At 60.5% G+C, this 57,671-nt stretch carries 50 protein-coding genes and 3 pseudogenes (2 of these 53 running past the window's edge); 31 read left to right on the top strand and 22 right to left on the bottom strand.

What is annotated here, in order from left to right:
• From AC1DZP_RS19300 to AC1DZP_RS19290, 3 genes are all read left to right on the top strand, one after another.
• Positions 1 to 175, top strand: partial view of a DUF2267 domain-containing protein gene (locus AC1DZP_RS19300; protein WP_477304582.1) — the 3' portion only. It extends 191 nt beyond the left edge of the window; the window shows 175 of its 366 coding nt (coding positions 192–366); its start codon lies off the left edge, out of view; the stop codon is at positions 173 to 175.
• A 136-nt stretch (positions 176 to 311) separates the two neighbouring features.
• Entirely contained in the window at positions 312 to 1,001 is a 690-nt protein-coding gene (locus AC1DZP_RS19295) for a phosphoribosyltransferase (protein ID WP_477304580.1), read from the top strand.
• Complete coding sequence (locus tag AC1DZP_RS19290; RefSeq protein ID WP_477304578.1) at positions 982 to 1,464, top strand: pyridoxamine 5'-phosphate oxidase family protein; 483 nt, start codon at positions 982 to 984, stop codon at positions 1,462 to 1,464. The genes AC1DZP_RS19295 and AC1DZP_RS19290 overlap by 20 nt, the downstream gene beginning before the upstream one ends.
• Positions 1,465 to 1,540: 76 nt before the next feature.
• Here AC1DZP_RS19290 and AC1DZP_RS19285 read toward each other — a convergent pair whose 3' ends face one another.
• Positions 1,541 to 2,377: a universal stress protein gene (locus AC1DZP_RS19285; RefSeq protein WP_477304576.1), complete on the bottom strand. Its 837-nt coding sequence runs from the start codon at positions 2,375 to 2,377 to the stop codon at positions 1,541 to 1,543.
• 174 nt (positions 2,378 to 2,551) lie between these two features.
• Between AC1DZP_RS19285 and AC1DZP_RS19280 the strand changes: the two genes are divergently transcribed.
• Both AC1DZP_RS19280 and AC1DZP_RS19275 read left to right on the top strand, forming a co-directional pair.
• Positions 2,552 to 2,950, top strand: coding sequence for a c-type cytochrome (locus AC1DZP_RS19280; RefSeq protein ID WP_477304575.1), 399 nt, complete (start codon positions 2,552 to 2,554; stop codon positions 2,948 to 2,950).
• A 53-nt stretch (positions 2,951 to 3,003) separates the two neighbouring features.
• On the top strand, positions 3,004 to 4,557 hold the full coding sequence (locus tag AC1DZP_RS19275; protein ID WP_477304574.1) for a bifunctional aminoglycoside phosphotransferase/ATP-binding protein: 1,554 nt from the start codon (positions 3,004 to 3,006) through the stop codon (positions 4,555 to 4,557).
• Between the two features lie 13 nt (positions 4,558 to 4,570).
• On the opposite strand, the gene AC1DZP_RS19270 is transcribed toward AC1DZP_RS19275, so the two are convergent.
• On the bottom strand, positions 4,571 to 7,258 hold the full coding sequence (locus AC1DZP_RS19270) for a bifunctional acetate--CoA ligase family protein/GNAT family N-acetyltransferase (RefSeq protein ID WP_477304573.1): 2,688 nt from the start codon (positions 7,256 to 7,258) through the stop codon (positions 4,571 to 4,573).
• Between the two features lie 156 nt (positions 7,259 to 7,414).
• On the opposite strand from AC1DZP_RS19270, the gene AC1DZP_RS19265 reads away from it, so the two are divergent.
• From AC1DZP_RS19265 to AC1DZP_RS19245, 5 genes are all read left to right on the top strand, one after another.
• Positions 7,415 to 7,801: a DUF302 domain-containing protein gene (locus AC1DZP_RS19265; RefSeq protein ID WP_477304571.1), complete on the top strand. Its 387-nt coding sequence runs from the start codon at positions 7,415 to 7,417 to the stop codon at positions 7,799 to 7,801.
• Positions 7,802 to 7,832: 31 nt separating this feature from the next.
• A complete protein-coding gene (locus AC1DZP_RS19260; RefSeq protein WP_477304569.1) occupies positions 7,833 to 9,686 on the top strand; it encodes a heavy metal translocating P-type ATPase in 1,854 nt (617 codons plus the stop codon).
• A 27-nt stretch (positions 9,687 to 9,713) separates the two neighbouring features.
• The gene (gene trxC, locus AC1DZP_RS19255; RefSeq protein ID WP_477304567.1) at positions 9,714 to 10,163 is read left to right on the top strand and encodes a thioredoxin TrxC; all 450 of its coding nucleotides are present in this window, start codon (positions 9,714 to 9,716) and stop codon (positions 10,161 to 10,163) included.
• 251 nt (positions 10,164 to 10,414) lie between these two features.
• The gene (locus AC1DZP_RS19250; RefSeq protein WP_477304565.1) at positions 10,415 to 11,047 is read left to right on the top strand and encodes a hypothetical protein; all 633 of its coding nucleotides are present in this window, start codon (positions 10,415 to 10,417) and stop codon (positions 11,045 to 11,047) included.
• A 32-nt stretch (positions 11,048 to 11,079) separates the two neighbouring features.
• A complete protein-coding gene (locus tag AC1DZP_RS19245; protein ID WP_477304564.1) occupies positions 11,080 to 11,670 on the top strand; it encodes an NAD(P)H-dependent oxidoreductase in 591 nt (196 codons plus the stop codon).
• A gap of 17 nt (positions 11,671 to 11,687) precedes the next feature.
• On the opposite strand, the gene AC1DZP_RS19240 is transcribed toward AC1DZP_RS19245, so the two are convergent.
• On the bottom strand, positions 11,688 to 12,671 hold the full coding sequence (locus AC1DZP_RS19240) for a zinc-dependent alcohol dehydrogenase family protein (RefSeq protein ID WP_477304562.1): 984 nt from the start codon (positions 12,669 to 12,671) through the stop codon (positions 11,688 to 11,690).
• A 202-nt stretch (positions 12,672 to 12,873) separates the two neighbouring features.
• Positions 12,874 to 13,371, bottom strand: a complete 498-nt coding sequence (locus AC1DZP_RS19235) for a sulfocyanin-like copper-binding protein (protein WP_477304560.1) — start codon at positions 13,369 to 13,371, stop codon at positions 12,874 to 12,876.
• Between the two features lie 124 nt (positions 13,372 to 13,495).
• On the opposite strand from AC1DZP_RS19235, the gene AC1DZP_RS19230 reads away from it, so the two are divergent.
• The 10 genes and pseudogenes from AC1DZP_RS19230 (at position 13,496) to AC1DZP_RS19185 (ending at position 23,316) form a co-directional block, all read left to right on the top strand.
• Positions 13,496 to 14,149 (top strand): amino acid permease, encoded by a 654-nt coding sequence (locus AC1DZP_RS19230; RefSeq protein ID WP_477304558.1) that lies wholly within the window; start codon positions 13,496 to 13,498, stop codon positions 14,147 to 14,149.
• The gene (locus tag AC1DZP_RS19225) at positions 14,110 to 15,162 is read left to right on the top strand and encodes an amino acid permease (protein WP_477304834.1); all 1,053 of its coding nucleotides are present in this window, start codon (positions 14,110 to 14,112) and stop codon (positions 15,160 to 15,162) included. Before AC1DZP_RS19230 ends, AC1DZP_RS19225 begins: the two co-directional genes overlap by 40 nt.
• A gap of 13 nt (positions 15,163 to 15,175) precedes the next feature.
• Positions 15,176 to 16,380: pseudogene (locus tag AC1DZP_RS19220) on the top strand (arginine deiminase).
• A gap of 17 nt (positions 16,381 to 16,397) precedes the next feature.
• Entirely contained in the window at positions 16,398 to 17,123 is a 726-nt protein-coding gene (locus AC1DZP_RS19215) for a Rossmann-fold NAD(P)-binding domain-containing protein (RefSeq protein ID WP_477304556.1), read from the top strand.
• Between the two features lie 17 nt (positions 17,124 to 17,140).
• Positions 17,141 to 18,763 (top strand): chaperonin GroEL, encoded by a 1,623-nt coding sequence (gene groL / locus AC1DZP_RS19210; protein WP_477304554.1) that lies wholly within the window; start codon positions 17,141 to 17,143, stop codon positions 18,761 to 18,763.
• Between the two features lie 57 nt (positions 18,764 to 18,820).
• On the top strand, positions 18,821 to 19,702 hold the full coding sequence (locus AC1DZP_RS19205) for a universal stress protein (RefSeq protein ID WP_477304552.1): 882 nt from the start codon (positions 18,821 to 18,823) through the stop codon (positions 19,700 to 19,702).
• Between the two features lie 151 nt (positions 19,703 to 19,853).
• Positions 19,854 to 20,501, top strand: a complete 648-nt coding sequence (locus AC1DZP_RS19200; protein ID WP_477304550.1) for a helix-turn-helix domain-containing protein — start codon at positions 19,854 to 19,856, stop codon at positions 20,499 to 20,501.
• A 67-nt stretch (positions 20,502 to 20,568) separates the two neighbouring features.
• Positions 20,569 to 21,084, top strand: coding sequence for an N-acetyltransferase family protein (locus AC1DZP_RS19195; RefSeq protein WP_477304549.1), 516 nt, complete (start codon positions 20,569 to 20,571; stop codon positions 21,082 to 21,084).
• A 692-nt stretch (positions 21,085 to 21,776) separates the two neighbouring features.
• Positions 21,777 to 22,316 (top strand): Hsp20/alpha crystallin family protein, encoded by a 540-nt coding sequence (locus AC1DZP_RS19190; protein ID WP_477304547.1) that lies wholly within the window; start codon positions 21,777 to 21,779, stop codon positions 22,314 to 22,316.
• Between the two features lie 442 nt (positions 22,317 to 22,758).
• Complete coding sequence (locus tag AC1DZP_RS19185) at positions 22,759 to 23,316, top strand: Spy/CpxP family protein refolding chaperone (RefSeq protein ID WP_477304545.1); 558 nt, start codon at positions 22,759 to 22,761, stop codon at positions 23,314 to 23,316.
• Positions 23,317 to 23,453: 137 nt separating this feature from the next.
• Here AC1DZP_RS19185 and AC1DZP_RS19180 read toward each other — a convergent pair whose 3' ends face one another.
• Positions 23,454 to 24,290, bottom strand: a complete 837-nt coding sequence (locus AC1DZP_RS19180; RefSeq protein ID WP_477304543.1) for a universal stress protein — start codon at positions 24,288 to 24,290, stop codon at positions 23,454 to 23,456.
• 166 nt (positions 24,291 to 24,456) lie between these two features.
• Between AC1DZP_RS19180 and AC1DZP_RS19175 the strand changes: the two genes are divergently transcribed.
• The gene (locus tag AC1DZP_RS19175; protein ID WP_477304541.1) at positions 24,457 to 24,855 is read left to right on the top strand and encodes a c-type cytochrome; all 399 of its coding nucleotides are present in this window, start codon (positions 24,457 to 24,459) and stop codon (positions 24,853 to 24,855) included.
• Positions 24,856 to 25,066: 211 nt separating this feature from the next.
• A complete protein-coding gene (locus AC1DZP_RS19170; RefSeq protein ID WP_477304539.1) occupies positions 25,067 to 25,897 on the top strand; it encodes a membrane-anchored protein in 831 nt (276 codons plus the stop codon).
• A gap of 720 nt (positions 25,898 to 26,617) precedes the next feature.
• Here the strand turns inward: AC1DZP_RS19170 and AC1DZP_RS19165 are convergent.
• The 5 genes and pseudogenes from AC1DZP_RS19165 to AC1DZP_RS19145 form a co-directional block, all read right to left on the bottom strand.
• Complete coding sequence (locus AC1DZP_RS19165) at positions 26,618 to 27,949, bottom strand: carbohydrate porin (RefSeq protein WP_477304537.1); 1,332 nt, start codon at positions 27,947 to 27,949, stop codon at positions 26,618 to 26,620.
• Positions 27,950 to 28,337: 388 nt separating this feature from the next.
• A pseudogene (locus tag AC1DZP_RS19160) lies at positions 28,338 to 28,553 on the bottom strand (ATP-binding protein); the annotation flags it as partial.
• A gap of 495 nt (positions 28,554 to 29,048) precedes the next feature.
• Positions 29,049 to 29,378, bottom strand: a pseudogene (locus tag AC1DZP_RS19155) (IS110 family transposase); the annotation flags it as partial.
• A gap of 313 nt (positions 29,379 to 29,691) precedes the next feature.
• Positions 29,692 to 31,482 (bottom strand): adenylate/guanylate cyclase domain-containing protein, encoded by a 1,791-nt coding sequence (locus AC1DZP_RS19150; RefSeq protein WP_477304535.1) that lies wholly within the window; start codon positions 31,480 to 31,482, stop codon positions 29,692 to 29,694.
• Positions 31,483 to 33,206: 1,724 nt separating this feature from the next.
• Positions 33,207 to 34,295 carry an IS110 family RNA-guided transposase gene (locus AC1DZP_RS19145; protein ID WP_477304533.1) on the bottom strand — a complete coding sequence of 363 codons (1,089 nt, stop codon included), beginning with the start codon at positions 34,293 to 34,295 and terminating at the stop codon, positions 33,207 to 33,209.
• Positions 34,296 to 34,521: 226 nt separating this feature from the next.
• Here AC1DZP_RS19145 and tnpA point away from each other — a divergent pair, with 226 nt between their 5' ends.
• The 5 genes from tnpA (at position 34,522) to AC1DZP_RS19120 (ending at position 39,213) form a co-directional block, all read left to right on the top strand.
• Positions 34,522 to 34,992, top strand: coding sequence for an IS66 family insertion sequence element accessory protein TnpA (gene tnpA, locus AC1DZP_RS19140; protein ID WP_477304531.1), 471 nt, complete (start codon positions 34,522 to 34,524; stop codon positions 34,990 to 34,992).
• Positions 34,993 to 35,745: 753 nt separating this feature from the next.
• Positions 35,746 to 36,669 carry a helix-turn-helix domain-containing protein gene (locus AC1DZP_RS19135; protein WP_477304529.1) on the top strand — a complete coding sequence of 308 codons (924 nt, stop codon included), beginning with the start codon at positions 35,746 to 35,748 and terminating at the stop codon, positions 36,667 to 36,669.
• Between the two features lie 115 nt (positions 36,670 to 36,784).
• The gene (locus tag AC1DZP_RS19130) at positions 36,785 to 37,813 is read left to right on the top strand and encodes a catalase family peroxidase (RefSeq protein WP_477304527.1); all 1,029 of its coding nucleotides are present in this window, start codon (positions 36,785 to 36,787) and stop codon (positions 37,811 to 37,813) included.
• 49 nt (positions 37,814 to 37,862) lie between these two features.
• Positions 37,863 to 38,795 (top strand): NADP-dependent oxidoreductase, encoded by a 933-nt coding sequence (locus AC1DZP_RS19125; RefSeq protein WP_477304832.1) that lies wholly within the window; start codon positions 37,863 to 37,865, stop codon positions 38,793 to 38,795.
• A 10-nt stretch (positions 38,796 to 38,805) separates the two neighbouring features.
• Positions 38,806 to 39,213, top strand: a complete 408-nt coding sequence (locus AC1DZP_RS19120; protein WP_477304526.1) for a cupin domain-containing protein — start codon at positions 38,806 to 38,808, stop codon at positions 39,211 to 39,213.
• A 1,164-nt stretch (positions 39,214 to 40,377) separates the two neighbouring features.
• On the opposite strand, the gene AC1DZP_RS19115 is transcribed toward AC1DZP_RS19120, so the two are convergent.
• The 11 genes from AC1DZP_RS19115 to AC1DZP_RS19065 all read right to left on the bottom strand — a co-directional run bounded on the left by AC1DZP_RS19115 (position 40,378) and on the right by AC1DZP_RS19065 (position 52,119).
• Positions 40,378 to 40,662: a muconolactone Delta-isomerase family protein gene (locus tag AC1DZP_RS19115; RefSeq protein ID WP_477226053.1), complete on the bottom strand. Its 285-nt coding sequence runs from the start codon at positions 40,660 to 40,662 to the stop codon at positions 40,378 to 40,380.
• A gap of 19 nt (positions 40,663 to 40,681) precedes the next feature.
• A complete protein-coding gene (locus AC1DZP_RS19110) occupies positions 40,682 to 42,295 on the bottom strand; it encodes a GMC family oxidoreductase (RefSeq protein ID WP_477226052.1) in 1,614 nt (537 codons plus the stop codon).
• A 75-nt stretch (positions 42,296 to 42,370) separates the two neighbouring features.
• On the bottom strand, positions 42,371 to 43,147 hold the full coding sequence (locus AC1DZP_RS19105) for an enoyl-CoA hydratase-related protein (RefSeq protein WP_477304524.1): 777 nt from the start codon (positions 43,145 to 43,147) through the stop codon (positions 42,371 to 42,373).
• Between the two features lie 3 nt (positions 43,148 to 43,150).
• A complete protein-coding gene (locus tag AC1DZP_RS19100) occupies positions 43,151 to 44,113 on the bottom strand; it encodes a dihydrodipicolinate synthase family protein (protein ID WP_477304522.1) in 963 nt (320 codons plus the stop codon).
• A gap of 65 nt (positions 44,114 to 44,178) precedes the next feature.
• Complete coding sequence (locus AC1DZP_RS19095) at positions 44,179 to 45,126, bottom strand: substrate-binding domain-containing protein (protein WP_010909835.1); 948 nt, start codon at positions 45,124 to 45,126, stop codon at positions 44,179 to 44,181.
• Positions 45,127 to 45,209: 83 nt separating this feature from the next.
• Complete coding sequence (locus tag AC1DZP_RS19090; protein ID WP_477226049.1) at positions 45,210 to 46,205, bottom strand: ABC transporter permease; 996 nt, start codon at positions 46,203 to 46,205, stop codon at positions 45,210 to 45,212.
• Positions 46,198 to 47,040, bottom strand: a complete 843-nt coding sequence (locus AC1DZP_RS19085) for a Cof-type HAD-IIB family hydrolase (RefSeq protein ID WP_477304520.1) — start codon at positions 47,038 to 47,040, stop codon at positions 46,198 to 46,200. The genes AC1DZP_RS19090 and AC1DZP_RS19085 overlap by 8 nt, the downstream gene beginning before the upstream one ends.
• Before the next feature lie 8 nt (positions 47,041 to 47,048).
• Positions 47,049 to 48,518, bottom strand: a complete 1,470-nt coding sequence (locus tag AC1DZP_RS19080) for an aldehyde dehydrogenase family protein (protein WP_477304518.1) — start codon at positions 48,516 to 48,518, stop codon at positions 47,049 to 47,051.
• A gap of 8 nt (positions 48,519 to 48,526) precedes the next feature.
• A complete protein-coding gene (locus tag AC1DZP_RS19075) occupies positions 48,527 to 50,020 on the bottom strand; it encodes a sugar ABC transporter ATP-binding protein (RefSeq protein ID WP_477304516.1) in 1,494 nt (497 codons plus the stop codon).
• Positions 50,021 to 50,071: 51 nt separating this feature from the next.
• Positions 50,072 to 50,902, bottom strand: coding sequence for a 3-ketoacyl-ACP reductase (locus AC1DZP_RS19070; RefSeq protein WP_477304830.1), 831 nt, complete (start codon positions 50,900 to 50,902; stop codon positions 50,072 to 50,074).
• Entirely contained in the window at positions 50,902 to 52,119 is a 1,218-nt protein-coding gene (locus tag AC1DZP_RS19065) for a CaiB/BaiF CoA transferase family protein (RefSeq protein ID WP_477304514.1), read from the bottom strand. The genes AC1DZP_RS19070 and AC1DZP_RS19065 overlap by 1 nt, the downstream gene beginning before the upstream one ends.
• Here AC1DZP_RS19065 and AC1DZP_RS19060 point away from each other — a divergent pair.
• From AC1DZP_RS19060 to AC1DZP_RS19045, 4 genes are all read left to right on the top strand, one after another.
• Positions 52,106 to 53,320 carry a LacI family DNA-binding transcriptional regulator gene (locus AC1DZP_RS19060; protein ID WP_477226044.1) on the top strand — a complete coding sequence of 405 codons (1,215 nt, stop codon included), beginning with the start codon at positions 52,106 to 52,108 and terminating at the stop codon, positions 53,318 to 53,320. The genes AC1DZP_RS19065 and AC1DZP_RS19060 overlap by 14 nt on opposite strands.
• A gap of 744 nt (positions 53,321 to 54,064) precedes the next feature.
• Positions 54,065 to 54,544: a hypothetical protein gene (locus AC1DZP_RS19055; protein ID WP_477226043.1), complete on the top strand. Its 480-nt coding sequence runs from the start codon at positions 54,065 to 54,067 to the stop codon at positions 54,542 to 54,544.
• 560 nt (positions 54,545 to 55,104) lie between these two features.
• Positions 55,105 to 55,296: a hypothetical protein gene (locus AC1DZP_RS19050; protein ID WP_477226041.1), complete on the top strand. Its 192-nt coding sequence runs from the start codon at positions 55,105 to 55,107 to the stop codon at positions 55,294 to 55,296.
• A 929-nt stretch (positions 55,297 to 56,225) separates the two neighbouring features.
• Complete coding sequence (locus AC1DZP_RS19045; protein ID WP_477304512.1) at positions 56,226 to 56,756, top strand: BA14K family protein; 531 nt, start codon at positions 56,226 to 56,228, stop codon at positions 56,754 to 56,756.
• A gap of 237 nt (positions 56,757 to 56,993) precedes the next feature.
• On the opposite strand, the gene AC1DZP_RS19040 is transcribed toward AC1DZP_RS19045, so the two are convergent.
• Positions 56,994 to 57,671: the end of a B12-binding domain-containing radical SAM protein gene (locus AC1DZP_RS19040; RefSeq protein WP_477304828.1), read on the bottom strand. It continues 1,104 nt past the right edge of the window; only the last 678 of its 1,782 coding nucleotides appear in the window; its start codon lies beyond the right edge, outside the window; the stop codon is at positions 56,994 to 56,996.

The following is a 57,671-nucleotide window of genomic DNA, read 5'->3' as shown; positions in this document are numbered from 1 at the left end:
GCGGTCCGTTTTGCACACGGTGCGAGACTGGCTGTCGCCAGCGGAGATGGCCGATCTTTCCGCGCAACTGCCCGTCTTGATCCGTGGCATCTACTTCGAAGGCTGGAATCCATCGGTGCTTGTGCGTGAGCGCAAGAAAAGTGATCCTCAGCGTCTGAACCAGTTTCGGCTATGATGAGGACGTCGATTTCGATGTCGCAATCAACGCGGTGTTCAAAGTTCTCGACCGTCACATTACGCATAGCGAAATTGAGCAGGTAAGAACCTCGATGAAGAAGTCGCTTCGAAAACTGTGGCCGGTAGATTGACCGATGTTCCGCGACCGCAAAGAGGCTGGGGAGAAGCTCGGCACGGAACTGAGCAGGCTTCAACTGCACCAGCCTGTCGTGCTGGCTTTGCCGCGAGGTGGCGTTCCTGTCGCGGTGGAAGTGGCCAGGGCCCTGAATGCTCCTCTTGATCTGCTCATTGTCCGCAAGATTGGCGCCCCCGGCAATTCCGAGCTGGCAGTTGCCGCGATCGTCGATGGCGAGCCTGGGGACGTTGTGTTGAACCGTGAGATCGTCGAGGCCTACGCGCTCGACGACGACGCGCTTCGTGTCTTGGTCGCCAAGGAACGTCCTGAACTCGAGCGCCGGTGCATTGCCTATCGAGGCAACCGGCGGCCCATGTCGATTGCTGGCAAGACAGCGATCATCGTGGATGACGGTGCAGCGACCGGCACAACCATGAAGGTCGCGATCCGTGCGCTGCGGCATCGCTCGCCACGGGAAATCATCGTTGCTGTTCCGGTCTCTCCGCCGGACACTGCGGCTGATTTGGCAAGGGAAGCGGACCGTTTGGTATGCCTCAGCCAGCCAGGGCGGTTCCGTACCCTGGGTCACCACTACCTGCGGTTTCCGCAGCTCTCTGACAGCGAAGTGATTGCCGCCATGGACGAGGCTGCCAAGCTGTACAAGACTGGCCATCGGCACGTCGCCGGCGATGGTTCAAGAGCTAGATAGAAGAGGAGATCACGTCACGCTTGTCCGCACACTTTCGGCCTTGGAGTGCACGAAAATCCTGACGACCAATCGCGTTGGCCGCTTGGCATGCACGAAGGACGGGCAGCCCTACGTCGTGCCCTTCCACTACGCCCATGCGGCTGCTCATCTTTACGCGTTTTCCATGCCGGGCAAGAAGATCGACTGGATGCGAGCCAATCCGCTGGTGTCCGTCCAGGTCGACGAACCTGGCCAGGGACGAGGATGGAGAAGCGTCGTCGTCGATGGTCGCTACGAAGAACTGCCTGATCGTATCGGCTACAAGCTCGAACGAGATCATGCCTGGGCGGTCTTGAGCAAGTACCCGGACTGGTGGGAACCTGGCGCACTCAAGCCGGTCGTTCCTCCCACGGCCGAGAGTGCACCGCATGTTTTCTTCCGAATCCTCATCGTGCAGTTGTCGGGACGAGGAGCAAGTGCGTAGCTTCGCTTCCCTTCGTTGCTATATATGGAATGGGCCGGCGTAATCTGCGCCAGCCCGTTGTTCGCTGCGGTCGAATTTATCGAGCCATCAAAACCGGCAGAGATTGCCCTTCAAGCATCGATTTGGTGACGCCGCCGAAAATCCTCTCGCGCAACCGGGAATGACCATAGGCACCCATAATGATAAGCTCCGCTGCAACGTCACCTGCATGCTGACGAAGCACGTCGGCGACAGAATGGTCCGCGCTCGGCAGTCGTTCGACCGTAACCTTCACGCCGTGCCGGGCAAGATAGGTCGCGGCATCTGCTCCGGGTTCTGCGCCGTGATGGAACTCGTCCTCGATCGGGTCGACCATGACGAGGCGCACATCATCAGCACCTTTCAGCATGTCGAGCGACTCGCGAACGGCGCGCGCTGACTCAAGGCGGGCGTCCCAAGCAACCAGGATGCGTTTCGGCTTCAGCGTTGGCCGCACGCCCTCGGGAACTAGCAGGATAGGCTTTCCCGATGAGAACAGCGCTCCTTGGATGACTTTATCCCTGAGTGTCGGGCTTGTGAGCAGATCTGGGCCAAGAACGGTCAGATCGGCATAGCGGGCGCGCCTTCCGATGACTTCGTCCGCCCAGGCCGTGTCGGGGTAGTCGTCGCTCAGATCAGCCGATACCTCGCTGTGCGAAAGAAAGGCGCCGACTGTCGAGATTCGCTTCTTGAGCCTGTTGACCTCGACCTGACGCTCCTCAAACCAGGCTGGCGAAACGACACCCAGATGCGCACTGCCTGAAGGTGGTGCGGCCAGCTCGAGAACGAGCACCGAGAGATGGGCGCCGATCTGTTCGCACAGGCCGGCGGCCAGCTTGAGATCGCCCTCGCCCTGGTTCGGTCCGGTAACCGTAAGCAGTGTCTTGAACGTCACGGCAACAAACTCCTCATTTCGAAAGAAAGTTCAATCGTTGCTGAAGCGTAAGCGAGAGGGGCTGGTGCGTTCATTGCGCTGAATCAAACACTTTGGTGCGGCGGCATTTGATCCGCATCAACGCACTGTCGAGCCGGGGCTGTAGGCTTGCGCCAATCAATCGGGGGAACGCAGATGAAGTTCCTGATCGCGGTGGCCTTGGCGGTTTTGCCCTTCAATGCGACGGACGCCCAGGAACTCGGCAACGGCAAGGCGGAATACATGAACTCCTGTGCCGTATGCCACGGTCCGGAAGGCAAGGGCGACGGACCGCTCGGCGACGAATTGATCAAGCGGCCGGCTGACCTGACCCGTCTTTCGAAACACAATGGCGGCGCGTTTCCCTATTGGCGCGTTTTCGCCATGATCGACGGCCGCACAATGGTGCCGGAGCACGGCGATCGCGACATGCCGGTCTGGGGTCGCGAGTTCCTCCCCGGCGACGTGAAGAAATATGGTCCGAACGCCGGGGAAATCGTCACCAGGGAACGGATCCATGATCTGGCCGGTTATGTCCAGACGCTGCAACGATGAGAGCAGATGATGGAAACAGTCTCCGGAAGACGCAACATCGAGGATAGCGAACCATGATCGTTGACGGCCAGCAAGCCGCTATCGCGTTTCTGCTTGATCCTGCCTCATACGGCGCGACTACGCCGGTCGAGGCGATCGAGACCCATATCTCGCGTATTTTTCTGACTGGCGAACGCGCCTTCAAGATGAAGCGGGCAGTCAAACTGCCCTATGTCGATTTCTCGACGCCGGCCCTTAGGCTCAGCGCTTGCGAGAAGGAGGTGGAACTCAACTCGAAGACGGCACCCGATCTGTATCGGAGTGTGCGTCGCATCACGCGCGAGGCGGGCGGCAGACTGGCCTTTGACGGCACCGGTCAGATGGTCGAGGCCGCGATCGAGATGGTCCGCTTCGATCAGTCAAGGCTGTTAGATCGGATGGCAACCGCAGGAGAATTGACCCCGGCATTGATGACGGCTGTCGCACGCGTGATCGTGGGGTATCACCGTGCCGCGCCGACGATCCACAATGGCAGCGGGTCGTCCAACATTGCGGGTGTGCTCGACATCAACGAGGCAGGGTTTGCCACCAGCCATGTTTTCACGGAGGCGGAGGTCAAGACCTTTGCCGAAACCTTCCGCACCGCCTTCGCCCGCCATTCCGGATTGCTCGATCGTCGCGAAGCCGCGGGCAAGATCCGCCGGTGCCATGGCGATCTACACCTGCGCAACATCTGCCTCTTCGACGACGAGCCCCGCCTCTTCGATTGCATCGAATTCAACGACCAGATCGCCAGCATCGATGTTCTGTACGACCTTGCCTTTCTGCTGATGGATCTTTGGCACCGGGGTTTTCCCCGGTTCGCCAATCTGGTGTTGAACCGCTACCTTGATGAAGCCGACGATGAGGACGGTTTCATCCTGCTGCCTTTCTTCATGGCAGTGCGAGCCGCGGTGCGCGCTCATGTCACCGCGACCCAGGTTGAGGAAGGCAGCGAAGATTCCGAAAAGTTGATTGCCGAGGCCAGATCCTACTTCGAACTTGCCCGGACATTTCTCCAGGATACCTCGCCACGGCTCGTTGCCATCGGTGGCCTGAGCGGGTCCGGGAAAACGACCACAGCGGAGGCGCTCGCCGCCTATATCGGAGCGCCACCCGGCGCCCGCATTGTTGAAAGCGATCGCATCCGCAAGGCCATGCATGGAGTGCCCGCGGAAACCAGGCTGCCGAACCGGGCTTACCGGCCCGAGGTCTCCGATCGCGTCTACCGCGAAATGGCGTGGCGCGCCGGGCTTATCCTTTCCGAGGGCTGCTCTGTCGTCGCCGATGCCGTTTTCGACAGGCCGGCCGATCGTGAGCGGATCGAGAAGGCGGCGCGCGACCGGGGTATCCCGTTCTCCGGATTTTGGTTGGAGGCGGATCCACTCGTCCTTTGGCAGCGGGTCAGTGAACGCAAGGGCGGCCCTTCAGACGCCACCATAGACATCCTCTCGCGGCAATTGCAGCGTAATACCACCCAGTCCGGCTGGCGCAAGATCAACGCCGACCAAGAGCTCGTCGACATCGTTACGGAACTGAGAGAGGTTTCCAAGAGCGATACTTCCAAGACCCTGCGCACAGCCTCCTGACTGGTTCGGATGATCAATCCCGACGGAGTTCGAGCGTGGCCTCCACGAGGCCGGGATCATTCGGAAGATGCGTTATCGAGAAGCCGAATTCGCGGCACATTGCCAGCATCTTGCTATTTTCGCTAAGCACAATGCCTTCGATGCGGCGGATCCCATCGGCTTTTGCGTAGTCAACGATCTGCCTGAGCAATTCCCAGCCCAGACCATGACCCTGCAGATCGGTGCGGACCAGCAAGGCGTATTCGGCAGCAACGTGGTCCGGATCGCAAGACAGACGGCTGATACCCGCCAATGCGCCAGAGCTCGTCTCCAGAGCGACGAAAGCCATGTTGCGATCGTAGTCGAGTTGGGTGAGTCGCTTCAGCATCTGGTCGGAGAAGCTCTTGCGCGGCGACAGAAAACGCAGGCGCAGATCGTCAGGCGAAACCCTGGCTAGGAATTCGGGATAGAGCGCGATATCGGCCGGCTTGATAGGCCGGATATGATAGTGCGTGCCGCCGGTCGAAAACTCCTTTTCCCAATCCGACGGATAGGGCCTGATGGCAAGCGTCGGGTTGGGGCCAGGCTCCTCCACCCGCGCGGGCTCGATCTCGATGCGGGCATCGAGCGCAATTACACCCTCGGCGTCGGCCAGCAACGGGTTGATGTCCATCGAAACGAGACACGGAAAGTCGACGATCATCTGGGACAGGCCGTTCAGCGCGGCAACGATCGCCTGCCGATCCGCCGGCTTGCGATCTCGGAACCCGGCAAGCAGGCGACCGATCCGCGTTTGCCCGATCAAGTCACCGGCAAGAACATCGTCGAGCGGCGGCAGTGCGATCGCGGTATCGTCCGTCACCTCAACCGCGACGCCACCGGCTCCAAACAGCATCGCCGGGCCGAAGATTGGATCGCGACTGACGCCAAGGATCAATTCCTGCGCCTGTCTTCGTATCACCATCGGCTGGACTGCATAGCCCTCGATATCGGCTTGCGGAGCGTGCTTGCGCACACCCACCTCGATTGAGCGTGCGGCCTCGCCGGCGGCGGCGGCGGCAGTGATGCCAAGCACCACCCCACCAACGTCCGACTTGTGCGAGATCGTCTTGGACAGCAGTTTGACGACGACCTGCTTGGATGCCCTGAGAAGCCGCCCAGCCGCCGCCTCCACTTCGGTGGAAGATCTGGCGACGATCGTCTCGGGCACCGGAATCCCATAGGCGGAGATCGCCGCCTTGGCTTCGGGCTCGGTTAGTAATCGCCGGCCTTCCCTGGCGACCTGCCTGAATATGGCAAGCACGGCTTCCCGGTCGCTCGTTGTGTCCTCGCTGCGACTCGAGGGCGTCCGCATCAATGCCCGCTGGGCTCGCGACCATTCGCTCAGGTAGGAGACTGCGGTTGCGGCATCGGCGGGCGTCTCGAAACTGGCAATGCCGGCGTCCTGAAGAACGCGTCGCCCTTCGCGCGCCGTGTGTTCGCCAAGCCAGCAGGTCAGGACCGGTTTGCCGCCGATCTTGCCGTCCTTGGAAAGTGTTGCCACTGCGCCCGCTGCCGCTAGCGGCGAGCCAAGCCCCGTCGGGCAGTTCATGACCAGGACAACGTCGGCCCTGGGATCAGCCGCTACGGCTTCAACGGCGGCCCTGTAGCGCTCCGGCGAGGCGTCGCCGATGATGTCGACCGGATTGGCGTGGGACCATGTAGGCGGCAGGGCGATATTCAGGCGGGCGATTGTCTCTGGCGAGAGCTCGGCCAGTTCGCCCTTGCAGTCGATGAGTTCATCGACGGCGAGCACACCGGCGCCCCCGCCATTGGTGACGATGCCGACCCGGGTCCGCTCGAGCGGAGCGAAACGGGCGGTCGTTTCAACCGCATCGAACAACTCGGCCAGGCCTTTGACGCGCAGGATGCCTGCGCGCAGCAATGCCGCATCGACGACGCGATCGGCGCCCGACAGCGCGCCAGTGTGGGTCGCGGCCGCTTTGGCTGATTGCTCGTGGCGGCCAGACTTGATCGCGATGACCGGCTTGATGCGTGCAGCGGCACGGGCGGCCGAAATGAACTTGCGCGGATTGGGAATGGTTTCGAGATACATCACGATGGCGCGCGTGTGCGCATCGCCCGCCAGCATGTCGAGACAATCACCCACGTCGACATCCGCCATGTCGCCGAGAGAGACGATCTGCGAGAAGCCGACATTGTTGTGTGCCGCCCAGTCGATCAGCGACGTGGCAATGGCGCCGGATTGCGACAGCAGCGCGATGTTGCCGGGCCTGGCGGCCATGTGTGCAAATCCGGCGTTGAGTTTGACGGGCGGGATCATCAGTCCGACCGTGTTCGGCCCGATGATGCGGAACAGACTGGGCTTGGCGGCATCGAGCATCGCCTGGCGCAGGCCGTTTTCACGTGTCAGCCCAGCCGTGATGACAACTGCCGCCCGCGTGCCCTTTTCAGCAAGGTCGTGCACGATGGCGGGAACTATCCCAGGGGGCGTGACGATAACACCGAGGTCCGGAACACCCGGAAGGTCCGCCGCCTTGGAATAGCAGCGGCGACCCGCGACCTCGGAATATTTCGGGTTGACCGGCCAGATATCGCCTTCGAAGCCGCCATTGACGATGTTGTCGAAGACGACACGGCCGACCGAGCCGTCACGCAAAGATGCCCCAAACACGGCAACCGACTTCGGAGCGAACGCATGTTCGAGATTTCGGATCGTCACCCGTTATGTCTCCCATTCGTGGGCGATAATCGCCTAGTCGATCTTGCCCGTTCGTTGCGTTGGATCAAAGCGTTCTGCGGCCATCGCGATTAGCTCCTACGCAAGGTCACTCGCAAAGTGGCGACGAGCTGTTGCGATCAACGTTTGGAGAGTTAGATGGGTTACTATTTTAGCAAGATCGTCGCCATGCCATTCACGGCGGTAATCGACCACGTGACCGACAAGCTCGCAAGCAAGGGGTTTGGCGTTCTGACCTCGATCGACGTCCAGCAGACCATGAAGGCCAAGCTTGGCGTAGATTTCAGGCCCTATGTTATCCTGGGCGCGTGCAATCCGCATCTCGCATGGCGGGCGCTTCAGTCCGAAGACAAGATCGGAACCATGCTGCCTTGCAGCGTAATCGTCACGGAGGTCGGACCAGGAAAGGTAGAGGTCGCAGCGGTGGATCCGGTCGCTTCAATGGGCGCTATCAGCAATCGTGAGCTTGCGCAGGTCGCGAACGATGTGCGGCGCCTGCTCGAGGAGATGGTCCGCGAACTCTAGCGCCAGGGCCATCAGGGTTGTGGGACATTGTATGAACGAGTCGGCGCTGCGGCGCGCATTGCTGGTCATTGCCATCCTGGGTCTCGCCGTTGGAATCGGGGTCTGGCGAACCGGATTGGGACCAATCGAGGCCGACACAATCTGGACGATGGCGACCTTGCCCGTGGTGGCGGCTCTCGCCATCTCCATTCTGCGTGATTTCTGGATCGGCCGCTTCGGTGTCGATGCAATTGCGCTGGTTTCGATGTCCGCCGCGCTGCTGCTTGGCCAATCGCTAGCCGCGGTGGTTGTCGCGATCATGTATGCCGGCGGCACCGTGCTCGAAGATTTTGCCCGCGGCCGCGCCGAGCGGAACCTCAAGGCACTCACCGACCGGTCGCCGCGTGTCGCACATCGCAAGGCGACAAAAGGAACAGAAACCATCCCCATCGAAGAGGTCGCTGTCGGCGACACTCTGCTGGTACGTGCCGGAGAACTGCTTCCCGTCGACGGCATCCTATTGGATGCTTCGGCCTCGCTCGACGAGGCTGCGGTGACCGGAGAGCCATTGCCGGTGCCGCGCAGCGCTGGCGACACGCTCCGCAGCGGCACCGTCAACGCGGGCGAGACCTTCAGCATGCGGGCTTCCGCCCTCGCAGAACAGAGCACTTATGCGGCGATCGTGCGCATGGTCGCGGCGGCGCAGACCGCCAAAGCGCCCTTCATACGCATGGCTGACCGTTTTGCCCTGTTCCTGTTGCCGGCCACCTTGCTGGTTTCCGGCATCGCGTGGTTTATCTCCGGCGATCCGATCCGGGCGCTCGCCGTGCTGGTCGTCGCGACGCCCTGCCCCCTCATTCTCGCCGCACCTGTTGCCTTCATCGGCGGCGTGTCCCGCGCTGCACGCGCCGGTATCTTGATGAAAGGTTCGGCGGCGCTGGAGGCCCTTGCGCAGGTTCGGACCGCGATCTTCGACAAGACCGGCACCTTGACCATCGGCGGCGCCGAGCTCATCGAAATCGAAGCTGAACCCGGCTGCAATGCCGACCATCTGCTGCAGTTGTTGGCATCGTTGGAACAGGCCTCGCACCATGTGCTCGCAGACTCGATCATCCGGGCGGCGCGCGGGAGGCAGCTGATGCTTTCGCATCCGCATGATGTCCGCGAGCATCGGGGCGCGGGCCTGAAGGGTCGGGTCGAAAGCATGTCCATCGCGGCGGGATCGCAGGCTCTCGTGCTCGGCGACAAACCACTGCCCAGATGGGCGAAAGGCGGTGAAGACCGATACCGGGACCAGCCGGTGTTGAGGGTTTTTGTCACGCTCGGCAATCACCTTGCCGGCATTTTCACCTTCGGCGATGCGCTGCGTGCCGATGCTCACGACGCGCTCGCCAATCTGCGTTCGGCTGGCATCACGCGCATGGTCATGCTGACAGGTGATGACGGTGCCGCCGCAAAGCGTATTTCTTCCATGCTGGATCTGGATGTCATTGTCGCAGATGCTGTTCCAGCGGATAAAGTCGCGACTGTAGAGGCCGAGAAAGCAACGGCACCAACAATGATGGTCGGTGATGGCATCAACGATGCACCCGCTCTTGCCGCCGCGACGGTCGGCGTCGCCATGGGCGCGCGCGGGGCGACGGCCTCTTCCGAGGCGGCGGATGTCATCGTTCTCGCTGACCGGCTGGAGCCTGTCGCCGAGGCGGTGCGGGTCGCCCAACGCACGCGCGCGATCGCCCTGCAAAGCATCGTTGTCGGGCTGGCGCTCTCGGCGATAGCGATGGCTGCGGCGGCCATGGGGCAGATCACGCCAGTGGCAGGCGCATTGCTGCAGGAAGGGATCGACGTGGCGGTTATTCTCAACGCGCTGCGCACTCTTGGCGATGGACGTTTCGGGCGCGCATAGTAGATGACCACAAATCGGTGAATGGCCTTGGCACAGCAGAACCTGGTGGTTTGCAGCAAATGCGGCGGGGTCAACCGCCTGCCGCCGGCTCGCAATGCGGGGGAGGCGAAATGCGGAAAGTGTGGGACCAAACTGTTTTCGGGGCACCCCCAGGACGTCGACGCCGAGACCTTCAATCGTCAGATTACTCGTAGCAGCCTGCCCGTTGTCGTCGACGTCTGGGCACCGTGGTGCGGCCCCTGCAAGATGATGGCGCTGGCTTACAATGCAGCAGCAAATGAACTGGAGCCGCGTGTTCGTCTGATCAAACTCAATTCTGACAATGAGCAGGCTGTTGCGGCCAGGTTCGGCATTCGCAGCATCCCGACCATGATCCTCTTTCATGGCGGACGAGAAACCGCACGCACATCCGGCGCAATGACAGCAGGCCAGATCGTCAGGTGGGTTCGCGACCGCCTTCCGACGGTCGCCGCCTGAAAATTGCCGCACCATGGATCCGTTCATTGCCCGGCTCGGACTGGCCCTGGCAATTGGCTTGCTCGTCGGTCTGGAGAACGCGGCTGGCGGGAGCGGGAGGTGCCCGATCGCAGCCGCACGGCCAGCATTCGTACCTTTGGAATATCCAGCGCTCGGCGGGATTCTGGCCGCACCCAGCACTCGGATGCGGTATCGGTGCTGGTCGGCGAATCGCCTGCTCGGTGCGTTGCGGCTGATCACGCATTCGGTCCGTGTATACGATCTGTCAGGCGCTGCTGGCGGCGCTGGCGGCAAATACGATCGGTCACCTGTCACTGGCGGTGTTTGCCGGTCCGATCAGGTTCTGGTCGCCGCTGGCCGCCGCAACCCTGGTCGCTGTGATCGCTGGCTACAGCGCTGCCGAGCGTCTACGAGAAACGAGCCTCTCACCCTTCTTTGACGCGGATCAAAGTCAAGTGCTGTCGCCGCTTTATGAAACTCGGTCAAAGGAGTTTGCCATGACCAAGCTGAATGACCTTACCGAGAAATTCCGGCATATCCGGCTCTTGCTTGCCCGTGAAAAGGGCCATCTGGAAGGTGACCGCCAAGAGGGCTATGACGTGCTGGCTCCGTTGACCGACGAAGGCCGAATCGATGCCGACGAATGGAAGTTGCACAGGGCCTCCTGCAGTGTTCGCAGGTTTCGAACCGGCGAGGAAGACGTGATCGGCCGGCTGAGGCGCAAGCCCGGAGGACAGTGGTATTTCGACTATGCCGAAGGCGATCGCGACGACGAGATCGGCTTCCATCTTGGCGACGAACGCTTCGTGACCGGTGAATATGTGTCGATCCAACGCAGCGGCGCCATGCACACTTACCAGGTGGCGCGGGTAGAACGGCCTTGACGCCTCGGGGCCAAGCTCCCTGGGAGTAGACCATGTCGCGACGCATCCTGATTGTGGTCGGCCATCCCGACCCGTCCCCGGACCGACTCTGCCGCGGTCTCGCCAAGGCCTATGGCGAGGGCGCGGAAAAGGCGGGGCATGCCGTTCGCCGGATCGATCTGGCAACGCTTGATTTCCCAATGCTGCGGACGATGCAGGCGTTCGAACATGATGCGGTTCCCGACGAACTGAAGGACGCAGTCGAAGCGATCGTCTGGGCTGAGCACATCGTCTTTGTCTTTCCGCTGTGGCTCGGAACCATGCCGGCTCTGCTCAAGGCATTTCTCGAACAGGTCATGCGGCCAGGAACGGCCTTTGCCTACCCGGACAAAGGTGGCGGCTTCACCAAGGCACTGCTTCGCGGACGCTCCGCGCGCCTCGTGGTGACGATGGGAATGCCTTCCGTTCTTTACCGACTATGGTTCCTCGGTCACGGTATCGCCGCCATACGGCGAAGCATCCTGCATTTTGTAGGCATCAGTCCGGTACGCGAGACCTTGTTCGGCATGGTCGCGGGCACCAGCGATGCGACCCGCGCGAAGTGGATCCGGCAACTGCACGGACTGGGTGAACGGGCAAGATAACGCTCGTTGAATGTTAATCACGGCACCAGCACGGCGGCGCCGGTCAACCTCCCTTCCCTCAGATCGTCCAGCGCCTGATTGGCCTGTTCCAGCGGATAGACCTTGGTATGCGTGCGAACCTGCGCGCGCTTTGCAATGGGAAAGAACTCTTCCGCGTCGCGGCGCGTCAGGTTTGCCACCGATACAAGTTCACGCTCTTCCCAGAGTAATGCGTATGCCATCGCTGGAATGTCACTCATGTGAATGCCGCCGCAAACCACCCGGCCACCCTTGCGGACAGCACGAAACGCGATCGGCACCAAGTCACCGACAGGAGCGAAGATGATCGCGGCATCGAGCTGCTTGGGCGGAGATTCATCCGAACCGCCTGCCCAAGCTGCTCCGAGCGAGCGCGCAAATTCCTGTGCTTCTTTGTCGCCCGGCCGGGTGACAGCGAAAACCTCTCGACCTTGCCAGATCGCGATCTGGGCGACGATATGCGCGGCGGCGCCGAAGCCGTAAATCCCGAGCCGCTTGCTATCACCGGTTTTCCTCAGGCATCGCCAGCCGATCAGGCCCGCGCAAAGCAGCGGCGCCAGCGATACGGGGTCGGCATCTGGGTCCAGATCGAAGGCGAATTGGGTGTCTGCAATGGCACGGCTGGCGAAGCCGCCGTCGCGCGTATAGCCCGTGAAATCTGGCTGATCGCAAAGATTTTCACTCCCTGCGACGCAGTAGGAACAACGCCCACAAGTGTGCCCGAGCCAAGGCACGCCCACTCTGCGCCCGATCCTGGAACGCGCGACGCCCTTGCCAACAGAATCGATGATGCCGACGATTTCATGACCCGGGATGAGCGGCAGCTTTGGATGAAGCAGATCCCCATCCGCCACATGCAGATCGGTCCGGCAGACCGCGCATGCCTCGACCTTAAGCCCGATCTCGCCCACCCCAGGTATCGGATCGGGCCTGTCGACCAGTTTCAAAGGGGTGCCGACGCTTTCAAGCATCATTGCTCTCATGACGCGCTCCATACGCCGCGGAAAACAACGCCGAGACCGCCCAGTCTGTTTGGTCGAGCCAGCGTTCGGCCCAGCCGTTGACTTTGCCTTCGGTCGTAACCTTGCCGTCGTGCGGCGGCCAAACCGACAAGACCAGCGATCCCGGCGAGCTTTCAAAAACTGCGACAGTCGCAGGCCAAAGGGTTGCCAGGTGGCCCAAGGCCTATGGATCGACGGTGAACTCGGCCCACATACCGGCTCCATAGTGACCTGGTACGTTGCAGATAAGCAGGTATTTTCCAGCCTTCAGTTCGACGGTCAATGCGCCTGATTTGCCGGGATCGAGCTCCGAGACCTCGCCCTTGTCGCCAGCTTTGTCTTCGTCGACCCGGTTCTCGGCCTCAAGGTAGGGAAGCGGCTTGCCGGGATCCGCAAGGTACATCACGATCATTTCGTGGACGGTGTCCTTGGAGTCATTTTTCACATTGAATGTGACCTCCCCGGCCTTCACAGCACCTGGCGAAGCCGTGATGCCCATAGTCGCCTTTGCGAGATCGAGGCCCGGCACCGCATAGGCGAGACCCATAGGCATCTCCATGCTCGCGCCTTTGTCCCACAGCGAAATCTGGACAAGCGCCGCAGCCTGGACGGCGCCCGCACTGCCGGCCACGAGCATTGCGGCAGCAAGCCCGAGCGCTGCACTCCTCGATATTGTTTTCATGGTGATCCTCTTTCAGGACGGCAGCGGAAGCGCTCTACATCCCGACCGTCATCCTGCTCTTGGCATCACCCGCCGTCCTTGCGCCAGATCAAACTGACCGGCGCAAGCATGATCGGCGCCGCCGATGCAAATGTCGGCGGTTGTCAGGTTGAATTGGCAATGTCGGACCGAAATCTACCCAAGGCACGGCGATCGGGAAAACTGGCTTGGCACCCTAAGGCTGCCTTTGCTGTTCAGCCAACGGCTATTGACCCGTATCAAAGCTGCCAGCCTTGTCTTCCTGTTTAATGCCTCCCATCAGAGCCTTCAAATTTGGGARAGCATCATGACTACTGCCGGAATCAACATCCCTATCCCTGGAGTCGCGACGTCGGCGTCGCCGAAGCTTCGACTCGGTTCTCTGACCGCATTGGTCATTGGGTCGATGGTCGGTTCTGGCGTGTTCAGCCTGCCGCAGAACATGGCCGCCGGGGCCGGTCCTCTTGCCGTCATGATTGGCTGGGCGATCACCGCCGTCGGCATGCTGGCGCTGGTGTTCGTCTATCAATCGCTTGCAACCCGCAAGCCCGAGCTCGACGCCGGGCCCTACGCTTATGCCAGCGCGGGCTTCGGCCCCTTCATCGGCTTCAACAGCGCCTGGGGCTACTGGATCAGCGCCTGGGTCGGCAACGTCTCCTACGCGGTGATCGTCTTTAGCGCCCTGTCCTATTTCTTCCCGGCCTTCGGTGACGGAAATACCTGGCAGGCTGGCTCGGCGCATCGATCCTGCTGTGGCTGATCCATGCCCTGGTTCTCGCCGGCATCCGGCAGGCCGCCGTCGTGAACCTCATCGTCACGGTGGCGAAGATCGCTCCAATCGTCCTGTTCGTTGGGGTTGTTGCCGTCGCCTTCAAACTGCAAGTCTGGTCTCTCGACTTCACCGGTTTCGGCAACGCCGGTCTCGGCTCGATCACCGCCCAGGTGAAGAGCACGATGCTGGTGACCCTGTGGGTCTTCATCGGCATCGAAGGCGCTAGCGTATTCTCCGGCCGGGCTGAGCGCCGAAAAGACATCGCCATGGCGACAGTCCTCGGCTTCTTCACTTGTCTCGCCCTCTACGCCCTGGTGTCGCTGCTGTCGCTCGGCATCCTCAGCCAACCTGACCTCGCCGCGCTGAAGAACCCGTCCATGGCGGGCGTGCTGGAGGCGGTCGTCGGTCCCTGGGGGGCTGTCCTAATCAACATCGCGCTTGTCGTGTCGGTGATCGGCGCCTTCCTGAGCTGGACGCTGCTTGCAGCCGAAATTCCGCACGTCGCCGGCAAGGACGGGACGATGCCGAAATTCTTCGGCTCGGAGAGCGGGCGCGGCGTGCCGTCGACTTCGCTTCTTATCACCAACCTGCTCGTCCAGGCTTTCCTGGTAATCACGCTTTTCGCGCAAAGCACCTATCAGGCGCTGTTCTACATCGCGTCGGCCGCAATCCTGGTTCCTTACATCTTCTCTGGAGCTTATGCGGCCAAGCTCGCGCTGACCGGAGAGAGCTACGAGAGTGGCGAACAGCGCATCGGACCGCTTTTCGCCGGGTTGCTGGCAACGGTATACGGGCTGTGGCTCGTCTACGCGGCAGGGCCGGCCTACCTCTTCATGTGCGCGATCCTCTACGCGCCAGGCATCATCTTCTACATCTGGGCGCGCCGTGAAACCAATCAGCGCGTGTTCCATCCTGCCGAAGCGGCGCTCGCCGGAACCCTGATCGCTGTCGCCATCCTCGCCGTTTACGAGATGTGGACCGGCGCCATCAGCCCGCTGTGAAAGGATTCGTTCGATGACGAACCTGGGTGTCCACTCCGAAGTCGGCCGTCTGCGCGAGGTGATGGTCCATCGTCCTGACCTCAGCCTGCGCAGGCTAACACCGGAGAACTGCAAGGCGCTGCTTTTCGACGACGTCCTGTGGGTCAAGCGGGCCCGCCAGGAGCATGACGTCTTCGTGGATGCGTTGCGCGAACGCGGCGTTCTGGTGCATTCCTTCGGGGAACTCCTCGCGGAGACAATGAGCCTGGCCAAGGCCCGCGACTGGCTCCTCGACCGCCGGGTCCATCCCGGCGTCGTTGGGCTGGATATGGTCGGCGAGATGCGGGGATGGCTCAACGAGATGCCGTCAGGGCAGCTGGCATCTTACCTTGTCGGCGGCATCGCCCGGGCGGAGCTTCCTTTTGAACCCAAAGGCCTGACTGGAAGGACGCTCCTCCCCCAGGACTTCGTGCTGCCGCCGCTGCCGAACCAGCTCTTCACCCGTGACAGCTCCTGCTGGATTTACGGTTCGGTCTCGGTCAATTCCATGTACTGGCCCGCCAGGCGCCCGGAAGCGGCCAATGTCGAAGCCGTGTACCGCTTCCATCCCCACTTTCGCGAAAGTGGGGCTCCTTTCGTGTCGCCAGACTTGGGAACAGGGACCAGCCTTGAAGGCGGAGATGTCATGCCGATCGGGGGCGGTACGGTTCTCGTCGGCATGGGAGAGCGCACCACGCCGCAAGCCGTGGGCGACTTGGCGCGCAGCCTCTTCGCGGCTGGCGAGGGGACGCGCGTGATTGCCGCCTTGATGCCACGCGATCGCAGTTTCATGCATCTCGACACCGTCTTCACCTTCTGTGATCGCGACCTGGTCACCATGTATCCGCCCGTCGTTGAGCGGTTGCGCACCTTCTCGCTGCGGCCGGGCGATGGAGAAGCGGCGGTCGAGGTCACCGCTGAGACCAAACCGTTCACCGCAGTGGTTGCTGAAGCCCTTGGTCTGAAGTCGCTGCGCATCATCGCCACAGGTGGCGACCGTTACGAGGCCGAGCGCGAGCAATGGGATGATGGCAACAATGTCGTTGCGGTCGAGCCCGGAGTGGTCATCGGATACGACCGCAACGTCTACACCTGCGTCGAGCCGGAATTGAAGTGATCACTGTCGAGGGCGCCGAACTCAGTCGCGGCCGCGGCGGCGGCCACTGCATGACCTGTCCGATTGTCCGCGACGCGACTTGACCAGAGAGGAAATCCACATGTCGATCAACCTTCATGGCCGCTCCGTCTTGACCCTGGACGATCTCACGGCCGACGAAATCCGCTTTCTTCTCAAGCTGGCCGCTGACCTCAAGGCGGCCAAGCTCGCCGGGCACGAGATCCCGCGTCTCGTCAGGAAAAACATCGCTCTGATCTTCGAGAAGGATTCGACGCGCACACGGACGGGGTTCGAAGTCGCGGCCTACGACCAGGGCGCTCACGTCACCTATTTCGGGCCCACGGGCAGCCATATCGGCCACAAGGAATCCATGAAGGATACAGCGCGCGTGCTCGGCCGCATGTATGACGCGATCGAGTATCGCGGCTTTGGCCAACATCAGGCCGAACTGCTTGCCGCGCATGCTGGCGTGCCGGCCTACAACGGTCTCACCGACGAGGCGCATCCGACGCAGATCCTCGCCGATTTGATGACCATGCGTGAATTCACGCACAAGCATCTGTCGGACATGACCGTCACTTTCGTCGGTGAGGGACGGATAATGTCGCGCTGTCGCTTGCACTCGGAGCCGCCAAGGTCGGCATCGACATGCGCATCGCGTCGCCAAAAGAGCTCTGGCCGGATGAGGAATTCTGCGCCCATGTTCGGGACCTGGCGCAACGCAGCGGTGGCCGCCCTCATTGATCCTCGTGAACATGGTCCGCGATCGCGTTTGATGCGTATCAAGGCCAACCGACGGGATGCCTGTTTAGTTGAAACTGGCTAACAGGTTCGGAGGCGGTCATGGCTCACAAACAGATATTGTTCCGTTCAGTCGCGCGCGAAAAGATCCTTCGCGGCGCGACCCAACTCGCCGATGCCGTACGAGTAACGCTTGGGCCGCGCTCGAAGTCTGTACTGATCGAAAAGAAATGGAGTGCCCCGATCGTTTGCAATGACGGGGTGACGATTGCCAAGGAATTCGACCTGAAGGACCCGGAAGAAAATCTCGGCGCCAGGATGCTGAGACAGGCAGCCGAGAAGACCGGTGAAATGGTCGGCGACGGCACCAGCACGTCCACCATCCTCGCTCACGCAATGTTTGCCGACGGCGTTCGCAACGTCGTCGCCGGCGCCAGCGCGATCGACATCAAGCGGGGCCTTGATCGCGCCACCAAACGCGCGATCGATACACTCAAGCAGATATCTCGACCGGTCTCGACCAGGCGAGAGAAGGAACAAGTGGCAACGATCTCAGCGCACAACGACCCGCTCATCGGTCAGTTGGTCGGCGAGGCGATGGAAAAGGTCGGCGGCGAAGGAGTCATCACTGTCGAAGAGTCGAAGACCACTGAAACCGTTCTGGACGTCGTCGAAGGCATGCAGTTCGATCGCGGATTCCTGTCACCGTATTTCGTGACCGATCCCGAGAAGATGGAGGCAGTCTTGGAGGACGCGGTCGTCCTCATCGTCGAAAAGAAGATCGCTTCGCTCAACGACCTCATTAAGCTGCTGGAAGCCGTGGCCAAGTCGGGGTCGCCCCTGCTTGTAATTGCCGAAGAGGTCGAGGGCGAAGCGCTTGCAACCCTGATCGTCAATCAGATCCGGGGCACCTTCAAGAATTGTGCCGTCAAGGCGCCGGGCTTCGGCGATCGCCGCAAAGCCATGCTGCAGGACATCGCCATCCTGAGCGGCGGACAGATCATTTCCGACGATCTCGGGCTCAAACTCGAAAATGTCGCGATGGAGCAGCTGGGGCGTGCAAAGCGGATAGTCATCGACAAGGACACCACGACGATCATCGGCGGTGGCGGGGACGGCAAAGCAATCAAGGGTCGTGTTGAACAGATCCGGCGCGAGATCGAGAACACGACCAGCGACTACGATCGCGAAAAGCTGCAGGAGCGGCTGGCCAAGCTTGCGGGCGGTGTCGCCGTCATCAAGGTCGGCGCGCCGACCGAAGCCGAGATGAAGTCAAAGAAGGAAGCCCTCGACGACGCTATCAGCGCCACCAAAGCCGCAGTCGCCGAAGGTATTGTGCCAGGCGGCGGCCTTGCCCTATTGCGGTGCATCACGACCGTGGCTGACGAGGAACGGCATTGCGAAGGCGACGAGCGGACCGGCGTACAGATCCTCAAGCGAGCTCTCGAAGCACCGGTCAGGCAGATCGCCGAGAATTCAGCTGTCGACGGCGGGGTTGTGATTGCCAAGATGGTTGAAGGCACCGGCAATTTCGGATTCGATGCTGGACGCAAAGAATACGTCGACCTCGTCGAGGCCGGCATTATCGACCCGACCAAAGTGGTGCGCATCGCGCTTGAAAACGCCGTGTCGGTCGCCAGTGTTCTGCTGTTGACCGAGGCGACCATGACCGAAATTCCAGAACTGGCAAAGGAACGGGCGCTGGAGCCCGAGATGACGATGTAGGCACGACGACAGCGAGGCCGATCGTGCCCGGGCACAGCTTTGCTTAGGGTCTTGGCCATGCATCAGAACAAAAACTGGCTTCACCGCATTCCTGAAGACGAGTCCAGGAGCAAAGAAATGACCTTCAACACCATAATGGTTCAACTCGATATCGATTCACCGGCAGCACCACGAACGACATATGCCCGCGAATTGGCTCGAAGGTTCGAAGCGACACTGATCGGTTTTGCCTCGGCTGATGCTTACGTGTTCGTTCCCGGTGACCATGGCAGCATGGCCGCGGCGGAGATATTGCGTCAACGCAGGGCGGAAATCGAGGATCGCCTGAAAATTCTAAGGGAAGAATTCCTGTCCATTGTCGGAGACAAAGCGTCCTGGTGCGAGGAGATCGGAGATCCGACACGTCTGCTCGCGACGCATGGTCGCGCCGCCGATCTGATCGTCACAGGAAATCCGGCAAGGGGCATCGCCAGCGACCGCCACCGCATAGTCGATGCTGGCAGTTTGGTGCTGTCGGCGGGTCGGCCGGTGCTGCTTGCGGCCGACAAACTTGCTCCGCTCAACCCGCAGAACGTTCTTGTAGCGTGGAAGGACGCGCGCGAAGCCCGGCGCGCAGTCAGCGATGCACTGCCCTTTTTGGCCAGCGCACAGCATGTACTGGTGGCGACGATCGAAGAACCGGACCAGATAAACGCCCGCGAAAGTACCGGAGACGTTGTTCGGTTCTTGGCGAAGCATGGCATCAAAGCAAGATCCGAGGTCATAGGCGTCGGCGGTGCAGACCCGTGCGAAGCCGTCGCCGAGCTCGCCGCTGCGATCGATGCAGAACTTGTGGTCGCCGGCGGCTACGGTCATAGCCGGATCCGCGAATGGGCTTTCGGCGGCATGACCCGCTCCCTGCTCAAGCAAGGCACTGTCAATCGGCTGTTTTCAAACTGACTAGGTCACGATGACGTTGCTCTGTGCCAACGGCTGGCCGCATCGACGTTCGGGCCCATGTCTACGTAGTTTCCCGTAGGGACATAACCGAATTTCGCACGCCCCCGATTCGCGCGATTGCTGTTGTCACGGATCAACCGGGGAAACAGGCATGCAAACCCATATCGCCTCAAGGATTTCATTGCCGTCACAACCCTCCCAGCCAAATTTGCCCATAGTTCTTGATTTCGTGCCGTTGCAGCCACTCAACTTCTTCCAGGCCGGTTCGGAAATCTATGCGCAGGGCGAAAAGGCCGGAGGTCTCTATCAGGTCGAGTTCGGCGCGGTCCGCACCTATCGTCTCCTTGCCGACGGTCGCCGACAGATAAGTGCCTTCCACTTGGTTGGCGAGACATTCGGTTTCGAAGCTGACACGACACACCATTTCTTCGCCGAAGCTATCAACGCAACCGGCATCCGTGTCTATCGATTTGGTGCCGGGGCGGATGTCTCCGGCCAGTTGCTGCCCCTGGCCCTCAGAGGCTTGACCAGGGCCCAGGAACACCTCCTTGTCCTCGGTCGCCAGAATGCCATCGAACGGGTCGCGGCGTTCCTAGTCGACATAGCAGAGCGGCAAGGCGGATTGCGGCAGGTCGAGCTGCCAATGTCGCGCATGGATATCGGCGACTATCTCGGCCTCACAATCGAGACCGTGTCGCGAGTCTTCACCCGGCTGAAGGACAAGGGCGTTATCCGCCTGCTGAGCCTGCGCAGCATAGAAATCGTCAAGCAGGACGCGCTTCAAATCATGAGCGAGTAAGGGCGCGTGCCTCGAAAAGAGACGAGACAGCCGCGCCGCAACACAACCTCGAACCTGGGAGATAATGATGGGTAGCACGCTTGCCACGCATACAGGGTTTCGCTTCGATGTACGCCGCGCACGCCCCCAGGATGAGCCGGCCCTGGCGAAATTCTTCACCCATGTGACGCCGGAAGACCTGCGCTTCCGCTTTCTTGGCGGAGTGAAAGAAGTTTCTCATGAGCGGCTCGTAGCTATGACGCGGTCTGATGACCCTCGCATTCACAATTTTCTTGCGTTCTCTCCAGAGGAAATGCTGATCGCGGTGGCAACGCTGGCGTGCGACCAGGCCAATCGGCACGGGGAGGTCGCGATCTGCATTCGATCAGATCGCAAACATATGGGCGTCGGTTGGGAACTGCTTGCCTATATCGCAAAGTATGCTGACGGGATCGGTCTCGAGACAATCGAGTCTATCGAAAGCCGAGAAAACCGTGCTGCGATCGAACTCGAGCGCGACATGGGATTTAGTGTCACTGCTGACCCCGACGACCCGACACTTGTCGTAGTTCAGCGAAAGCTCGGCGCCCCCCTGCCCCGCTAGACTAGCAACCGGTCTTGCGCAAATGGAGGTCGCATCGGGGCTCTTGTTCAAACGTTGAGGATTTCCCTGGAGATCGTTGCTTCCTGGTCAGTGGGGAGGACAAGGACGTCGACGCGGGACCGCGGGCTGCTTTCTTCGTCGTTCCGGTTCAAATCATTGTCGACGCCAGCGGGAAGCAATGCGGCGGCTTCGCATATCCTTTGCCGTGCGCTAGCTGGCAGCTGATGTGTACGACTATCTCTGTGGGACGCCGTTGCTTGCGAGGCATCTCGCCGATGGCTTTCTCGACACTCGGGTACTCCTGTGTAGAATTTGAGCGCGAGCACTTTTACTCTTCGAAGTGCCCCACACTTGCTGGCAGATGACGTTTCGATGTCCCAATGCGATCCGTTGGTCGCGCATCTCCGTTCGAGCTGTGGCGAAGGACATTTTTGTGTCGGCATTGATCCCAATCAATGTGCCCTCCGCTCGCAAGGGCTCTGATCCTGTCCTTGCTCGGCCGAGCCTGATTTGGCGACGTGGGCGCGATGAGCTGCGGCAAGACCGCGGATTCGCGAAGCAATGGACCATTTTGGTGACAACACCTGGCAAGCGGGTCCGCTGACCTCCAACTCTGCGCCTCTTGGGAAACCTAATGTGGAAGGGTGGAGGCGGCGGTACCTGTCAATCAACTCACTCCAAGGAGAAGAGCCATGGCCGAAACTGCCACCAAACTACCTGTCAAGACAGAGAAGAGCACTGGGCCGGCGCCGGCCGGCAACTGGACTACTCCGTTCGAAAGCCTGCGTCGCGAAATCGACCGACTGTTCGACGACTTCCATCCCTTCGATTTTCGGCTGCCTTCGACGCGCTCCCTGTTCGGTCGTGATCTGCCGTCCCTGCACAATGCGGGCTGGTCAGTCGCGCCGGCCATGGATCTGGTCGAGAAGGACAAGGAGTACGAGATCACGGCCGAACTGCCCGGCATCGACGAAAAGAACGTTGAGATCAGACTCGCCAACCGCACACTGACCATCAAGGGCGAGAAGACCGAGCAGAAAGAGGACAAGGAAAAAGACTACTATCTGTCCGAGCGCCGGTATGGCTCCTTCCAGCGTTCCTTCCAGCTGCCTGAAGGCGTCGACGCCGACAAGATCGAAGCAAACTTCGCCAAGGGCGTTCTGACGGTCAAGTTGCCCAAGACGGCCGAAGCCCAGAAGGCCGAGAAGAAGATTGCGGTAAAAGCTGCGTAACAGGCGTGACGACTGGTCGCCTCGGCGCGTTTGTTCCGCGCGCTGAGGCCTTCCAAGACGAGACAAATTGCCAACCTAGGTTCATTTCTCGAGCGGATCGAGCAGGGTCCTTCGCTTGACCGCATCCTGTTCCTAGGCCAGGCGTTGTCGGAAATGCTCGGTATTGAGTGAGCGATCCGCTTATCCACTAGCGGCCTCCCCACAAGTCACAGCCAAATCGCCCGCGTCTAATCCCGTCAGCATGCGTTGGTTCCACCAAAGGCATGCTGCAGATAGCGCGTGCGGCCCTGAGCATGGAGATCCCTCCCTATACGAATGCTGTCGAGCAATCCGCACCTACGGCGATACCGATTTCGCTGGCGCTCGTTGATGCAGGTCAAGGCCGCCAAACGCCACCGGGTGTTTCTTTAGCGTTCGGAAGTCGCTCTGAAGGAGACGATCGATGTTCAATTTGCGTGGTCTTTCCTCCGCAGTTCTGATGCTCAGCGTTGTCGCGATGCCTGTCGCGGCCGGAGCTGAAGACAACGATTCTGGCTGGTGGCATCGTTGGGGAATGGGCCGAATGATGATGGGCCAATGGGGTATGGGCGGCCCGATGGGTGGCTACGATTCAGACGAGATGTTCGATCGGATCGACGGACGCCTCGCTTTCCTCAAGACGGAACTGAAGATCACGGACGAGCAGACCCCCTCCTGGGATGAACTTGCCGGTGTGATCCGCAGCACAGCCGAGTCGCACAATGCACTGATGCAGGGGATGCTCAAGGAATTCCAGGATGGTGAATTCCTGAAGAAGCCCTTGCCCGAGCGACTGGCTTACCAACAGACCCATCTCGAAGCACGTCTAGAACAGGTAAAGACTGTCAGGGCAGCCGTCGAGAAACTATACGCAAAGCTGAGCGATGAGCAGAAGCAGTCGGCTGACGAGATTGTCCTACCGATGATGGGGATGGGTATGGGGCGCTCGGGCGGCTTCGGCCCTGGAATGATGTCCAGATAGCCTCCATTGCGACCTGACCGTGCAGTACGCTGACCGAGCCGGATACCGCAAAGGAACTGAACGCATGTTCACGGTACTTCGCCTTGTGACCGCTAGCGAGCGATCCAAGAATACCGTCACGGAACGCCGGTCAGACTTCATCGCGCCAGAAAGACAGGCAGCGATTGATCTTCAAGCATCGACTGGGTCACGCCACCGAAGATGCGCTCGCGCAATCGCGAATGGCCATAGGCGCCCATCACCATCAGGTCGGCTGCTGTATCGACCGCGTGCTGGCGAAGAACGTCAGAGACGGAATGGTTTGAACTCGGCAGTCGGTCGACCGTAACCTTCACGCCATGCCGGGCGAGATAGGCCGCGGCATCGGCACCAGGTTCCTGTCCATGGTGGTATTCGTCCTCCACCGGGTCGACCATGGCAAGGTGCACTTGGTCGGCGCCGATTAACATTTCGAGTGATTCACGGACGGCGCGCGATGACTCTAGACGAGCATCCCACGCAACCAGCACCCGTTTCGGCCTGAGTGTCGGGCGCGTCCCCGGGGGAACGATCAGCAGCGGCTTTGCGGATGAAAACAAGACGCCCTCGATCACTTTATTCTTCAGCGTCTCTCCAGCGAGCAACTCCGGTCCGATCACCGTAATGTCGGCATAGCGTGCACGACGACCAATTCTTTCGTCAGCCCCGCCAACCTCCGGGTATTCGTTGGAGACATCGGCCGAAAGCGCCCTTTTGGCCAGAAAAGCCGACACGGCAGTGGCCCGCTTCTTCAAACGCCTCTCATCGGCCTGCCGCTCCTTCAGCCAGTCTTCTGAAACGATTGCTGCATACTCTCCGACTGGTGGCGGCGCGGCGATGGCAACTACAAGAACAGCAAGATGGGCGCCGATCTCATCGCAAAGCTCGGCAGCGAGTTTGAGATCGTCGTCACCCATATGCGGTCCCGTAACCGTAAGTATCGTCCTGAAAGCCATGGCGGCTGCTCCCGGTCCTTGTGTCAAATTCCATGACAACGATAACAAGACCGTTCGGTATGCTCATTGCGCTGAATCAAAGACCATGCAGACGCCCAATTGATCGGGATCAAGATATGTGCTGGTCGGCGCGGTAGGCTCAGCCGATCAATCGGTGGATGCGCACATGAGATTTTTGATCGCAGCAATTCTCGCGACCATGGCCTGGGAAGCGTCTAGGGCGCAGGAAATGAGTTACGGCCAGGCAGAATATCTGAACTCCTGCGCTGTCTGTCACGGCATCGACGGCAAGGGCGACGGACCCTTGCGCGACCTGCTGGTCAAGCGTCCGGCCGACCTGACGCACCTTTCCGAACGCAATGGCGGGACGTTTCCCTATTCGAGGGTCTTCGCAATCATTGACGGCCGCTACGCCACACCAAGCCACGGCGACCGCGAGATGCCGGTCTGGGGTCGTCAATTCCTTGAGGACGATGCAAAAACCTACGGCCCCAGTGGGGGCGAGGTGGTGACCACGGAACGCATCCACAACTTGGCGGGTTACATCGCCACGCTGCAGCATTAGACCCAGGCTGCGAAGATCGCCAAATGCCCCATTTGCGCGGACGAAACGAGTGGCGGGCAGTGAGGACTACGAGGTCGAGTACCTTGCCAAGAAGGCAGGCATTACAGTCCAGAAGTCAGGCATTACAGTCCAGCAGGCAAAGGAACTGAGAGCTAACACGGCAACAATGGAACGGGAAGCCAAAGCACTCGGCAAGCGGTGACGACTTCCGATGAGCTACTCCAAGATCAGACGAACGATCAAGGAAGTACTCGTCTACAGGTTTTCCCGCCCCAAGCCCCCGCGTCATCCGACCCGGTTCATCGGGCCAGTGCTCGTCGTCGGCTCCGCCCCTGGATCTAACCTCCCCAAGGGATTCGACGAGAGTTTTTCGGTTCTCACCGTCAACGGTTCCCAGTCGGTGGCGAGGAAATGGGGCATCGCCAAACCTGACGCGACCTTTCTCCATTTCAACCAAGTCGACGGCACGAACGACAATGCCGTGGCCGTACGGCGCGTTCTCAACGGCGAAGAGACCGGCATCCTGTATGTGATGCGCTGGCAGTTCGGAGAGCAGCGCCTGCGCGATGGCCTCGCGGCATTTAACTATCGGTACGACCAGCTCCGGATGGTTAGCACGTACCAGCGCATTGCCCTGCACGAGGCGGTCATGGGCACGCGCCACAGCGAGTTGGACAATGCACGGAAGTTTTCGAACGGGATCACCGCTGTGCTCTATGCATTCAACAGCGGCGCGTCGACTGTCGTCATATCGGGCATCAATCCCGGCTCGACCGGCCATGTCTACAACGAACTCGGCTTGAGGAGGCTTCATAGCGACATGGACAGCTCGATCTTGCTGAAGCTACGCGGCCGTGGCGCCAATCTCTTCACGGCCGATCCTGAAGTCGCGGTATCGACCGGGCTGCCGCTGTGGCAGGCATCCCCAGTTCCACTGCCAGTCTGCGGTGCTCTCTCAGATGGCGATACGACAGCTGCTCCCGCGGCTACCTTGGCGTTGGTGAGCCCGAGGCCTGCTCACGTCGCCGCTCGAGGCAGCTAAGTATTACTGGTTAACACCGCCCGATGCTCTGTAATTGCAATAGTGTTAGCTGCAGCTAGGCTGATGTGGCAACGAAGTATTCGCACGTGTGAAGCGGCCGGCCATCCTGTTGCTCAACGAGTAGACGCCCCGCGGGTTTCTGGCCAGCGGGGCGCTAAACTGAACCCTGAGCGAAGCTCAGCTCTGCACTCATTCAAGGTTCCCAAAACGGAGAAGGTTAGTCTCCAGCACCCTTCCCGCTACCACCTTCAAAGTCCAAACAATTCTCCGGTCCCCTCATGGCTTCCCGGTAGCCCAGCGTTTGCAGGGTGTGTGGCCAAAGGCTGGGGAGTGCCGCAGCGCCCCAAGCGTGCAAATTGCTCTCTGAACGCCGATCATTCTCCGAAGCTGGGGAGTAGCGCTAAAAATCCCTAGGTTTTGACGACAGCAATATCAATGGTCTAGCGCCGGCCTTGCTGCCGCCAGTTTTGCGGTTCGCTCGCCTGTCCAAACAAGACCACAACTATGCCATCTCTTGCCAGGTCCGGCTTGCACCAGCTCCGGACATCGCCAAGCCACTACTCGGACGTCGCGTTTGGGGCCGGAAGTGGACGGGCAGCTTTTCGGGAAGACAATGTTAAGAGCAGCCGTTCCGTTGGCACCTCATAGCGGCCATCCAAGCTTATTGCTCCCTTAAATCTGATGTAACGAACGCGTGCGAGTCACTCCGGCGAGAGCAGTTCAAAAGTCGATGGTGCTTCTGACTCCAACAACGAGGGCGTTGGGGATTGCCTGGCCGGTCGCATCATCCGCAGCTCCTCCGCCGGGATGGACAATGTACTGGAAATCCGGCTGAATATTCCACCATGGTGCCGCGACGAAGTCGTAATTCACCTCGAATATGGTCTCGCCGGAACGTATCGGATACGCTGTGCCTGTTTCGGTTGCGGTGTCTCTATCAAGATTCGATGCCGCATGGCTGATAGCTGAATGACTAACGCCAACGGTCAACGTATCGTCTTTGCGCGTTGGCGATAGGCCCGTAAAGGCCAGGCCTACGTCGACACCCCACGCGACCAGATTCCTGTCAGAAGGCGCCAACTGCCCGCGCAAGAAGCCACCGACTTTGGTGCCGCTTCCCTCAAACAGCGTCTGGTCGACCAGCGCGTAGACACCCCAGTTCCCCGAATGCATGACCGAACCCACCGCTTGAGGCGACGCGAGCGGCACCACACTGCCCGAACCGCTCAGGCCATATCGCTCATCGGCAAACGTGCTGGTGTGATACCAGCCGCCGAGCTTGTAAGAAACCGATGGCCCGTCCGCAGCACCGTCCGGATTGAGTTCGTACGCCAGTTCGGCCATCAGCAGGGCGCCACCGGCCGAACTGAAGGTGGTGCCGTGTAGGTTGCAAACCTGCGGATCGTTTTGGCAATCTCGTCCGGCCGGGTCGCCGCTGAAAAGCCCACTGCGCACGACAAGTTTCGGCTTGAGGTAAACGGCTGAAACCACACCGAGCGTCGCAAGCGGATAGGCCGGTCCGCCGCTCGGCAAATCCGAGGCATTCAGCACAGGCCATCCAAACGCACCGTTTAGCAATTTCCCGGCTGAATTGCTCGTTGCGAAATCCTCGTCCGCCGCAACCTGCCCCAACCTGACAAAACTGCCGTCTGCAAACGTTTGCTGGACCCAGGCGGTGAAGAGCCGCGTCGTCGGAACCGCATCGATGTTACTCGGATCGCCGAGGCTGGCAACCTCAGCGGCGACATTGCGATCATTGAGGCCGTGTATTTGATACACCGTCACATGGGCAGATCCACCCTGCCACCGACCCATCTTCTCAAAATCGAGGTCCAAGTTGACGTCGAATCGTCCTTCGTAGGTCGCGCCCTGGCGGATGCCGCCACCCGCCACATCCATGACCTCGCTCACGTAATCGAGGGTGAACTTAATGCCTTTGTCCTCAAGCGCCGTCCGGTCGCCATTCCAGTCCCCAGTGAGGTGATCCCACTGCCAGATTGAGCTACCTGCTTGGCCGGACGCGTCGGCGGCGCCGGCCGGAGCCGCGAGCAAGATTAAATCCGCCAAAAAAATGAATGACAGCGACCGTTGCAACCGACCGCATCGGGACTTCACTTGGCATCCTCCACAATAGGCAAAACCTCGACCACAGACATCATCCCACGACCTCGTGCTCAAGGATGTGGCAGTGCATCACAAATCTCCCGACGTGCACCGGCTCGAGTTCGTTTTCTGCGTTCCGATCAAAATCCCGGCGGCCGGCCCAGCGAATTTGGTGCCGCTGCCGTTGGCTGTCAATGACGCGGAATCGGACCTCGTATTTTCGCGCAAAAGGGACCCCGGCTTTCGGTTGTGGGAGGCACGCCGGTAAGCGCCCGATCAGGCGGAGCTGGTCGGGGTTGCACAGCCTGATCGGGCGCGGCTGATTAGCTTTTCGGCTTTAGCTTTGAGATCGGCTTTTGAAGCGCCAGGACTCGTTTCCGGTCTCGACGATCTCGCAGTGGTGAGTGAGGCGGTCGAGCAGCGCGGTGGTCATCTTGGCATCGCCAGCGAAGACGCTCGGCCATTCCCCGAAGGCAAGATTGGTGGTGATGATGATCGAGGTGCGTTCATAGAGCTTCGAGATCAGGTGGAAGAGCAACTGCCCGCCGGCCCGGCGCTATCATAAGCAACCGGCGTAACGCCCTTGTGGCTCCACCGAAGATTTGCGTAGTTGGAATCCCCCGACTGAAAAGCGTAGACGCCTTCCATAGGGCCATTCGTGCGGTTAAGCGCCTCCAAGAGATACTGCACTGGAGGCCGCGCCTGTTGGAAAGCTCCTGCGATTGCTACGCGACCGTTAAGGCATATTACCACAACTCCTGCTAAGCCGCTAAACCTGCTGAAGGCAGCGCAGAAGCTACCAAGTCGGCATCGCTTAACCGCTATCCCCAGGTTCCCACCCGGTTGGACCGTGCCGAAAAGAATAACTGGCTGAGATTTCGAACCCGGACTGCGAAGGCTGCCAGGCCCGACATTCGACCGTGATCCGTGGGTGCTCGATGCGAATGATGTTAAACGAATTTGCAGCTTGGCGAAGCCGCGATGAAACCGCCGTTCCCGCTTGAATGAGCAGCGCGGCGTAGCCGTCGACAAGGTAGCGCCGTGCGCTCGGCACGAAGCGCATAGTCGGTCGTGTCACGGCCTCGCAGATGGCTTCTGCGTCTGCAGCATCATTCTTCTGCCGCTTCAGATAGGGCTTCACATACTGTGCCGGCAGTAGTCGCACATCGTGGCCACGTGCGATCAGCTCGCGAGCCCAGTAATGCGATGAACTGCACGCCTCGATCCCCACCAAGCATCGCGGCAAGCTCTCGAAGAACGCCAGTACGCGCCTACGAGTCAGCTTCCTGCGAACGGAAACCTCACCAACCGCATCCACGCCGTGCACTGGAAACACGGACTTCGCAATATCCAGACCGACCGTCATAACGTTGCTCATCATAGCGCTCCTCCATCTCTGATCCCCCGAACATACCGCAGGGAGGGAGGAGAGCCGTCCACCGCATCAGAAGCGGACTGGCAGCTTCACGGTGCGGACCGTGAAAACCGGACGTTCAGGTGGACGTGGGCATGGTCGTTATCTAACCCCGGTGGGGACAGCCGGCTTGGCCGCATCAGGGGCACGGACAGCACCGATCCTGCTCAGCCTACAATTTCGTCGCGGGTTAGACGCCCCGTATTTTTTGAAGCACAGGAAGGAGACCCGAGACGATGTCTTTCTGCAAGACAGACAGCTCGATTCCAATTTGCATTTAAGCCGGGAGGCCAACTTTGCTGAGGCCCTCGGACAGATGGTCAACGTCGGCTTGATCGCGGAAGGGGAGCCGTCCAACATGCTCGGCAAAGGAGTATTTCGGATTGATCTCCATCAGTTCGCGCCAGACCCGGCCGGCTTCCTCGGCCTTGTCCAAATGGCCGAGCGCGACAGCAAGAAAGGCGCGAGAGAGGTCGGTCTTCGGGGCGAGCTGTATACGCTCCCTGAACAGCGCCGTGGCAGCTTCGAATTTGCCGGCGACAAGATAGGCGGAGCCGAGAAAGTGGATGTACAGCTGCTTCAACGCGGGATCGAGCCGGATGGCTTGTTCGATATGGGGAATAGCCGCGAGGGGCTGGCCGCCATAGATGTTGACGATGCCGCGCGAGTTGTGCGCCTGAGCGTAGTTCGGATTGAGATTCAGCGCCGCGTCCGCTTCAGCCGCGGATCGGTCGAGATCCTTTTTCCATAAGTAGAAGACCGAGGCGACATAGTGCACGAAGGCAACCTGCGGACTCTTCTGCAGGGCTAACTCGACATCGCGCTCAGCCTTTTCAAGCGACTCGCTCCAGCCATCCGTCCAATGGAACTGCCAGTTGAGCACCTCGGCCATTGCGAGGCCGGCATAGGGTTCGCCATAGCTCGAATCCTGGGCGATCGCTTGCGCGAACAGGTCGATCGAGCGCTCGAACACGTCGCGGTTCCTGATGGCCCCCCACAGCGCCTCGCGCCCGAGCAGGAAAAAGTCGTGTGCCTTGCTGCTGGTTGTTTTGACAGCACCAAGCATCGCGGCTTCGCTCGGGCTCAGTTTGATCATCAGCGCGTCGACGATCCGCCGGGTGACCTCGTCCTGGACCTCGAAGACGTCGCTGAGTTCGCGATCGAAGCGGTCGGCCCAAAGGTGTCCGCCGGTTTCCGCATCGATCAGCTGTGCGGTGATCCTTACACGGTTGCCGGCGCGGCGGATGCTCCCTTCGAGCACTGAGCGGACACCGAGTTCACGGGCCACCTGCCGCACGTCGACAGCCTTGCCCTTATAGGTGAAGCTGGAGTTGCGCGCGATCACCAGCAGGCCGCTGACCTTAGAGAGGTCGGTAATCACATCCTCGGTTATCCCGTCGGCGAAATATTCCTGCTCAGGATCGCCGCTCATGTTCTGGAACGCCAACACGGCAATTGAAGGCTTGTCGGGCGGCGCGAGCTGTGGCGAAGGCTTCTCCGGCACAGCGGGCTCCGCAGGTGTCGCGGGCTTCGCCTGAGCGGGGACTCCGACTTGCAGCGAATAAACTCGGACCGGATCGGCGATATTTTTGAGTTGCACCGCGCCGCGATCGTTGATTGCGAGATCGAGCCTCGCCTTGACCTGCCAGTATGCTTGCTCGGAGAGACAGATGCTGCCAGGCTCGCAAATGCCTTCGAGCCGCGCGGCGATATTGACGCCGTCGCCCATCAGATCGCCGTCGCGCTCCTCCACGACATCGCCCAGATGGATGCCGATGCGAAAGTCGATGCGGCGGTCCGGCGGCAGCCCGGCATTGCGCTCAACCATGCCATTCTGCACCTCGATGGCGCAGCGCACGGCCTCCACGACGCTGCGGAACTCGACGAGGGCTCCGTCCCCGGTGCGCTTGACCACGCGACCATGATGCACGGCGATCGTCGGATCGATCAGATCGCTCCGCAGCGCCCGCAGCCGCGCCAGGATGCGATCCTCGTCCGCGCCGGCGAGCCGGCTGTAGCCGACCACATCCGAGACCAGGATCGCTGCTATTTTCCGGGTCTCACTCACGTCGTGCTCCCTCTATCCAGCCTACTGCAGCCAGATCAGTGCCGTCCTTCTCAACATAGAGCCGTTAAGCACAGGGAAGATAGCCCCGAGCCATTGGTCGGATGGTCCGCATAGGATCGACCCGAGTCGTTCGAGACAGGTCGGCGAAGCGCCAGACCTGGCGCAATCAAGACGTCCAGCCCTGTCAGCCGCGTCTGCTTTGAGGCAGCGGCTAAGCAAATCTCTAGGGCCGACATGCGGCGCATAGCAGACATTCAGTCGCTGACCGACCGCGCCTCGGTCGCTTCATCCCCTCCACGTCGCAGAGCGGAGAACGGCCTGCATATGCTCTGCCAAGTCGAGCTCACACCTCCCCTCGATTTCTAAAAGATACCGAGCCTTGGCTAGGCAGTCCGCCTCCCCAACTGCAGGGTAGCCGCAGATGGCGAGCAACGCCCTCTCCTCCTCCCGGCTCGCTCTGTCGGACTGGCTGCGGCCACCGCCCTTGTGATGCAGGGCTTCAGCGAACGCAGCATAGCTTATGCGCCTCCATCAGCGCTTGCAGACTATCGGACGGTCCTCGGTCTTGACCTGGCGGTTCGGTACAGAGCGCCGTTGCCGCAACTGTTGAGGCGACGACTGCGCTGCCAGAATGGAGGAGCAAGGCGCGGCGGTTGATCCTAGACGTGGCGGACTCTCCATTTGCTTTGAAGCCTATTAAGCCAGTGACCTAAGCCGGCTAGACCGTAACACGATGGTTTACGCGTTCCTGTCAGGATGGAGAGGCTACTGGCAGACGACAGTCAGGACAGCCAGGCGATGCGCAGCGCCGGCGGATGGCGGCCCGACGAACCCTCCGGTGGACGCTTGGATTTGGTGGCGGACGTATCGCCTGCGCTCTTTCCATCGGGACCGTGAAGCCTACGCATCCGCAGTACGGAAGATGGCGCCAGCCGGCAAGCCAGCGCTCGGCCGCTATCTTACGGCCGACGCTGGCGATGTCGGCAATCGGGTCCGTAGTAAGCCTCTCTCCCGGCAGCCGAACCGGCCGCCCATCGCTAGCCACCGCAGGCCAGGTCGACGCGGTTCGACTTTGACTATCCACCACCTCGTTGTGTGCCGGCGAGAGGCTGCCTCAGCGCCGTCCCTGACTACGCCCCTTTCCCGGCCTCATCCTCATCAAAGTGCGGAAACGGCTCCCGCACATTGCACTAACTCACGGGGATAGCTGAGAAATCGACATTCTCGCAAGGTGCAGTAAACATGCGTACATTGCGAAATCACTATCTAACGCATTGAAAAACAAAGACCCGTCCGCCGCGCAATGTGCGGCCTTTTATCCTGCCATCTTAATCGGTTGTTTTTGGCGATACTTTGTAACCATCGTCTTTCCTCCTTCAGGATGCGATAATATACGAATCTATGCTCTGCGCTACGATTCCGCGTTCTGGCGTTGAGTTCCGATGCGCCGTGCAATCTTCCGCGCTCTGCGACGGGCTGTTTTGGCTGCATGAGTGCAGCGCTCGAACCATCGTGGCGCACTTTTCCATCGGACTGACGGAGCATCGTCACAGGCAATCGAGCGCGGTCCGGCCGTCTGTCGATCGGCGCGGCCGCAGGCAGGATAACGTGCGTTCCGTCGTTCCTGGTCTGCATCGGTCCTCATCCGCCGGAGCGGATCTCCCTTGTTCAGATGGCGTCGGTCAGCGGGCCGGCGCCATGCGTTTCAAATGCCGCCGCACTGCTCATCGATGCGCTCCCAGCAGCTTGCGGTCCTTGACATGGGCGCGCCGCTCGGCGGCGTCCTCACTCGCGGCCGGATCGCCGACGTAGAACGTTCCATCGCTCCACATGGCGTGCATGATCACCGCCAGCTTGCGTGCCACCGCGACACAGGCTTTGCGGTGGCAGGAGCGTTTGGCGATGTCCCGGCCCCAGCTCTTGACCCTGTCCTTGCCCTTGAAGCGCGTCATCAAACCTGACGCCGCTTCGTAGAGTGCGCGCCGCACGTCCGCGTCGCCGGCCTTGGAGATGCGGCCCTGAACGTCGATCGAGGTGCCTGACTGCCAGCGCCGCGAGGTCAGGCCAAAATAGGCCGCGACGTCGCGCGAGCGGTGGAAGCGGGTGGGATCGTCGATCGCCGTCATGAACGAAAGCGCCGTCACCGGACCGACGCCGGGGATGGCCATGAAGCGCCGGCACGGTTCGCTGCGCGCCACCGTTTTGACGACGAGATCGTGCAGGCGGCAGTACTGTTTCCACAGTGCCGCGCGCGCCGACAGCATCGCGTCCATCAGCTCGCTCGACAGCGGATCGTTCGCCACTGCCACCCGCACCGCCAGATCGAAGGCTCCGCGTCCGACCTTGCCCAGACGGATGCCAAACGACTTCAGCGAATGGCGGATGGCGTTCTCCAGGTCGAGGAACTTAGCCTTCAGATTGCGCCGGTGGGTCAGCAGAAGCCGCGTTCGATAGCAGCTTTCCGACTTGATATAAGCCTGGCGGAACCAGCCGGTGCGCATGATGTGGGCGATGCCGAGTGCATCAGCCTTGTCGGTTTTGTTGCGCTGCGCCGACATCGCGGCGCGCACGTGTTGCGTCTCCAGGCAGATGGCCGGCAGGCCAAGTTTCTTGAGTTCCGGATGCAGCCAGGGCGACAGCGAGCCTGCCTCGTGGCCGACGCGGCGAAGTCGCCCGAGAAAGGGCTTGAGGATTCCGAAGATCGCTTCCGGATCGGTCACCACCGCCGCCTCCAGATGCACCGCGCCCTCGTCGTCGACGACGCAAACCGCTGTCTCGTCCATCGCCACGTCCAGTCCACAAAAGAATTCCATCGTCCGCCTCCTGCGCTGTTTGACAGGTGCAGAATGTGCCGCCGAACTGCCGACCATCGCCAGCGGAGCCGCGGCTGACACACAGCTTTGCAGCCCTTCCATGCGACCGCCCCGATTACGGGCGGCAATCTTAATCGGTTGTATGTAAGCGTCCGGTCTCTGCACCCAGATTGAGTAGTGCATTTGCGCGACATGTCGGGCTCCTTCGTAGCATGGAGGATCTCCGGTGAATTTGAGACATTTCGAGAACAAGGCGCGGCAATCCTATTGGGTGGTTCACGTCGAGGCGTGGCAGCGCAGCGGTCTGACCCGGACGGAATATTGCCGCGTGCATCGCCTGACGAAGGACACGCTTGATCGCTGGCTGAAGTACTTTGCGGGCAACGACGCGGCCCGTAAGCAGGCGGAATTGCGCCGTCAGAAGCGCCTGGAAGAGCGAGCGAAGCGGCAGAAAAAGGGAACTCGGCGGCGCTTTGCGATAAGCGCGGATGTTCGCAACCGTGGTGTCCAGGCGTTCTGGGCCATGCATGTTGAAGCCATGAACTGGAGCGGCATGGCGTTCGCGAATACACCGCTGCGCTGCATCTTTCGCCGTATTCGCTGCGCATATGGCGTGACCGATTGGACGAGGGCGAGGTCGAAATCGACTGGCGGGCGCATCTTCATCCCTCCGCCAAGTCCAGGAGATTCTGGCTGATGCGAGGCCTGGGCTCGCGGTTACATACGTCGAGCAGGCTTCAGTCTTGCTGGCGGGGCCGGTTGAATGCCTGCGGGGCGGATTGATTGTTGGTGCCCCAGCGGCTGCTCAACGGCGCCAAGGAACGCGGATCAGCCTCGACTGATCCTTGCGCCGCGACCGCGACCGTCAAGCCTCGTCGCCGGCAATGTCTTCTGTGGATGGCTCCCGCGATGCAAGGGGTGATTTGACGTTTTGACGATTGGGTCAGGTGCGGTCTTCTGTCCGGCCTGTTGATGCAGTCGTTCATGTTGACCGCTGGCCTTGATGGTATCCGCGAGTCAGGTCCCACTCTGCTTTGCGGGCAATGACGCCCACGACATTCGCACGGGTTATCCCAGCTCCCGGTATGACCGGTTCGCCATCACATCTCATCGCCCTTGCAACTGGTGAACTTCCTTTTCCTTCTTGGGTCAATGTGGTTGGCGCCTAGGGGGTATCTGCAATCCGCCGCGAACATTGAGGGTGAAGGCATCGCCGCTGTCGTAGCCGGCCTCGGCTCCGAGGAAGAAACTACAGCCGCTATCAGCTTGGTAGGCCATGTCGGCTCCGACGCACCCAAATCCTTGCGAAACCTGTATTAAAACGTTCACGCCGCCGGCTAAATCAGCAGCGCGCGCTGATAATTCGCCAGGCGAGCTAAATCCTGTGTAAGCTGGGAGTCTGGTTTTTCGCAGGGTGGACTATGCACGTTTCGCCGGGGCTAGGGCTTTGATGAGGAGCGGCGAAGCGTACGGTCGAGAATTCGCCAAGCGTTTCGGGGCAAAAGAAGCCCCAGCACTGGTATCGAAAACCCTTCGCAAATCGGAGGTAGCCGCAACTTACTTGCGGCAATATTCACCAACCAATGAATTGTCGGACCCCCAGCCGGTGGTAGACGCCTATTTTGCAAGCTACGTCATGCTGGACAATCCAAGCTTCCGCCTCTGGGAGGACGGCAAAGCTGTTCGGGAGGCGCCAGTGCTGGCCGGACAAACGACGTTCATCGACCTGAGGCTTGCCCCTGTTATGCTCGTCAACAATCCAATGGACGCGCTGCATTTCTATATCCCGCGCGCGGCGTTTAACGCAGTTGCGGATAATGCCGGCGTGGCGCGTATCGGAGATCTCGTCCATGAGCATGGCCGCGGCGCAGACGATCCCGTTATGCAGGCGCTAAGCGCTGCTTTGATGCCAGCATTCAGTGCACCGGATCAGGCAAGCCGGCTATTCATCGACTATGTCACGTTGGCCGTCGTGGCGCATGTCGCGCACCGCTACGGATCGATGAAAGCCCTGCCGGCCCGTGGCGGACTAGCACCTTGGCAGCTGAGACGTGCCATGGAAATTCTCGATGCGCATATCGAGGGCGATATTTCCCCCGAGTGGCTGGCGTATGAATGCGGGCTGTCGCCCAGCCATTTTGCCCGCGCCTTTCGGGCTTCGACCGGCCTGCCGCCACACCGTTGGCTACTGCAACGGCGCGTCGACCGAGCCAAGAATGCGCTCACTAACACCGGGATGTCGCTTGTAGCGATTGCGCTGTCCTGCGGCTTTGCTGACCAGAGCCACTTCACCCGCGTCTTCAGCCGCCTTGTCGGCATATCTCCAGGCGCTTGGCGGCGTAGGAAGCATGACTCGACAGATCGCCTCGTCTAAGCAGAGCTTCGTGCGCAAATTCGCCAAGTGCAACGAAAACGGGCAATACGGCTGAAAACGGAGGAACGAGGATTGCCCCGATTGCGTGCGCTCAGCACGGTCAGGGAGGATTTTCGTGCAAAAGAAAACCAAAATTGGTAGGCGCCTCACTAGGTGGCTTGGAGCCGCCGCACTGGTAGTGGCCGCGGTGAGCAGAACCACGTTAGCGGCGGAAGCCCCTGCGGCACCGCCAATTCCGCCAAATCAATCAGCGCAGGATCTGGTCAACGCCCTGCATTCAGCATTTGGCGAGCATCATGCTCGCGCCGTCCACGCCAAGGGGATCCTGCTGGAAGGCACTTTCACCGCATCTGCGGAAGCCGAGACGCTCAGCCAGGCATTGATCTTCTCCGGAAAAAGTCTGCCGGTGGTCGCCCGGTTTTCCGACTTCACAGGCATACCCGAGATTCCCGACACGATTGGCGCAGCCAATCCGCGCGGCTTCGCGTTCAAGATCAAAGCAGAAGACGGCGACGAGGTCGATGTCGTGTCCCACAGCTTCAATGGGTTTCCGGTCGCCACCAGCGATGAGTTCGCGGTATTCCTGCGCGACATCGGCGCAAGCGGCCCGGGAGTGGCTCACCCAAACCCGATCGAACAGTTCCTAGAGACACATCCGATCGCCAAGACTTTCGTGTCGACGCAAAAGCCGCCGCCAGCATCTTACGCCACTACGGCATTTTTTGGCGTCAACGCTTTCACCTATAAAAATGCCGCCGGCAAGGCCGTGCACGTGCGCTACCGGCTCATTCCGCAGGCCGGCGAACTTTACCTAACAGCCGCGGATCTCGCGACCAAAGGACCCAATTATCTCCGCGAGGAGATTCTCGAGCGCATCGCTGCGCAGCCGATAGGCTTCGACTGGTATGCACAGATTGCCGAGGACGGTGACAAGATAGAAGATCCATCAATCGCCTGGCCTGAGCAGCGCAGGCTGGTAAAACTCGGTTCGATTACAATCACGAAGATCGTCGCCGATCAGGCGGCTGCAGACAAAGGTACGCTGTTCCTGCCCGGCCAGCCACATTCTGGGATCGATCCTGCCGATCCGATGCTGACGCTGCGCAACGAGGCCTATCCGATCTCGTTCCAGGAACGGCAATAGTCCGATGGACGAGGATAGGTCATCGCCGCCATCCGCCTATATGCCAACTATGAAGGCCTGCCGCGTCCACAGGTTTGGTCCACCCGAAGTCATAACGCTGGAGATAATTGCCCGCCCACGGCCCGGCCCGGGAGAAGTTCTCGTAAAGGTGGCAGCCGCCGGTGTTGGACCGTGGGACGGTTGGATACGTGCCGGCAAGAGTGCATTGCCGCAGCCCCTGCCATTGACGCTTGGATCGGATTTATCCGGGCTCGTCGAGGCGGTTGGACAGGGCGTCGAGGCATTCCGGGTCGGCGACTCTGTGTTTGGCGTCACAAACAGGCAGTTCACGGGAGCATATGCCGAGTTCGCCGTCGCATCGGCTAGCATGCTTGCGCGGAAGCCCGGCAGCGTGACGGACGTCACGGCTGCGGCGGTGCCAGTGATCGCCGTTACCGCATGGCAGGCGCTTTTCGACCACGCCCAGCTGCAACGCGGTCACACCGTGCTGGTTCATGGCGCGGCAGGCAACGTTGGTTCGTTCGCTGTTCAGTTCGCACGGCAGGCCGGATTGCGGATTATCGCGACAGGCGGTGCCAGAGACCTCGCCTACCTCGGCGAACTCGGTGCAGACGAGGTGATCGACTTCCAGTCCCGTCAATTCGAAACAAAGGTTAGCGGCGTTGATGCGGTTGTCGATCTGGTGGGCGGAGATACTCAGCGTCGCTCATTCCAGGTTCTCAAGCCAGGCGGCTGTCTGATCTCCGCCGTTTCGGTTCCCGACCAGGCCGATGCAGCCCGCTACAGGGTCCGCGCGTCGTTCTTCCTGGTCGATGTGACGACGCAATGTCTGGATATGATCGCCGGCCTCATCGACAGCGGTTCGATCAGATCACGCGTGGGCACAGTCCTCTCCCTTGGCGAGGCGGAGTTGGCCCATGAAATGCTCGAGGGAACGCGACCTCGCGCAGACGGCAAGATTGTCCTCAACATTAGCAACTGATGGAGATCCGATGCGCCTTAAAAGAAAACTTACGATCGTCGCGGCAAGTGTGACCCTTTGCCTAGGGTACACCCTTACTGTCCACGCAGACGACGACAAAGTCTCTCCAGTCTTTGCAGGAAAATTGCCAAACCTTCCCGGACAGACACTGACCGTCCTGCGCGTCGACTACCCGCCAGGCGGCAAATCCGGCAAGCATCACCACGCGGGATCGGTGCTAGCGTACGTGTTGTCGGGAACGATCCGTTCTGAAAACTCTGCGACCGGCCCCTCAAAAACCTACAAAGCAGGCGAGACCTTTTTTGAGCCTGCCGGCAGTGAACATCTAGTCAGCGAGAATGCCAGTAGCACCGAAAGCGCGAGCCTAATTGCAATCTTCGTCGCTGGAGACGGTGCGATTCTGAAGACTAGCGATTGAACCTTGAGCGGCGCGCATGACCCGCAATAAACTGGAAATGTCTGGTTTGGAGATAGCACTGAGAGGCCCTGAAAGACTGCATTGAGGCGCATCGCTGACCGACAGCTTTGGGCCGCTGGCAGACTCGCAGCTTCTGGATGCAAATCTTCGCGAGCGGACATTAATGAGCGGCGTGGGCAACGTCAGGATCTGACCGGATCCTGACGTTCGCTTCATGACTGTCTACGGACTGAAACCAGCCTTTCTGATTCCATATCGTCGGGTTGGAAGGTCATTCATCGCGCCAGTATGGGTGGGAACAGCTGAATTGGCGCGAGCCAATCAGACGGCGTTTGGTCTCCGATATCGTAGTATTTTCGCCCTGATGCAAGGTCATCGGGTTCTGGCCCCGAAGCGTGGCTACGAACTGGCCAAGCGAGCGGTCCGGCTGAATGGCCATCCACGACGTCTGCTTCTGGGGCGGAGACGAGTTCACCTAGAGGCGCATTTCGGACGTCCAGAGCTAGGTCTTGAACTGTACCAATGGTGCCCATTGATCACACAGATTCAGAGAAGGTTTGTTTCGGGTTCGTTTCCCTCTACCAACTGTGTTCGGCAAACGACCGTTTTCCGCATAGTCCGCGAATGCCACCTGGCCAAACGGCATTCTCCGGTGTTGGTGTATGGAAACTGCGTGCGGATTTCTATTGTTCGGATAACGCTCCACTAGCGGTACTGCACCTTTTCCAACAGTGCGAGAATATCTAGTTTAGAGCCAACGCAGTGAGCTGAACTCTAGGTCCGGTATGGAAGCAAAGCCGCCGACAAAAAACGTAGCACGCTGGCAGTTCGTGCTCACGCGCTATCTGGCGCACGTGCTAGAAGTCGATGCCATCAATGCTATCCAAATACCGAATCTAGTATCCCGCTTTCTCCATAAGCAACCGCAATTCGGGCTGAGGCGCGACCCAGAAAGTTCGAAAAGCTTCCAGGAACCCCAGTCGATCGCGAATTGTAGAACTATCTGACGACCGGTTTGGGCCGAAAGCAGGCGGTCCGGTTCCAGAATTAACTAGCGGGAAAGGCGCCATTTTGCTGGCGACCCCATCTCAGCCGCAACGACGTTGCTGACGCGTCGCGCCATAATCGGACCTCGGTGCGACTGCATAGGAACAACAGTGGGCCTCATGGCAGATTGAAACCAGCGTAGGGTTTCAGCGGGACGATTTCGAAGTCAAGCGTCCCCGCCCTCGCCAGCGGCAACGTCGCCAGCATCTCGCGAACCTCGATCTCGTCCCTCGCCTCGACGATCTGGCACGCACCGGGCATATCACCGCGATGCCAGATCTGGCGCGTGAAGCCGATGCTATAGAGATGGCGGGCCTGTGCCCCCTCGCTGGGTACCAGCTGTTCGAAATCAGCGTCGCTGAATTGGTCCGTTCGGCGTCGAGACAAAACAAGAAATTGCATCGGCCTGGTCTCCGAAGACTTACGCAACGGCTGCGATCATGTGGCGGGCATGCGCAGACCGGACGCCCTTGATCAGATCGGCGCCCTTTTCGCCGATCATCATCGTCGGCCCATTCGTGTTGCCGCTGATCAGGACTGGCATGATCGAGGAGTCGATCACCCGCAACCCGTCGAGTCCGCGCACACGCAGTTCGGGATCGACGACTGCGGTTTCGTCGACGCCCATCTTGCAGGTGCCAACAGGGTGATAGTCGCAGCAGGCATACTGCCTGATGTAGGCCATCAGTTCCTCGTCGGTCTTCGCAGCCGGCCCAGGCAGCCGTTCGACCTTGACGAACTTCGCGATTTCACTTTGCGCCAGCACCTCCCGGATGATCCGTACTGATTTCAGTGCCATGCCGCGATCGTAGGGATCGGATAGATAGTTGGGGTCGACCAGCGGCTCGCCGGCGGGGTTCGACGAGCGCAGCTTCACCGAGCCGATGCTACGTGGCCGAAGGAATGTCGAGTTGATGGTAAAACCATACCCGTCGAGCCGCGTCTGGCCGCCGCGCACCACCATCGCTGGCGCGATGTGAATCTGAAGGTCGGGCCGCTTCGCTCCCTCACTCTGGAAGAAGCCGCCGCCCTCAACGATCACCGAGGCGGCAGGGCCATTGCGATAGAGCAGCCAGCGAATGCCGTGCAGGAGCGCCTTGGGATAGCGATCCTGGCCGTCATAGCTGATCGGGTCCTTGAGCGTCAGATGGACGTTGGTGCAGAGATGATCCTGGAGGTTCCGCCCGACACCGCTGAGATCGGCGATCGTCGCGATCCCGAGAGCTTTCAACTCGTCGGCCGGTCCGATACCGGACAGCATCAGCAGGCGCGGCGAATTGATGGCTCCTGCCGATACGATCACCTCGTTTTCGGCCCGCAACACTTTCCGCGATTTGCCCTCGGACAGTTCGACGCCGACGGCGCGGCCGTTCTCGACAACGATCCTTGTGACCCGGGCATGGGTCCTGACTGTCAGATTGGGCCGCCTGCTGACGGGATGCAGATAGGAAACAGCGGACGAGCGGCGGCGGCCATCGCGACAGGTGACCTGGTAGAAGCCGGCGCCATACATGGTGTCGCCGTTGAAGTCGGGATTGAACGGCAGGCCATATTGTTGCACGGCGCGGACAAAGGCCCGGGTCAATGGGTGCGGGCCGACCTGATCCGAAACTGCAAGTGGACCGCCCTGCCCGTGATAGCGATTGGCGAGCCGATCATTGTCCTCGGATTTACGGAAATAGGGCAAGACATCCTCATAAGCCCAACCGTCATTTCCGAGTGCTGCCCAATTGTCGTAGTCCTCCTTTTGGCATCGGATGTAGATCATCGCGTTGATCGAGCTTGAGCCGCCAAGGGTCTTGCCTTGTGGATACCAGATGGAGCGGTTGTCGAGGTTCTTCTGCGGCACCGTGTGGAACCGCCAGTTGACGCCCGGCCCAAACAGCTTACCGATGCCGCCAGGAATATGGATCATCGGGTTCCAATCCCGGCTGCCAGCCTCCAGCAGCAGGACCTTGACGTCAGGATCCTCGGACAGGCGGTTTGCCAGCACGCAACCGGCCGAGCCCGCGCCGACAATGATGTAATCCCACATAGTCTGCCTCCACTCGCCCGAAGGCGCCTTCCCGTCAGCGCGACGAAACCCGACCGCGGACATTGCTCCTAAATCCTATTTGCCCCTGAAGGCCGGCGCCCGTTTCTCGGCAAAGGCTCGCAGCCCTTCAATCCGGTCCTCCTTGCCGAATGCCTCGACAGTCAGCCGATGCTCGATCTCGAGCCCGCTTTGCAGTTCTGTTTCGAATGCTGCCAGAACGGCCTTCTTGGCATAGGGCGTGATGGCAACCGACTTGGCGGCGATCGCAGCGGCGATCTCCAGCGCCCGTGGCAGGAGCCTGTCGGCCTCCACGACTTCGCTGACCAATCCTTTGCGCTCGGCGAGGCTCGCATCGACCATGTCGCCGGTCAGGACCATCTGCATGGCAAAGGATTTGCCGACGAGGCGTGGCAGACGCTGCGTGCCGCCATCGCCGGGAAACGAGCCGATCTTGATTTCAGGAGTCGCGAATTGAGCTGCTTGCGAGGCAATGACGATGTCGCACAGCAGCGCAAGCTCCAGCCCCCCGCCCAGCGCATAGCCATTCACGGCGGCGATAATCGGCTTGGTGAAGCCCTCAATGGCGCGCCAGCATGCCAGCCGTTCCGGGTCGGCATAGGAGGCGACCCCGCGTTCCAGCATGTCAGAGATGTCGGCGCCTGCCGCAAAGGCGCGACCGGCACCCGTCAGCACCACGCAGCCGACCTCCGTGTCGGCGTCGTAGCCAGAGAGCAGGTGGCTCAATTCGGCCAGCAGCGCTTTGGACAACGCGTTCAGCTTGTCCGGCCGGTTGAGCGTCAGCAGTCGGATGCCGGGCGCCGGTTCCACTGCCTGAACGAGGCGGTCCATCATCGATCAGGCGACCTTCCTGTAAAGCGTCTCCGCGCTCAATCCGGCAGCATTCAGCAGTCCCCGGATCTTCTCGATCTCGGCGGGGTTTGGCTTCATCAGTGGGGGCCGGACGTGAGCTTCGTCCAGTCGCCCGAGCACCACCAGCGCCTCTTTCATGCGATTGTGCATATCGAGAAGCGGCGCGTCATAAAAGGCCCGCACCGTCGGATAGATGCGGTCATTGATCGCCTTGGCAGTCTTGAGATCGTTCGCCTGCACGGCGCGAAACAGCGCAACCTGAAGGCTGGCGATGACGCTGCCGGCGCCCGACAAGAGCCCGTCGCAGCCAAGCGCCAGCGAGCCGAGCAGCCAGGCGCTGTGGGTGGTGAGGGTGTTGACCGGACGGTCGAGCGCTTTCAATTCGCGGATCTGGCGTTCATGCAAATTGCCATCGCCGCACTGGTCCTTGATCGCGACGATCGAGGGAAAACGACGGCAGAGGTCGAGCAATGTCTGCAGCGGGTAGGCAAGGTTCGATGCCAGCGGATACTGGAACAGGATGATAGGAAGGTTCGAAGCATCGGTGATGCGCTTCAGATGCTCGACGATCATCTCTGGGCGCAGATGCCCACCGAGCGTCATGAAGTCCGGCGGGAAAACCAGCAGCGCGTCGGCACCCGCCCGATCAGCATAAGCGGCGATGCGCGCGGCCTCGAGGCTGGAGTTTGTGTAGACACCGACAATGGTCGGAACCTGATCCTGCAACACATCCTTGGTTACCACTATCGCGCGGTATTGCTCGTCGATGGTGAGCGCGTGCACTTCGGCCGCATGACCGTTGATGGTGATGCCGGAAATGCCTTCGACCGAGGAGACGTCAGCGAGGTGCTTGCGGTATGCGCTCTCATCGACAGCCAGATCGGTGGTGAACGGCATCAGGCACGCGGGAATGACGCCGTGGGCAGCAAACGGTTTCTTGTCGCTCATCATTCAGATCCTATTTGAAATTCGGGACGCCGCGTCAGTGCGGCGTCCCGTTGCCCAGGGAGGACTTAGAAGCCCTTGCCGATCATGTCGGCGATGTTGTCCGGGGTCACTGAAACCGTCGGCAAGGTGATCGTCTCCGGGACCTCTTCACCCTTGGCCACCTTGTAAGCGGTCTCGATGCCTTCCGGCGCCACGAACGGATAAACGAAGGTTGCGGCGAGCTTGCCCTGTTTGACCGCCTCGAAAGCCGTCTCCTGGCCGTCGATACCGACCACCGCCACTTCATTGAGCCGGCCGGCGGCCTCCAGCACCTGGATTGCGCCGAGTGCCATTTCGTCATTGTGCGCGTATACCGCCTGGATCTGGCCTGGACCAAACCGCTGCACCATGTCTTCCATGAACTTCACCGCCTTGTCGCGGGTGTAGTCACAGTTCTGCGATGCGACCACCTTCATGTCCGGGTGCTTTGCGATCGCTTCCGCAAACCCCTTGTTGCGATCGATGGTGGCCGATGCCCCAGCCGTCCCCTGCAACTCGATGATGTTGCCCTTGCCATTCAGTTTCTTGGCAAGGAATTCGCCCGCGCCAACGCCGAGCGGCAGGTTCTCGCCGCCGACATGAACAGTCACAGGCGTGTTGACCTTGCGGTCGAGAGTCACAACCTTGATCCCGGCATCCATTGCTTCCTTGACGACCGGGGTCAGTGCCTGCTCGGTCAGCGGCGAGATCATCAGCACCTTGATGCCTTGTGCTATCAGGCTTTCGACGTCTGCCACCTGCTTGGAAGCATCGTTGTTGCCGTCGGTAACGATGAGATCGACATCCGGATAATGCTCAGCGGCGTACTTCTTGTTGCCCTCCACCATGGCGACGCGCCAAGGATGGTTCATGGTGCCTTGGCTGAAGCCGATCTTGATCTTGTCCTGAGCCAGGACCGCGCCCGGCATCATGGCGCCAAGTACCAGGGTGGCGGCAAGTGCTGTGGTGCGTAGGAAATGTCTGCGACTGGTCATTTTTTCACTCCTCCATTGTTTTTCGTTTCAGGCTCCAAAGCGCGACGGCCGGCCCGTCTGGCAAGTGCTGCCGCGCATGGATGTCAGGACCGTCTTTTGTGACGGTAGACCTCGAACATCACCGCGGCGATGATGATGGCGCCCTTCACGATCTGCTGCGTGAATGGCGATATGCCTAGTAAATTCAATATATTAGCCATGACAGCAATGATTGCGGCGCCGATCACGGTGCCGATGACGCCGCCTTCGCCGCCAAACAGGCTGGTGCCGCCGATGACGACAATCGAGATGGCCTCGAGTTCGAGATTGGTGCCGGCGGTGGGCTCACCAACGGTCAGCCGCGAGACGAAAACCAGGGCGGTCAGCGCCGACAACACGCCGGAGATGGCATAGACCGACATCAGCACGCGCGGCACGTTGATGCCGGCAAGCCGCGCCGCCTCGGTGTTTGAACCGACCGCGTAGATCTGGCGACCGAAAGGCGTGTGTCGCAGGACAACGAAAGCCGCGGCGGCTATGGCAACGAAGATCCAGATCGGTACGGGAATGCCGAAGAGAAAACCGCTGCCCAGATAGGAGAAGGCATCCGAAGCATCGCCAAGCGTCTTCGGCTCGCCGTTGGCAATGGTCATGGCAATGCCGCGCCCCATCACCAGCGTGCCGAGGGTCATGATGAAGGGCGGCATGCCAAAGAAAACGACGCCAGCTCCGTTGATGGCGCCGAACAGGGCTCCCATCCCCAGCGCCGCAATCATCGCCAGCGGGATTGGAACGCCAGATGAGAGCATCAGCGCGGTGGCAACCGCGACGACACCGACGATGGAACCGACGGAAAGATCGATGCCGCGTGTCAGAATGACGAAGGTCATGCCGACGCTGACGATGCCAAACAGCGCGACCTGGCGGCCGACATTCAACATGTTGCCGGTCTGGATGAAGCTCGGCGACAGATACACCGCGAAGGCGCACAACACGATCAGGACCCAGAGCAGGCCAAGGCTTTGCGCCCAGCCTCGCAACCGACCCACCGACCCCGGCCGGATCGACGCCAATCCCTGTCCCGTTGTCATCTCAGCCATTCCTTCCTCCCGATTCGTGCGCCATTGCGAGGGTCGATTGCTGTTGCAGCAGCCAGGCCACCGCATCGGCCAGCCCGCCCTCGTCGCAGTATGGTCCAACGAAATGCGCGAGCCGCTTGGCTTCCGGGACCGCGTTTTCGACCGTGACCGCCGTTCCGGCCCAGGCCAGCATCTCGAGATCATTCTCGGCGTCGCCGGCCGCGGCGCAGTCCTGCGCCGCCATTCCGAGTTCGGCCGCAACGGTCGCGATGGCAGTCTTCTTGGAGATGCCGAGCGGACCGATCTCGAGCAGACGTGGATGCGAACCCGATACCGACAGGCACCCGCCAAGCTGCACGCGCAGAGCTCCAAAGGCTTCACGGTCTGTGGGCAGCGCGGCGACACACATGATCTTGCCCGGTTCCCCCGGTAGGTCTTCGAGCGCCTTCGCCACGATCAAAGGCTCTGCGGTCACGCCGGCTTCGCGTGCGATGATCGGGTCTTCGGCAAGTGCGTGAATGGCTTGGCCGGTGAACCACATCGGTCGAACGCCCGCCGCTTGCGCCGTGGCCATGGTGTACAGCGCATCGGTGCGACCGATCCGCTGCTCGGACAGCGCAACGCCGGTCGAGACATTACCGATCCAGCCACCGTTAAAGCAGATGGCGAGGCCTGCAATCCCAAGCTTCTCCGCATAGGGCTTTACCCCGAGCGGCGAGCGCGCCGTTGCCAGAACAATCGTGATGCCAGCCTCTCGCGCCTCGCGAAGCGCGTCTGCCACACGCTGCGGCAACGCATGGTCATGCGTCAGCAAGGTGCGGTCGACATCGGTGACGATGAGGCGCGGAATGGTCATCACCCGCCTCAGACCGGAAACACCGGAGCGCGCGGCCCGGTCTGAATGAGAAGCGTCTTGAGTTGGGTGAACTCTTCAAAGCCCGCCTGGCCCATCTCGTAGCCGAAGCCGGATCCCTTCACCCCGGTGAGCGGCAGCTGCGGCGCACCGTCAATGATTGTGTTGGCCTGCACCCAGCCGCTTTTCAGCCGCTTGGCGACGGTCAGGACTGTGTCGATATTCTTCGACCAGATGTAGTTGGACAGACCATAGGCAGTGTCATTGGCCAACCGCACCGCGTCATCCACCGTATCGAACCGTGTGATGCTGAGCACCGGGCCAAAGATCTCTTCGCGGAAGATGGTCATATGCGGTTCGACCCGGTCGAAAATGGTCGCCTCGTGAAAATGACCGACCGCCCCTGCCGCTGCGTTTCCGCCGAGCACCAGTTGGGCGCCTTCCTCGATCCCGCTTTTGACGAAGCCGGTCACCTTGGCCAGATGGTTGCGATCAATCAGCGCGCCGACATCCGTGTCGTCGTCGAACGGATCGCCGACCTTCATCTTGCGGGAGCGCGCGACCACCTTGGCGATGAAGTCGTCGGCGATGGCGGACTGCACGAACAGCCGAGAACCCGAAACGCAGCACTCACCATTGTTGAAGAACACGCCCATCAGCGCGCCGTCCGCCGCGGCGTCCAGATCCGCATCGGCAAAGACGATATTGGCCGATTTGCCGCCCAGTTCGACCGAGGATTTGACCAGATGACGGGACGTGTTGCCGACCACACGGCTGCCGGTGCGCGTCGAACCGGTGAAGGAAACGAAGTCGATGCCCGCATGCCCGGTCAGGTGGTCGCCGGCGGTTGCGCCATAACCGCTGACGACATTGAAGGCGCCGGCCGGCACGCCGGCCTCGCTCGCCAGCGCGGCGATCTCGAAGGCTGAGCCTGACGTGAACTCCGATGGCTTCAGCACCACAGTGCAGCCGGCAGCCAGAGCGAACGGGACTTTCTGCGCCAGGATCAGCGCCGGGAAATTCCATGGCGTGACCAGCGCCACGACGCCCACTGCCTCGCGGCTGATCAGCGCCGTCTTGCCATCGCCGATGTTCGTGTAGGTCAGGCCCGCCATCTGCATGGCCAGCGAAGCTGCATAGCGTGTCAGGCCGGCTGCACCATCAATATCGCCGCGCGCAAAACGAACTGGCTTGCCGACCTCCTCGACCTCAATCCTGACCAGCCGGTCGCGGTTGGTGCGGATCAGATCGGCAAGACGGTTCAGGACCTCGGCGCGCTCCATGCCGCTCATACGCGGCCACGGCCCTTCCTCAAAGGCGATGCGCGCCGCCTCGACGGCAAGATCGACATCTTCGGGCGTGCCATCGGCATAGCGGGCGACCACGTCACCTGTGGCCGGCGACCGGCGCTCGATCGAACCGGAACCCGAACCATCGACAAACCGCCCGCCGATAAATTGGTGATAGCTGCGCGTGCTCATGTCGTTCCTCACTGCCAAACCGCATGGGCCATGATTGTTTCCTCGGTTGCGTCCTCGCCTTCTAGAACCGCCGAGATGGCGCCCTCGCGCATGACGATGATGCGATTGCAGAGGCCAAGGATTTCCGGCAATTCCGACGAGACCATCACGACGCTTGCGCCGCGCTTGGATGTCAGTTCGGCGAGCAGGTCGTAGATTTCGCGCTTGGCTGCCACGTCGACGCCGCGCGTCGGTTCGTCGACCAGCAGGATTTCCGTTCCCGCATGCAGTTGACGGGCGATGCCGCATTTCTGCTGATTGCCGCCCGACAAGGTGCGGACCTTGGTGCTGGGGCTCGGCGTCTTGATGCGCATCTGCTGGATGAACAGGGAGACAGCCTCGTGCTCGCGCCAGCCACTGATCAGGCCACTGCGGGTCAACGGCGCCATCTGGGAAACGGTGACGTTAAATGCCACCGACTGGTCGAGGAACAGCCCCTCTGTCTTGCGATCCTCGGGCAGCAGGCCGACGCCATGCGCAAGTGCCCGACGCGGCCCGTCGATAGCGACCACTTGGCCGTCGATCCTGATCTCGCCGCCGTCGATCGGATCGGCGCCGGCGATAGCGCGCAGCACCTCGGTCCGGCCCGCTCCGGCAAGACCGCAGATGCCGACGATTTCGCCGCGCCTGACATTGAAGGAGATATCCTTCAGCACGCCGTTCCGCGATAGGTTGCGTACGTCTAAGCGGATCTCGTCGCCGGGCTGCGAGCGCGGTGGAAATACGTCCTTGAATTCGCGCCCGACCATATGGCGGATGAGATCGGCCGTGGTCGTCTGGCCAAGCGGCATCGAGGCAACGACCTGGCCATCCCGAAGCACGGTGACCTCGTCGCAAATCTCATAGAGCTCCTTGAGGCGATGGGTGATGTAGATGAACGAGACGCCGTGTTCGCTGCTCAGCCGCCGGATCGTCTTGAAAAGATGTTCAAGCTCGGAGTCGCCGAGAACAGCGGACGGCTCATCGAGCACCACGATGCGAGCCTCGCGGGCAATCGCCTTGGCTATCTCGACCATCTGGCGCTGCGCGACACTGATCGTGTCGATGCGCGCTGCCGGATCGACACGGAAGCCAAGCCTGTCGAGCACATCCTGAGCTGCGGCTTTCGCCCGGCGCCAGTCGATCGTGCCCAGACGCGTTTTCGGCAGGCGACCGAGAAAAATATTTTCAGCCACCGTAAGATGCGGAGCCTGGGCAAGCTCCTGATAGATGACCGCGATTCCGAGCTCGAGCATCCGCTCAGGCGTCGGCGCCGCCACCACATCTCCGTCGATGGCCACTTCACCTTCGTTGGCCAAGAACGCGCCAGACAGGACGCGCATCAATGTCGACTTGCCGGCCCCGTTTTCACCGATGACGCCGTGCACGCTTCCCTTGCTGACGGCGAAGCTGACATTGTTCAGCGCATACACACCCGGAAAGCGCTTGTGGATGCCGCGCATTTCGAGAACTGCGTCCTTCATCACGTCGTCTCCCAATTCGAGAAATCGTTTTCTCGATCCCTCAAAAAAAGCTCACAGGCGATGCATCTGCATGCCGCCGCCGATGTGGTAGATGTCCCCGGTGCTGAAGGGCATGCCGCCAATGGCCAACGTCGCCACGCCGCGGGCGATGTCTTCGGGCTGCCCCCACCGCCTGATTGCCGAGAGTTGTCCGGCCTCGACCTGCCCCGAATACTTATCGTAGACATCGGCGGTCATATCGGTCTGGATCAGGCCTGGGCGAATCTCGTGCACTCGGATGCCTGCGTCCGCCAGACGAATGGCGAACTGCTGGGAAGCCATCGACAGTCCGGCCTTGGATATGCAGTACGGCCCCTTTTCCGGCGAGACCAAGCCTGCGTTAGCAGAGGTGATCGTCACCACCGAGCGTTCGAGCCGGGCTTGCGGCTGGGAAATCATCGCGCGCGCTACGGCCTGGGTGAAGAAGAACGTGCCGCGCAGATTGATGCCGACCAGCCGGTCGAAGCTCTCCTCGGTAACATCGAGAAGATCGCCGCGCACGGAAACCTGGACGCCGGCGTTGTTGACCAGGCACGTGGTTGCCCCCAGATCGGCTTCAATGCGCTCTATCAACGCCGCATTGTCCGAGGTCTCGGATATGTCCTTGCGATAAAAGGCGGCATTTCGTCCGTGCGTGCGGGCAAGGTTGACTGTCTCGCTGGCATTCTCATCGTCGACTATGTCGACCACAGCGATATCGAAACCCGCCTGCGCGAGTTCACAACAGATGGCTCGGCCGATGCCGCGACGGCCACCCGTCACAATGGCAAGTCCGCGGTTGATGGAGGCTGCGTGCTCGGGCACAGCAACACCGATTGCAGCCGGGGAGACCTGTTCCAGCATCACGAAGCCTTCCTTGCCACTGCATCGTCCTTTTCGCGGGATGCGATCACGGCCTTCGACGCCAGCAGCCGCTGAACCTCGTCATCGGCATAGCCAAGCTCATCCAGGATCTCGCGCGTGTGCTCGCCGATCTCCAAAGCGAGGTATCGCAGCGCGGGCACCTCGCCGTCGTAGCGGTTGGGATGGTTGACCAGGTGGATCGTTCGGCCACGCACGTTCACCTGCCGGAACACTTGCGCGTGGCTGAGCTGCGCGTCGGCCAGCAGATCGTCATAGTAATTGATGGGCGCCCACCAGATGCCATGGCGGTCAAAGCGCTCGGCGAGTTCGGCCACCGCGAACCGGGCCGTGGCACTGGCGAGCCGGCGAGCATAGTCATCGCGTTCGACGTAGCGGTCGACACCGACTACCTCGCGCAGACCGTCGCTGTCGAGCGCTTCGGCCAGCACGGAAGAATCGCAAAGCGACACCACCACATGGCCATCGGAGGCAGGATAGACACCGTAGGGCGCGGCATGGAACCACGTCGCCAGATTCGCCTCGCGGTTGAGCACCTCGCGGGTCATGCCGCCGGCGAAGTAATTGACCAGCGCCTCGCCCTGCAGGTCGATCGCCGAGTTGATCAGGCTTGCCTCGACACGAGTCCCCTTGCCATCCCGCAAGCGGCGCACCAGCGCACCCAGAATGCCCATCGCCAGCAATGCCCCGCCATGTTGGTCGACGATCGCCGCACCGACCGGCGTGGGGCCACGTTCCGGAGTTCCGGTGACGCTCATTAGGCCGGAACGCGCCTGGGCGAGAAGATCCTGGCCGGGCTTCGTCGCCATCGGGCCTGTTGCGCCAAAACCGCTCGCCGAGGCGAAAATCAGATTGGGATTGATGTCCCGGAGTGCATCATCGTCAAAGCCGAGCTTGGCGAACACGCCCGGCCGGAAATTCTCCATCACCACATCGGCGCCGGCGATCAGACGTCGGGCGACTTGCTTGCCCTCGGTGCTCTTCAGATCAATGCCGATGGAGCGCTTGTTGCGGTTGGCGCAGAGATAGAAGCCGCTGACTCCTTCCACGTAAACGTCAGCACCCGACCAGCGGCGTTCATGGGCGCCATCGATAGGTTCGACCTTGACGACATCCGCTCCCATGTCGGCGAGATATTGGGCGCCTGCAGGACCCTGCAGAAAATGGCAGAAGCTGACGACTTTGATGCCGCTGAGCATTTCTCTTCCCTTGGTTCTGCGCTATAAGTTGCGCATTTGTGAAATCGTTTTCACGCCTTTTCTTATAGCTGTCAAGCCTAATTTGAAACGCTTTCTCAAAGAAAGATGGTGTAGCCTTCAGAAAAGAAGTGTGTCATCAGGAAAACGGTTTCTCGAAAACCGTCGGATTCGAGGCTCAATGGATATCGAGGATGGCGGCGCAAAGCTGATTGATGTGGCCAGGCTTGCGAACTGTTCGCCGGCTACCGTCTCCCGCGTGCTCAATGGCAACCCCAACGTGAACGAGGTCGTGCGGGACCGTGTTGTCCGGGCGGCGCGCGATCTCGGCTACGTGCCCAATGGTTCCGCCAGAGCTCTGCGGTCGACCCGGACAAGGTTGGTCGGCGCGATCATCCCCACATTGGACCACGCCATCTATGCCACGATGGTCGATGGACTTCAGGCGCGGCTCTCCGAAAAAGACGTTTCGCTCATCATCAACACCTCGGGCTACGACATCGATCTTGAATACGAGCAGGCACGTCTGCTGGTCGAGCGCGGCGTCGAATCTGTGGTTCTTGTCGGGTCAACGCATCGGCCAGCCACTCTGGCCATGTTCGAACAGAAGCGCATCAACTATGTGTACACTTACACGTCAAAGGCGACAGAGGCGGGTGCGGCCGTGGGGTTCGACAACGAAAAGGCCGGACGGACAGCCGCCCGTTACCTGCTCGACCTCGGCCACACCAAATTCGGGATGATCGCCGGCATCACCCAGGACAATGATCGCGCTGCAGGACGCCGCGACGGTTTCTTGAATGAACTCGAACGGTCAGGCATCGATCGAGGCTTGGTTCCGGTCGTGGAGGGAGCCTACAGACTGGATGACGGCCGCACCTGCATGCAGCGGCTGATGGACGGCGCCAGAAGACCGACCGCGGTATTCTGCGGCAGTGATATCTTGGCCGCCGGCGCCATCAAATACTGCCGCGCCGAAGGCATCGCAGTCCCGGAGGAGGTCTCGGTTGTCGGGTTCGACAATCTGGAGATTGCGGAACTGACCTCGCCGGAACTGACTACACTGGAGGTGCCCGCGCGCGACATGGGTCGGATTGCCGCCGACTATATCTTGGCATCGCCGTCGCAGCGACTGCATCTGAGACATCGCGAACTCGCCATCAGGCTGATTGTTAGGGGAAGTACGGCTGTCGTCAGACGTTGAAACATGGCGGCCGTGCCCATCCCGAGGCAAGAATTGATCTTGCTTGGATCGAATGACCGCTAGGGGTCGCCAGGCGCAGGTGATCAGGCCTTCGTGCTCCCCACAACCACCACCTGAGCGAGCTCAACAGTGGTTGCTAGGCACGAAATCGGGCGGATCTTCGAAAAACCGCAGGGGCAGGCAGGTCTTCAAAGACCCCCGCATGCTCTGGCGCCTCAAGCTCCATTATGTCGCACTGACCCGCCGACCCACTTGCTGTCTCTGGCGATGCGCAAGGATACATTCGGCGAGGGGAGGTCGAGACACTTGCGGCTCGCGGCTGGACGATTATCGAGTGCTGCGCTCCCGCCCAAGCGTAGCAACATTGGCTTAGGGGGGACACAGTGCCTGATCGGCTCTTCGTTATAAGAAGTCTAACGGAGAAGTAGCCTGGGGTGCTCGGTCTGAGCTATTCTATCCTCAACTTTATGGGCGACACCGGAATTCCGCCAAACCTTGCGCTCCATACGTCCCCTGCCCTGACCGGCATTGCTTCGGTCAGCGTTCCTGTGGAGATAAGTTCTCCTGGTTGCAGCGGTTCGTTCGCCTCCAAAATTAGCACGAGCGGTCCTATAAGAAACTGCTAATATTATGCCAGCCGGCAGTGACAGAGCCGGTGAGGCCAGGCAGCTAGTAGGTCACCCCGAGAGACTGTCGGGCCGCTATTCACCTATCGGGTTTCAGTCATGGGGAGGGCGGCGGAATATGCGAACAATCGATCTGTGTGCAGCCGTTGCTCTGTGCATCGTGCCATCCAGCCTACTGGCGGCAGACGAGGCTTCCATCGAACGCGGTTTGTATATTTCGATCATAGGCGGCTGCCATTTCTGCCACACGGAAGGATACCGTGAAGCCGATGGGAAAATCGACCCGGAGAAAGCATTGAAAGGCTCTTCCATTGGCTGGCAGGGTCCATGGGGGACGACCTACGCAGCAAACCTCAGGGACTCGGCGATGGGCTTTAACGAGGACAAATGGGTCGACCACCTCAAGAACAAGGTCAATCTGCCTCCGATGCCCTGGTACCAAGTCAAAGCCATGAGCGAAAGCGACTTGCGTTCCATCTATCTCTACATCAAGTCGCTCGGACCACCCGGCGAGCTGGCCCCGTTTTACCGGGAGCCCGGCAAGGAGCCGAGGACACCTTATGTCACGCTATCGCCACCCCAGACGCCGAAGAAATAAACGACCCCTTCCAACTTTTCGGGAAAAGCCCGCGCCTCTGGCGGATGGGGAACAATCGTTTAGGGCCGGCGTTCCTTGGGCCGCTGCGGGCCGCGTCAACCGGGCTTCAGCTAGCCTGCCGAGGGAGCGTTTTCGCAATGGCCTACACGGTGATTTGGTACGGGAAACAGGGCATCTTTGAAAAGGCGGCCTTCGACGCCGAGAAGGCTGCTGGCTGGTATTGGCGGCGCCGCTGCCTAGGATGTGGTTAGCCTGAACAGGAGACCGTAATCAAGGAGTATGTGCACGAGATGTTTGCCCAATTCGTCAGTGAAGGCAGAACAATCACGAAGATCGAATTCGTCGACAGTCATCCAGAGGATGACGATTGGGTAGACATCACGTTCGGTCCCAGAGATGCCGCCATTTCGCCACTTGAGTTCCCTGGAGCCAGAAGAAAGACCTGAGCCAGGGGGGCGTGAAACATGGTAGGATTTCCAGAGGGACATGATCGGCTTTGCGCAATTGAATGGCTGGTCAGGCGTCTGGCTGTAGATCGCTGCTTTTTGGAGGCTGACCCATTGGCTGCAGCGGAAAGGCTCAAGGCCGAAAGCGAAGAATATGGCATGCTGCTTGTCAAACATGCCGCCGACAGCAATGTGACCGAACAAGCCATGGTCGCGATCGAAATCAGTGCTGCGATTTCCATGTTGGTCGAGGATATTCCGGGCGACGTGGAAGGAGCCCTAAGTCTCGGCCGCTCGGTGCTTTAAAACGGCCACCAAGCTAGGACGACGCCAGCGGACGCGGCGAAGGCGACGTGACTGCTGTCTGAGCGTCCGCTTTTAGGAAACTGTACCACTAGTCGGAACGACTACCATTGGGCGCAAAGTTGCCGTTCAGACCGCAGAGAACTCAGGAAGTCGATGCCTTCCGCACTATCAAAAGCCGAATCTAGTATCCTACTTTGTCCATAAGCACCCGCAACTCGGGCTGAGGCGCGACCCAGAAAGTTCGAAAAGCTTCCAGGAACCCCAGCCAACCAATTTCAAACACTTAGCTGCCAAACGCCCCAAAAATCATGTTGCTGGGCCCGTGTAGCGTTAGCAACCTAAGCCATTGATTTGTAACGATTGGTAATGGTTGCGGGAATCGCGATAGCAACATGGATAGCACCATGGCGGCATGAAACCCCATCGAAGTGGGGGGCTAAACCTAAACCTTCGTTTAGGCAGCAAGACCTTCGCACAATTGCGGCGACGTACTGCAGCCGGTACTCCTCCCAAGATGCGATGCCGGTACCCAGCTAACTCCTCCCCCAAGGTTAGCTCAGATAAACCCGCTGCCATTCCCCCTTCGGCAGCGGGTTTTTCGTCTGCGACCACCACAACAAAAAGCCCGCCGAAGCGGGCCTTCTGTCGGTAGCAGTTTTGCGACCTCGGTCCAAATTGGCAGCAACGCCCTGGCTCTCACCATCAGCCTTGGCGGCAGGTTCGCCGCGGGCATCGTGTTCGGCCTTGGTGTCGCGGTCGGGCTGGCGCTGGCGGGCTGACGTGACGTCCCGCTGAAATCCGTCCGAGGTTTAGGTTTGTCAGCGGCTTATGACGAGCAGCCTGGCGCGGCTCATCAGTCTGGAACTATTTCGCAACGACGACGTTTGGTGGATAGCCAGAAATAGTGCCCAATCAGCGAGGACTTGATCATGAAGTTCCTGACCGGCATGGCCGCCGCCTTGATATCAGCGTTAGCGCTAACGAGCGCTGTTCCAGTTGATGCCGCACCAATTTTCGTTCCTCAGGCGCAAAGCGCGCAGCCCCACGTTTTCCAAGTTCGGGGCGCCAGATGGCGCAACAATCATTGGGGAGGCGGCAATTATGGGCGATACAGAGGTGGCTACTATGGCCACCGCTACTATGGGCGTGGATATGACGGCTACAATGACTTCTTTCCGGGAGGACTTGTCGCAGGAGCCCTGATCGGAAGCATGTTCAACAACGGCTACTACGGTGGCGGCTACTACGATGGCGGGTATTATCCCGACCCGTATTACGGCGGTGGCTATTACCGACCGGTGTATTATCACAGGCACTACTACCATAGGCATTATTATCACCACAGGTACTATCACTACAGGTACTATCATCACAGGTACTATCATCCCAGGTACTACTATAACTATAGGCACTACTACCACCACAGGTATTACCATCGTAGGCACTACTACCGCTACTGAAATAGCGCACGCTGCCCAGATCGCAATCGGACTCCATGAGATCCAGCGCGGTGATCAGCGACATTGCGCGGTCCAGGTGGTCATTGAGACGCTTCTGGACAGACTGTTGGCGCACTGCGGCGAACTGTGGCCTCCGATCGAGCGCATCCGCGCCCTTGCCGGTCTCGACCTTCGCGAACTCGCCGACGATCGCGATGCCCTCGGCTTCGGCAAAGCGGACTTCTCCAAGCCTCGCTGTCAGGCGGCTTTAATGCCCCTCGTCAATCCCGCGACCTTCTTGATGTGCGTTACCGCCGCGTCGCCGCCAGCGGTCTTTGTGAAAAGATCGAGTGTCTCGTCGCCGTCATCACCGACCGGCATGAGCGCCTGATCCATGTAATCCTTTGATGCAGAATTTCGCGAGATCGCACGTGCCGCTACCATAAGACGCACAATTGTGTTGGCGAGGACGGCGTGTTTCCGAAGAGTTTCCCATACGAATCGAGGCCAGAAGTACCAAGGGTTTTCGCGGGGCATGCCGGGGCGCCGCTCCGACGGCCGCTTGAGGCGCAGAAGACCAGTCTGTAACGGATGCACCTTCTCAAGAGGGACTACGGTTGAGAACGTCACGAGGAGCTTGACCAGACTGCCGAGTGGAACGCCAGTCGCGACCGCACGGCGCAAGAGCGTACGCATATGCTTGGGCGTGTAGTAGAGCGACCATGCTTCCTGGTAGATGTTCTCCCATTCCTGGCTGGTCATTCTCGGATGTGCTGTGCAGACATGCTCAAGGTCGTAGACGTTGAGATCGGATGCCATCTCGACCCGCTTCCTCCAAAGGCCCTGGTGGTCCTCCGACCCCGGCAGCGGCGTCAGGTTAAAAAACTCTATTATGTCGAGAGGGAGTTCTTCCTGTATGATCGCGATATCGCGTCT

It is taken from the genome of Mesorhizobium sp. P2_F8 (assembly GCF_056403655.1).
The sequence above is the reverse complement of the archived record's forward strand: the minus strand, read 5'-3'. Positions and strand labels throughout refer to the sequence as shown.

Excerpts from the sequence above, each read along its gene's own strand:
- AC1DZP_RS19070 (WP_477304830.1), bottom strand. The coding sequence starts at position 50,902 with ATGCTGGAACAGGTCTCCCCGGCTGCAATCGGTGTTGCTGTGCCCGAG.
- AC1DZP_RS19190 (WP_477304547.1), top strand. The coding sequence starts at position 21,777 with ATGGCCGAAACTGCCACCAAACTACCTGTCAAGACAGAGAAGAGCACT.
- AC1DZP_RS19105 (WP_477304524.1), bottom strand. The coding sequence starts at position 43,147 with ATGATGGACCGCCTCGTTCAGGCAGTGGAACCGGCGCCCGGCATCCGA.
- AC1DZP_RS19180 (WP_477304543.1), bottom strand. The coding sequence starts at position 24,290 with ATGGCTTTCAGGACGATACTTACGGTTACGGGACCGCATATGGGTGAC.
- AC1DZP_RS19260 (WP_477304569.1), top strand. The coding sequence starts at position 7,833 with ATGAACGAGTCGGCGCTGCGGCGCGCATTGCTGGTCATTGCCATCCTG.
- groL (WP_477304554.1), top strand. The coding sequence starts at position 17,141 with ATGGCTCACAAACAGATATTGTTCCGTTCAGTCGCGCGCGAAAAGATC.
- AC1DZP_RS19145 (WP_477304533.1), bottom strand. The coding sequence starts at position 34,295 with ATGGAATTCTTTTGTGGACTGGACGTGGCGATGGACGAGACAGCGGTT.
- AC1DZP_RS19090 (WP_477226049.1), bottom strand. The coding sequence starts at position 46,205 with ATGGCTGAGATGACAACGGGACAGGGATTGGCGTCGATCCGGCCGGGG.
- AC1DZP_RS19170 (WP_477304539.1), top strand. The coding sequence starts at position 25,067 with ATGAGCTACTCCAAGATCAGACGAACGATCAAGGAAGTACTCGTCTAC.
- AC1DZP_RS19265 (WP_477304571.1), top strand. The coding sequence starts at position 7,415 with ATGGGTTACTATTTTAGCAAGATCGTCGCCATGCCATTCACGGCGGTA.
- AC1DZP_RS19200 (WP_477304550.1), top strand. The coding sequence starts at position 19,854 with ATGCAAACCCATATCGCCTCAAGGATTTCATTGCCGTCACAACCCTCC.
- AC1DZP_RS19110 (WP_477226052.1), bottom strand. The coding sequence starts at position 42,295 with ATGTGGGATTACATCATTGTCGGCGCGGGCTCGGCCGGTTGCGTGCTG.
- AC1DZP_RS19065 (WP_477304514.1), bottom strand. The coding sequence starts at position 52,119 with ATGCTCAGCGGCATCAAAGTCGTCAGCTTCTGCCATTTTCTGCAGGGT.
- AC1DZP_RS19095 (WP_010909835.1), bottom strand. The coding sequence starts at position 45,126 with ATGACCAGTCGCAGACATTTCCTACGCACCACAGCACTTGCCGCCACC.
- AC1DZP_RS19295 (WP_477304580.1), top strand. The coding sequence starts at position 312 with ATGTTCCGCGACCGCAAAGAGGCTGGGGAGAAGCTCGGCACGGAACTG.
- AC1DZP_RS19060 (WP_477226044.1), top strand. The coding sequence starts at position 52,106 with ATGCCGCTGAGCATTTCTCTTCCCTTGGTTCTGCGCTATAAGTTGCGC.
- AC1DZP_RS19235 (WP_477304560.1), bottom strand. The coding sequence starts at position 13,371 with ATGAAAACAATATCGAGGAGTGCAGCGCTCGGGCTTGCTGCCGCAATG.
- AC1DZP_RS19290 (WP_477304578.1), top strand. The coding sequence starts at position 982 with ATGGTTCAAGAGCTAGATAGAAGAGGAGATCACGTCACGCTTGTCCGC.
- AC1DZP_RS19215 (WP_477304556.1), top strand. The coding sequence starts at position 16,398 with ATGTCGATCAACCTTCATGGCCGCTCCGTCTTGACCCTGGACGATCTC.
- AC1DZP_RS19085 (WP_477304520.1), bottom strand. The coding sequence starts at position 47,040 with ATGACCATTCCGCGCCTCATCGTCACCGATGTCGACCGCACCTTGCTG.
- AC1DZP_RS19175 (WP_477304541.1), top strand. The coding sequence starts at position 24,457 with ATGAGATTTTTGATCGCAGCAATTCTCGCGACCATGGCCTGGGAAGCG.
- AC1DZP_RS19135 (WP_477304529.1), top strand. The coding sequence starts at position 35,746 with ATGAGGAGCGGCGAAGCGTACGGTCGAGAATTCGCCAAGCGTTTCGGG.
- AC1DZP_RS19125 (WP_477304832.1), top strand. The coding sequence starts at position 37,863 with ATGAAGGCCTGCCGCGTCCACAGGTTTGGTCCACCCGAAGTCATAACG.
- AC1DZP_RS19115 (WP_477226053.1), bottom strand. The coding sequence starts at position 40,662 with ATGCAATTTCTTGTTTTGTCTCGACGCCGAACGGACCAATTCAGCGAC.
- AC1DZP_RS19245 (WP_477304564.1), top strand. The coding sequence starts at position 11,080 with ATGTCGCGACGCATCCTGATTGTGGTCGGCCATCCCGACCCGTCCCCG.
- AC1DZP_RS19205 (WP_477304552.1), top strand. The coding sequence starts at position 18,821 with ATGCATCAGAACAAAAACTGGCTTCACCGCATTCCTGAAGACGAGTCC.
- AC1DZP_RS19275 (WP_477304574.1), top strand. The coding sequence starts at position 3,004 with ATGATCGTTGACGGCCAGCAAGCCGCTATCGCGTTTCTGCTTGATCCT.
- AC1DZP_RS19100 (WP_477304522.1), bottom strand. The coding sequence starts at position 44,113 with ATGAGCGACAAGAAACCGTTTGCTGCCCACGGCGTCATTCCCGCGTGC.
- AC1DZP_RS19080 (WP_477304518.1), bottom strand. The coding sequence starts at position 48,518 with ATGAGCACGCGCAGCTATCACCAATTTATCGGCGGGCGGTTTGTCGAT.
- AC1DZP_RS19075 (WP_477304516.1), bottom strand. The coding sequence starts at position 50,020 with ATGAAGGACGCAGTTCTCGAAATGCGCGGCATCCACAAGCGCTTTCCG.
- AC1DZP_RS19055 (WP_477226043.1), top strand. The coding sequence starts at position 54,065 with ATGCGAACAATCGATCTGTGTGCAGCCGTTGCTCTGTGCATCGTGCCA.
- AC1DZP_RS19195 (WP_477304549.1), top strand. The coding sequence starts at position 20,569 with ATGGGTAGCACGCTTGCCACGCATACAGGGTTTCGCTTCGATGTACGC.
- AC1DZP_RS19240 (WP_477304562.1), bottom strand. The coding sequence starts at position 12,671 with ATGAGAGCAATGATGCTTGAAAGCGTCGGCACCCCTTTGAAACTGGTC.
- AC1DZP_RS19280 (WP_477304575.1), top strand. The coding sequence starts at position 2,552 with ATGAAGTTCCTGATCGCGGTGGCCTTGGCGGTTTTGCCCTTCAATGCG.
- AC1DZP_RS19185 (WP_477304545.1), top strand. The coding sequence starts at position 22,759 with ATGTTCAATTTGCGTGGTCTTTCCTCCGCAGTTCTGATGCTCAGCGTT.
- AC1DZP_RS19120 (WP_477304526.1), top strand. The coding sequence starts at position 38,806 with ATGCGCCTTAAAAGAAAACTTACGATCGTCGCGGCAAGTGTGACCCTT.
- AC1DZP_RS19045 (WP_477304512.1), top strand. The coding sequence starts at position 56,226 with ATGAAGTTCCTGACCGGCATGGCCGCCGCCTTGATATCAGCGTTAGCG.